General features: G+C 35.5%; 53 protein-coding genes (2 of these 53 running past the window's edge). 24 read left to right on the forward strand and 29 right to left on the reverse strand.

The features are described from left to right. Together ICG50_RS08450 and ICG50_RS08455 are read left to right on the forward strand one after the other, a co-directional pair. Positions 1-438, forward strand: partial view of a YebC/PmpR family DNA-binding transcriptional regulator gene (locus tag ICG50_RS08450; RefSeq protein WP_187660472.1) — the 3' portion only. It extends 273 nt beyond the left edge of the window; 438 of the gene's 711 nt are visible here — the last part of the coding sequence; the start codon falls outside the window, past its left edge; its stop codon occupies positions 436-438. A gap of 234 nt (positions 439-672) precedes the next feature. Next, complete coding sequence (locus tag ICG50_RS08455; protein ID WP_187660473.1) at positions 673-1,623, forward strand: hypothetical protein; 951 nt, start codon at positions 673-675, stop codon at positions 1,621-1,623. A gap of 93 nt (positions 1,624-1,716) precedes the next feature. Here the strand turns inward: ICG50_RS08455 and capA are convergent, their stop codons facing one another. From capA to ICG50_RS08470, 3 genes are all read right to left on the reverse strand, one after another. Further along, positions 1,717-2,757, reverse strand: coding sequence for a cysteate synthase (gene capA / locus ICG50_RS08460; protein WP_187660474.1), 1,041 nt, complete (start codon positions 2,755-2,757; stop codon positions 1,717-1,719). Positions 2,758-2,836: 79 nt separating this feature from the next. After that, positions 2,837-4,900: a S9 family peptidase gene (locus ICG50_RS08465; RefSeq protein ID WP_187660475.1), complete on the reverse strand. Its 2,064-nt coding sequence runs from the start codon at positions 4,898-4,900 to the stop codon at positions 2,837-2,839. A 97-nt stretch (positions 4,901-4,997) separates the two neighbouring features. Continuing rightward, the gene (locus ICG50_RS08470; RefSeq protein ID WP_187660476.1) at positions 4,998-6,023 is read right to left on the reverse strand and encodes a threonine aldolase family protein; all 1,026 of its coding nucleotides are present in this window, start codon (positions 6,021-6,023) and stop codon (positions 4,998-5,000) included. 148 nt (positions 6,024-6,171) lie between these two features. Here ICG50_RS08470 and prfB point away from each other — a divergent pair. Beyond that, a protein-coding gene (gene prfB, locus ICG50_RS08475; protein ID WP_187660477.1) for a peptide chain release factor 2 occupies positions 6,172-7,270 on the forward strand; the annotation gives its coding sequence in 2 pieces (ribosomal slippage) (positions 6,172-6,234 and positions 6,236-7,270; 1,098 coding nt in all). A 79-nt stretch (positions 7,271-7,349) separates the two neighbouring features. Then, on the forward strand, positions 7,350-8,348 hold the full coding sequence (gene lpxD, locus ICG50_RS08480) for a UDP-3-O-(3-hydroxymyristoyl)glucosamine N-acyltransferase (RefSeq protein ID WP_187660478.1): 999 nt from the start codon (positions 7,350-7,352) through the stop codon (positions 8,346-8,348). A 232-nt stretch (positions 8,349-8,580) separates the two neighbouring features. Here lpxD and ICG50_RS08485 read toward each other — a convergent pair whose 3' ends face one another. The 4 genes from ICG50_RS08485 to ICG50_RS08500 all read right to left on the reverse strand — a co-directional run bounded on the left by ICG50_RS08485 (position 8,581) and on the right by ICG50_RS08500 (position 12,802). Next, the gene (locus ICG50_RS08485) at positions 8,581-9,348 is read right to left on the reverse strand and encodes a dienelactone hydrolase family protein (protein WP_187660479.1); all 768 of its coding nucleotides are present in this window, start codon (positions 9,346-9,348) and stop codon (positions 8,581-8,583) included. A 95-nt stretch (positions 9,349-9,443) separates the two neighbouring features. Continuing rightward, positions 9,444-10,667 (reverse strand): porin, encoded by a 1,224-nt coding sequence (locus tag ICG50_RS08490; protein ID WP_187660480.1) that lies wholly within the window; start codon positions 10,665-10,667, stop codon positions 9,444-9,446. A 133-nt stretch (positions 10,668-10,800) separates the two neighbouring features. After that, positions 10,801-12,132 (reverse strand): inorganic phosphate transporter, encoded by a 1,332-nt coding sequence (locus tag ICG50_RS08495; RefSeq protein ID WP_187660481.1) that lies wholly within the window; start codon positions 12,130-12,132, stop codon positions 10,801-10,803. Positions 12,133-12,157: 25 nt separating this feature from the next. After that, positions 12,158-12,802: a DUF47 domain-containing protein gene (locus tag ICG50_RS08500; RefSeq protein ID WP_187660482.1), complete on the reverse strand. Its 645-nt coding sequence runs from the start codon at positions 12,800-12,802 to the stop codon at positions 12,158-12,160. 180 nt (positions 12,803-12,982) lie between these two features. On the opposite strand from ICG50_RS08500, the gene ICG50_RS08505 reads away from it, so the two are divergent. From ICG50_RS08505 to ICG50_RS08525, 5 genes are all read left to right on the forward strand, one after another. After that, positions 12,983-14,611, forward strand: coding sequence for an acyl-CoA carboxylase subunit beta (locus ICG50_RS08505; protein ID WP_187660483.1), 1,629 nt, complete (start codon positions 12,983-12,985; stop codon positions 14,609-14,611). A 17-nt stretch (positions 14,612-14,628) separates the two neighbouring features. Continuing rightward, positions 14,629-15,048 carry a DUF5004 domain-containing protein gene (locus tag ICG50_RS08510; RefSeq protein ID WP_187660484.1) on the forward strand — a complete coding sequence of 140 codons (420 nt, stop codon included), beginning with the start codon at positions 14,629-14,631 and terminating at the stop codon, positions 15,046-15,048. Positions 15,049-15,095: 47 nt separating this feature from the next. Continuing rightward, positions 15,096-16,742, forward strand: a complete 1,647-nt coding sequence (locus ICG50_RS08515) for an RluA family pseudouridine synthase (RefSeq protein WP_187660485.1) — start codon at positions 15,096-15,098, stop codon at positions 16,740-16,742. A 49-nt stretch (positions 16,743-16,791) separates the two neighbouring features. Then, positions 16,792-18,408 carry a M1 family metallopeptidase gene (locus ICG50_RS08520; RefSeq protein ID WP_187660486.1) on the forward strand — a complete coding sequence of 539 codons (1,617 nt, stop codon included), beginning with the start codon at positions 16,792-16,794 and terminating at the stop codon, positions 18,406-18,408. A gap of 79 nt (positions 18,409-18,487) precedes the next feature. Further along, positions 18,488-18,913 (forward strand): DoxX family protein, encoded by a 426-nt coding sequence (locus ICG50_RS08525; protein WP_187660487.1) that lies wholly within the window; start codon positions 18,488-18,490, stop codon positions 18,911-18,913. 56 nt (positions 18,914-18,969) lie between these two features. Here the strand turns inward: ICG50_RS08525 and ICG50_RS08530 are convergent, their stop codons facing one another. Continuing rightward, positions 18,970-20,010 carry an AMP-binding protein gene (locus tag ICG50_RS08530; protein WP_187660488.1) on the reverse strand — a complete coding sequence of 347 codons (1,041 nt, stop codon included), beginning with the start codon at positions 20,008-20,010 and terminating at the stop codon, positions 18,970-18,972. Further along, the gene (locus ICG50_RS08535) at positions 20,003-20,959 is read right to left on the reverse strand and encodes a CPBP family intramembrane glutamic endopeptidase (RefSeq protein ID WP_187660489.1); all 957 of its coding nucleotides are present in this window, start codon (positions 20,957-20,959) and stop codon (positions 20,003-20,005) included. Before ICG50_RS08535 ends, ICG50_RS08530 begins: the two co-directional genes overlap by 8 nt. Before the next feature lie 71 nt (positions 20,960-21,030). Between ICG50_RS08535 and ICG50_RS08540 the strand changes: the two genes are divergently transcribed. Both ICG50_RS08540 and ICG50_RS08545 read left to right on the forward strand, forming a co-directional pair. Further along, a complete protein-coding gene (locus ICG50_RS08540; protein WP_187660490.1) occupies positions 21,031-21,372 on the forward strand; it encodes an ArsC/Spx/MgsR family protein in 342 nt (113 codons plus the stop codon). A 92-nt stretch (positions 21,373-21,464) separates the two neighbouring features. After that, a complete protein-coding gene (locus ICG50_RS08545; RefSeq protein ID WP_187660491.1) occupies positions 21,465-23,924 on the forward strand; it encodes a TonB-dependent receptor in 2,460 nt (819 codons plus the stop codon). Between the two features lie 51 nt (positions 23,925-23,975). Here the strand turns inward: ICG50_RS08545 and ICG50_RS08550 are convergent, their stop codons facing one another. Continuing rightward, complete coding sequence (locus tag ICG50_RS08550; protein ID WP_187660492.1) at positions 23,976-24,149, reverse strand: hypothetical protein; 174 nt, start codon at positions 24,147-24,149, stop codon at positions 23,976-23,978. A gap of 275 nt (positions 24,150-24,424) precedes the next feature. Here ICG50_RS08550 and fumC point away from each other — a divergent pair, with 275 nt between their 5' ends. Continuing rightward, entirely contained in the window at positions 24,425-25,822 is a 1,398-nt protein-coding gene (gene fumC / locus ICG50_RS08555; protein ID WP_187660493.1) for a class II fumarate hydratase, read from the forward strand. An 87-nt stretch (positions 25,823-25,909) separates the two neighbouring features. Here fumC and ICG50_RS08560 read toward each other — a convergent pair whose 3' ends face one another. Both ICG50_RS08560 and ICG50_RS08565 read right to left on the reverse strand, forming a co-directional pair. Continuing rightward, positions 25,910-26,404 carry a CAP domain-containing protein gene (locus ICG50_RS08560; protein ID WP_187660364.1) on the reverse strand — a complete coding sequence of 165 codons (495 nt, stop codon included), beginning with the start codon at positions 26,402-26,404 and terminating at the stop codon, positions 25,910-25,912. A 317-nt stretch (positions 26,405-26,721) separates the two neighbouring features. Next, positions 26,722-27,003, reverse strand: coding sequence for a hypothetical protein (locus tag ICG50_RS08565; protein ID WP_187660494.1), 282 nt, complete (start codon positions 27,001-27,003; stop codon positions 26,722-26,724). 98 nt (positions 27,004-27,101) lie between these two features. Here ICG50_RS08565 and ICG50_RS08570 point away from each other — a divergent pair, with 98 nt between their 5' ends. Both ICG50_RS08570 and ICG50_RS08575 read left to right on the forward strand, forming a co-directional pair. Beyond that, positions 27,102-27,956 (forward strand): aldose 1-epimerase family protein, encoded by an 855-nt coding sequence (locus ICG50_RS08570; RefSeq protein ID WP_187660495.1) that lies wholly within the window; start codon positions 27,102-27,104, stop codon positions 27,954-27,956. An 18-nt stretch (positions 27,957-27,974) separates the two neighbouring features. Continuing rightward, a complete protein-coding gene (locus tag ICG50_RS08575; protein WP_187660496.1) occupies positions 27,975-28,535 on the forward strand; it encodes a GNAT family N-acetyltransferase in 561 nt (186 codons plus the stop codon). Here the strand turns inward: ICG50_RS08575 and ICG50_RS08580 are convergent, their stop codons facing one another. Together ICG50_RS08580 and ICG50_RS08585 are read right to left on the reverse strand one after the other, a co-directional pair. Next, positions 28,536-28,769: a VF530 family protein gene (locus ICG50_RS08580; RefSeq protein ID WP_187660497.1), complete on the reverse strand. Its 234-nt coding sequence runs from the start codon at positions 28,767-28,769 to the stop codon at positions 28,536-28,538. 94 nt (positions 28,770-28,863) lie between these two features. Continuing rightward, entirely contained in the window at positions 28,864-29,502 is a 639-nt protein-coding gene (locus tag ICG50_RS08585) for an outer membrane protein (RefSeq protein ID WP_187660498.1), read from the reverse strand. A gap of 152 nt (positions 29,503-29,654) precedes the next feature. Between ICG50_RS08585 and smpB the strand changes: the two genes are divergently transcribed. Continuing rightward, the gene (gene smpB, locus ICG50_RS08590) at positions 29,655-30,110 is read left to right on the forward strand and encodes an SsrA-binding protein SmpB (RefSeq protein WP_187660499.1); all 456 of its coding nucleotides are present in this window, start codon (positions 29,655-29,657) and stop codon (positions 30,108-30,110) included. Between the two features lie 28 nt (positions 30,111-30,138). Here smpB and ICG50_RS08595 read toward each other — a convergent pair whose 3' ends face one another. Together ICG50_RS08595 and ICG50_RS08600 are read right to left on the reverse strand one after the other, a co-directional pair. Continuing rightward, a complete protein-coding gene (locus ICG50_RS08595; protein ID WP_187660500.1) occupies positions 30,139-33,885 on the reverse strand; it encodes a transglutaminase domain-containing protein in 3,747 nt (1,248 codons plus the stop codon). Between the two features lie 23 nt (positions 33,886-33,908). Next, positions 33,909-34,550, reverse strand: coding sequence for a protein-L-isoaspartate(D-aspartate) O-methyltransferase (locus ICG50_RS08600; RefSeq protein WP_187660501.1), 642 nt, complete (start codon positions 34,548-34,550; stop codon positions 33,909-33,911). A gap of 98 nt (positions 34,551-34,648) precedes the next feature. Here ICG50_RS08600 and ICG50_RS08605 point away from each other — a divergent pair, with 98 nt between their 5' ends. The 8 genes from ICG50_RS08605 to ICG50_RS08640 all read left to right on the forward strand — a co-directional run bounded on the left by ICG50_RS08605 (position 34,649) and on the right by ICG50_RS08640 (position 42,204). Next, complete coding sequence (locus ICG50_RS08605) at positions 34,649-35,617, forward strand: Gfo/Idh/MocA family protein (protein WP_187660502.1); 969 nt, start codon at positions 34,649-34,651, stop codon at positions 35,615-35,617. Positions 35,618-35,718: 101 nt separating this feature from the next. Further along, a complete protein-coding gene (locus tag ICG50_RS08610) occupies positions 35,719-36,606 on the forward strand; it encodes a 3-hydroxyacyl-CoA dehydrogenase family protein (RefSeq protein WP_187660503.1) in 888 nt (295 codons plus the stop codon). Between the two features lie 72 nt (positions 36,607-36,678). Next, complete coding sequence (locus ICG50_RS08615) at positions 36,679-37,896, forward strand: DUF1015 domain-containing protein (protein ID WP_187660504.1); 1,218 nt, start codon at positions 36,679-36,681, stop codon at positions 37,894-37,896. A 69-nt stretch (positions 37,897-37,965) separates the two neighbouring features. Next, the gene (locus tag ICG50_RS08620; protein WP_187660505.1) at positions 37,966-38,388 is read left to right on the forward strand and encodes a hypothetical protein; all 423 of its coding nucleotides are present in this window, start codon (positions 37,966-37,968) and stop codon (positions 38,386-38,388) included. 2 nt (positions 38,389-38,390) lie between these two features. Further along, complete coding sequence (locus tag ICG50_RS08625; protein ID WP_187660506.1) at positions 38,391-39,050, forward strand: YggS family pyridoxal phosphate-dependent enzyme; 660 nt, start codon at positions 38,391-38,393, stop codon at positions 39,048-39,050. 36 nt (positions 39,051-39,086) lie between these two features. Continuing rightward, positions 39,087-40,448, forward strand: coding sequence for an exonuclease domain-containing protein (locus ICG50_RS08630; RefSeq protein ID WP_187660507.1), 1,362 nt, complete (start codon positions 39,087-39,089; stop codon positions 40,446-40,448). Between the two features lie 77 nt (positions 40,449-40,525). Continuing rightward, entirely contained in the window at positions 40,526-41,458 is a 933-nt protein-coding gene (gene miaA, locus ICG50_RS08635; RefSeq protein ID WP_187660508.1) for a tRNA (adenosine(37)-N6)-dimethylallyltransferase MiaA, read from the forward strand. Between the two features lie 8 nt (positions 41,459-41,466). Further along, positions 41,467-42,204 carry an acyl-[acyl-carrier-protein] thioesterase gene (locus ICG50_RS08640; RefSeq protein WP_187660509.1) on the forward strand — a complete coding sequence of 246 codons (738 nt, stop codon included), beginning with the start codon at positions 41,467-41,469 and terminating at the stop codon, positions 42,202-42,204. Positions 42,205-42,342: 138 nt separating this feature from the next. On the opposite strand, the gene ICG50_RS08645 is transcribed toward ICG50_RS08640, so the two are convergent. The 13 genes from ICG50_RS08645 to ICG50_RS08705 all read right to left on the reverse strand — a co-directional run bounded on the left by ICG50_RS08645 (position 42,343) and on the right by ICG50_RS08705 (position 57,069). Beyond that, the gene (locus tag ICG50_RS08645; protein ID WP_187660510.1) at positions 42,343-43,044 is read right to left on the reverse strand and encodes a response regulator transcription factor; all 702 of its coding nucleotides are present in this window, start codon (positions 43,042-43,044) and stop codon (positions 42,343-42,345) included. A 9-nt stretch (positions 43,045-43,053) separates the two neighbouring features. Beyond that, complete coding sequence (locus tag ICG50_RS08650; protein ID WP_187660511.1) at positions 43,054-44,637, reverse strand: sensor histidine kinase; 1,584 nt, start codon at positions 44,635-44,637, stop codon at positions 43,054-43,056. Positions 44,638-44,707: 70 nt separating this feature from the next. Next, the gene (coaE, locus tag ICG50_RS08655; protein WP_187660512.1) at positions 44,708-45,292 is read right to left on the reverse strand and encodes a dephospho-CoA kinase; all 585 of its coding nucleotides are present in this window, start codon (positions 45,290-45,292) and stop codon (positions 44,708-44,710) included. Beyond that, positions 45,289-46,293 (reverse strand): glycosyltransferase family 2 protein, encoded by a 1,005-nt coding sequence (locus ICG50_RS08660; RefSeq protein WP_187660513.1) that lies wholly within the window; start codon positions 46,291-46,293, stop codon positions 45,289-45,291. The genes coaE and ICG50_RS08660 overlap by 4 nt, the downstream gene beginning before the upstream one ends. Positions 46,294-46,422: 129 nt before the next feature. Next, entirely contained in the window at positions 46,423-49,026 is a 2,604-nt protein-coding gene (locus ICG50_RS08665) for a GEVED domain-containing protein (protein WP_187660514.1), read from the reverse strand. A gap of 271 nt (positions 49,027-49,297) precedes the next feature. Next, positions 49,298-50,491, reverse strand: coding sequence for an enoyl-ACP reductase FabV (gene fabV, locus ICG50_RS08670; protein WP_187660515.1), 1,194 nt, complete (start codon positions 50,489-50,491; stop codon positions 49,298-49,300). Between the two features lie 65 nt (positions 50,492-50,556). After that, positions 50,557-52,209 carry a DNA repair protein RecN gene (gene recN / locus ICG50_RS08675; protein ID WP_187660516.1) on the reverse strand — a complete coding sequence of 551 codons (1,653 nt, stop codon included), beginning with the start codon at positions 52,207-52,209 and terminating at the stop codon, positions 50,557-50,559. Between the two features lie 41 nt (positions 52,210-52,250). Then, positions 52,251-53,138, reverse strand: a complete 888-nt coding sequence (gene porD, locus ICG50_RS08680; protein ID WP_187660517.1) for a type IX secretion system protein PorD — start codon at positions 53,136-53,138, stop codon at positions 52,251-52,253. Positions 53,139-53,218: 80 nt separating this feature from the next. Further along, entirely contained in the window at positions 53,219-54,427 is a 1,209-nt protein-coding gene (gene coaBC, locus ICG50_RS08685; protein WP_187660518.1) for a bifunctional phosphopantothenoylcysteine decarboxylase/phosphopantothenate--cysteine ligase CoaBC, read from the reverse strand. Between the two features lie 5 nt (positions 54,428-54,432). Then, entirely contained in the window at positions 54,433-54,753 is a 321-nt protein-coding gene (locus ICG50_RS08690) for a DNA-directed RNA polymerase subunit omega (RefSeq protein ID WP_121313610.1), read from the reverse strand. A 7-nt stretch (positions 54,754-54,760) separates the two neighbouring features. After that, entirely contained in the window at positions 54,761-55,555 is a 795-nt protein-coding gene (locus ICG50_RS08695) for an outer membrane protein assembly factor BamD (protein ID WP_187660519.1), read from the reverse strand. A 109-nt stretch (positions 55,556-55,664) separates the two neighbouring features. Continuing rightward, on the reverse strand, positions 55,665-56,549 hold the full coding sequence (dapA, locus tag ICG50_RS08700; protein ID WP_187660520.1) for a 4-hydroxy-tetrahydrodipicolinate synthase: 885 nt from the start codon (positions 56,547-56,549) through the stop codon (positions 55,665-55,667). Between the two features lies 1 nt (position 56,550). Beyond that, positions 56,551-57,069 (reverse strand): DUF6913 domain-containing protein, encoded by a 519-nt coding sequence (locus tag ICG50_RS08705; RefSeq protein WP_187660521.1) that lies wholly within the window; start codon positions 57,067-57,069, stop codon positions 56,551-56,553. 48 nt (positions 57,070-57,117) lie between these two features. Between ICG50_RS08705 and ICG50_RS08710 the strand changes: the two genes are divergently transcribed. Beyond that, a protein-coding gene (locus ICG50_RS08710) for a 5'-nucleotidase C-terminal domain-containing protein (protein ID WP_187660522.1) crosses the window boundary here: on the forward strand, positions 57,118-57,671 show its 5' portion. Its footprint extends 226 nt past the window's final position; the window shows 554 of its 780 coding nt (coding positions 1-554); the start codon lies at positions 57,118-57,120; its stop codon lies off the right edge, out of view.

A 57,671-nucleotide genomic window follows, 5' to 3' on the forward strand; every position in this document is an offset into this window, starting at 1 on the left:
ATTGCCCTTTTAATTGAAACCGCTACCGACAACAACAACAGAACCGTGGCCAACATCAGAAGTTATTTCAATAAATGCAACGGAACGTTGGGCACACAAGGCTCGGTTGAATTCATGTTCGACCACACTTGCAACTTCAGAATCCCAAACAACAATATCGACATTGAGGAAATGGAGTTAGAATTCATCGATTTCGGTGCCGAAGAAATCTTTGCCGATGAAGACGGAATCTTAATCTACGCGCCTTTCGGAAGCTTTGGAGCCATTCAAAAAGAATTGGAAAGCCGTGGCATTGAAATCTTGTCTTCCGGATTCGAAAGAATTCCGCAAATCACTAAAAAACTAACCGAAGCCGAAATGGCCGACGTAGAAAAACTAATCGAAAAAATCGAAGAAGATGACGACGTGATGAACGTGTATCATACGATGGAAGAATAATATCAGATATTAAATTTTAGATATTAAATATAACGCTAGGCATTTGCTTGGCGTTTTTTTGTTTTTAGGAGCAGAACGTTTTGGGGTTCTTTCACTATTGCTCCCGCTATCCGCGCTACATGGTAGCTTGCTCCTATCGGGGCTAAAATGGCGAATCTGCGTAAAAACAATAAGTATTATTGTTATATTTGACTAAACGCTATTTAGTCATTTAAAATTTCAATCGAAATAATTATGAAAATAACAACTATACTTTTTCTTCTATTTGCCTTTAACTCTAGCTCAGCACAGAAAATTGAAACCATTACTATTCCTAAAGGAATTGTTTATAATTACTGTAGTGACAAAATAATTGACAAAACAAAAAAAATGATAACCAGTAATATTGCTGATAGTACTGACTATTCATTATTACAAAAAACACTTATTGTTGGTCCAGTATTATGGAGCCGTTTTAAAGAATATAAAAAAATACAAACGATTGAAAAAGGTAAAGTGTCTTTTCATGTTGATGATTTGATATTAGAAGGCAAAATGAGTCAAGACATTAATGATTCCAAAATAATTTGGAATGAATTCAGGAAAGAGATAACTGAAAATTACATCATCAGAAAAGCGAATGAACAAGAATTACGATACTATTGGTCAGTCATTTCATTTGATATAGACGAACCATTATTAATTGTAGAAACAAAAAATCACAATTATATTTTAAATGTTTTAAAAAAGGATTTAAAACTTATGTGGCTGGATGAAGTTCCTCCTTTAAATAAAGAGTCTGGTAATGAAAACTCAAAAGTAGTAATGTATCGAGATGGAAAAGTAATTGATTCAATCCCGAAAGGAGTTAAAGAAACAAAATTAGAGAAGGTTGTTTTTTTGAATTCAGATGCCGAACTTAAAGAAAACAGTTCTATTGAAGATATCAATGAAATTTTAACTAAAATGAAGGCTATTTTTGAGGAGCTTTTCAAAAACTCTGACAAACCGGGAAAAATAATGGTTCAGATTGAACTAGGAAAAATTGAAAACAAAATAGATTTTGCAGTAAGAGATGAATTAGATTTAGATATAATGAAAGAATTTGAAAAAAAAATAAATGCTGAGAAATATCCAAATTCAAAAAAAGACCCCATAAAAATTCAATTTATTTTTAAAGTAAACTCTTTTGATGATTCAGAATAAAAAGAAAATAAAAGACGCATTAGTTATTGAATAATAAGAAAACAAAAACGCCAAGCAATGCTCGGCGTTTTCTATATCTAAAAGTAATTCTAATTACTTAATGAATTCTATCTTCTGTACTTCTTCCGCATTAACACTGTCAAAGAAACCTTGCTCATTCATCCAGTCATCACTATATACTTTACTCATATAACGCGAACCATGGTCTGGGAAAATAGCAATTACATTACTGTTTTCGTTAAACTCACCTTCTTCAGCATATTGCTTAATAGCTTGCATTACGGCTCCTGAAGTGTAACCTACAAACAATCCTTCTTTTTTAGCAATTTCACGAGTAGTGTGCGCACTTTCCTCATCCGTAACTTTCATGAAATGATCGATAGAATCGAAATCAGTTGCGGTTGGGATTAGATTTTTTCCTAAACCTTCTATTCTGTATGGGTAAATTTCTTCAGCATCAAACTCTTTGGTTTCGTGGTATTTTTTCAATACTGAACCAAATGCATCAACGCCTAAAATTCTAATATTCGGATTTTGTTCTTTCAAAAACTTCGCTGCTCCTGAAATCGTTCCTCCGGTGCCGCTGCACGCAATCAAGTGGGTAATTTTTCCATTGGTTTGTTCCCAAATTTCCGGACCCGTTGATTTGTAATGCGCATCAATATTCAATTGGTTAAAATACTGATTGATATAAATAGAACCTTTGGTTTCTTCGTGTAAACGCTTAGCTACATTGTAATATGAACGCTCGTCATCGGCAGAAACGTGTGCCGGACAAACATATACTTTGGCACCTAAACTGCGCAACATATCTATTTTATCTTTCGAAGATTTAGAACTTACCGCCAAGATACAGCTATATCCTTTAATGATGCTCACCATAGCCAAACTAAAACCGGTATTACCCGATGTAGTTTCAATGATAGTATCACCCGGCGTTAAAATGCCTTGTCTTTCTGCTTCTTCAATAATATATAATGCAATTCTGTCTTTGGTGGAGTGACCTGGGTTGAAGGCTTCAACCTTAGCGTAAAAATTTCCCGGTAAAGATTCTGTGATTTTATTAAGTCTAATTAGTGGAGTATTCCCTATTAGACTTAACACATTATCGTGAGCTTTTATATCTTCTTTCATAAAATAAATTAGTCAAGGCGTATTAACAAGTCAATTTTACAGACTTTTTAACTTTGCAAATTTAATAAAATATTTTAAACTATCTTTTTATTCCTTCTAAATCTAACAAAAAACTGTATTCTTTGGCGATTTCCTTAATGGCTTCAAACCTTCCCGACGCTCCTCCGTGACCTGCTTCCATGTTGGTATCCAAATATAACTGATTATTATCAGTTTTCAAAACCCTTAATTTGGCGACCCATTTCGCTGGTTCCCAATATTGTACCTGTGAATCGTGTAATCCGGTCGATACATACATATTCGGATAGTCTTGCGCTACTACATTGTCATAAGGCGAATAGGAAAGCATATAATTATAATATTTCTTCACATTCGGATTGCCCCATTCATCATATTCTCCCGTAGTTAAAGGGATTGTATCGTCCAACATTGTTGTCACTACATCCACAAACGGCACTTGCGCGATGACTCCGTGGTACAAAGATGGTGCCATGTTTACTATAGTACCCATTAAAAGTCCGCCGGCAGAACCGCCTTCCGCGTACAAATGTTGTGGTGATGTATATTTATTGTCAATCAAAAACTGGGAACAATCGATGAAATCGGTAAACGTATTTTTCTTTTTCAACAACTTGCCGTCTTCATACCATTGTCGGCCTAAATCTTCACCACCGCGTATATGTGCTATCGCAAAAATAAATCCTCTGTCCAATAACGTCAATCGCACTGAAGAAAAATAACAATCCATCGTAGCACCATAAGAACCGTAAGCATACAATAGCGTTGGATTGTTTCCGTCTTTCTTGATACCTTTGCGATAGACCATTGATATTGGGACTTTAGTTCCGTCTTTGGCTGTTGCCCAAAGTCGTTCTTCGGTGTAATTGTTTTTATCGAATTGGCCACCTAAAACTTCGTGTTCTTTCAACAAGGTTTTGGTCTTCGTTTTCATATTAAAATCAAATACAGATGATGGCACTGCTAATGATTGAAAGCTATAACGAAGGATTTCGGTATCAAAATCGAGATTGGTTGTCGTATATGCCGTATAAGTTTCACTGTCAAAAGGCAAATAGTATGCTCCTACTCCATTCCAAGGCATGATTCGAATTTGGTTCAAACCATTCGCACGTTCAGCAACCACTAGGTAATCCTTGAAAATATCAATGTCTTCTAACAAAACATCTTCTCGGTGCGCAATCACATCTACCCAATTTTCCTTTGTGGTAGCGTTTTCAGGTGTTTTCATCAACTTGAAGTTGGTTGCCTTGTCTTTATTGGTTACTATATAAAAATGGTCTCCAAAATGCGACATCGAATATTCTAATCCGCGTGTTCTTTTTTGGAAAATGGTAAACTTAGCGTCAGGCGTAGCGGATAAAACCGTTCGGTATTCTGTTGTTAACGTGCTGTTAGAATTGATTATGATGTATTTCTTCGACTTCGATTTATAAACCGAAACATCAAACGTTTCATCTTTTTCAAAATAAACCAACTTGTCTTTATCAGAATTGGTTCCGATTTTATGTTTGTAAATCTTATCTGAACGCAAGGTTTGGTCGTCTTTTCGGGTATAAAATAATGTCTTATTATCACTCGCCCAAGTCGCGCCTCCGGTAGTGTTTTCAATCTTTACGGGAAGTATTTCTCCCGTTTGAAGATTCTTAATTTGAATAGTATATTGTCTTCTCGAAACAGTATCGGTCCCAAAACTCGCCCAAACATTGTCTTCGCTAATACTTAAACCGGCCAAGTTGAAATAGGTAAACCCTTTAGCCATTTCGTTGCAATCGAATAGGATTTCTTCTTGGGCTTCCAAACTGCCTTTTTTGCGCGAATGAATCGGATAATCTTTGCCTTTTTCAAAACGCGTGATATAGTAATAACCATTATAGAAATAAGGAACCGATTCGTCATCTTCCTTAATTCGGGCTTTCATTTCTTCGAATAACTCTTTTTGGAACTCTTTGGTATGCGCAGTCGATTGTTGGTAGTATTCGTTCTCTTGATTCAGATAATCAATCACTTCCGATTTCTCTCTTTGGTTTAACCAATAGTAATTATCGGTGCGAACATGACCGTGTTTTTCCAACGGGTGTGGAATAATAGTAGCTTTTGGCGGTAATAGTATAGTTTCGGGCATGGAGTTGTTTATTATCAACTACAAAAATAACCATACTATTAAAGGCGATTTTGGTTTTAACAGAAAGTTATAAACTTAACAATTAACAGTTGTCTACTTAAAATTCAATTTTTCCCAACGCTTCCAAAACATATTCATGCATCACTTGACGGTAATCTAAATGCGTAACCATTCGCAACGCACCTTTGCCAAGCAAACTAATCACTATGCCTTTTTGCTTTAGCTTGTCCATTACTGCCTTGTCATCAATTTGTGGCTGAACGGAAAATACAATAATATTGGTTTCCACCGGTTCTACTTTAGCAACCCAAGGTAATTGTTGTAAAGTTTGCCCGAGTTCTTTAGCTCTTCTGTGGTCGTCGGTTAATCGGTTGATGTTATTTTGCAAAGCATAAATGCCGGCTGCCGCCAAATAACCCGATTGGCGCATGTTGCCCCCAAATATTTTTCGAATACGCAATGCGCGATGCATCGTCTCAGCATCAGAAATCAAAACTGAACCAATCGGCGCACCCAATCCTTTAGAAAAACAAACGGAAATGGTATCAAACAATTCCCCAAATTGCTTCGGATGCTGCTTCTTCTCGACAATCGCATTCCACAAACGCGCACCGTCTAAATGGTATTTTAAATTATTATCGACACAAACTTGCTTGATTTTTTTCAATTCCTCTAAATCATAACAAGCGCCGCCGCCTTTGTTGGTTGTGTTTTCAATAGCTACCATTTTTGACAATGGTGCGTGATAAAACTCAGGATCATTAATTCCGGCTTTAACTTGTTCCGCAGTTATCATTCCTCTGTTTCCATCCAATAAATTAAAGTTGACTCCGCTGTTGAATGAAGCGCCACCGGCCTCATACAAGTGAATGTGCGACCATTTATCGCAAATGATTTGGTCTCCGGGATTGGTGTTTAATTTAATCGCCGTTTGATTCGCCATCGTTCCCGAAGGAAAAAACAACGCGGCTTCTTTCCCAAACAAATCGGCTACCATTTTTTCAAAAGCATTAACGGTTGGATCTTGCTTGAACACATCATCACCAACTTTGGCGTTGAACATGGCTTGCAACATTTCGGGAGAAGGTTTGGTTACGGTATCACTGATTAAATTAATTTCCATATTTTATGAAGATAGCTTACTTTCGCATTATATTTATTTGAAGCTAATCCCGCTATTCGCTACAATCTTTTTTAAATTGAAATTTAAAAAAGGATTTCACTACTATCGGGGCTAGGGTTCAATTGTAAACCACAAAACTACATTATTTATGACAAATACCGAACAAATAAAAGGTATTGTAGAACGCCTTGGTGCGTTGAGGAGGTATCTTTGACATTGATGCCAAGCTTATAGAAATTACCAACGAAGAGGAAAAAACCTTTGCACCCGACTTTTGGAACAACGCCAAAGAAGCCGAAATCATTGTCAGAAACTTGCGCTCTAAGAAAAAATGGGTGGAAGATTTTGAGAAAGGCAATGCCATGGCGGAAGAACTCCAAATGGTGTACGAATTTTTCAAAGACGGCGATGCCACGGAAGCGGAACTCGACGAACAATACGAACTCACCAATACCCATATCGAAAGTTTAGAATTCAAAAACATGCTTTCTGATGAAGGGGATAGTTTGAGTGCTGTGCTGCAAATTACAGCAGGTGCCGGCGGAACGGAAAGCTGTGATTGGGCGTCGATGTTGATGCGCATGTATTTAATGTGGGCGGAAAATCAAGGGTATAAAGTCAAAGAGTTGAACTTTCAAGAAGGTGAAGTTGCCGGAATCAAAACGGTGACTTTAGAAATCGAAGGCGATTATGCTTTCGGTTACCTAAAAGGAGAAAACGGCGTACATCGTTTGGTGAGAATTTCTCCTTTTGACAGTAATGCCAAACGTCATACGTCTTTTGCATCTGTTTATGTTTATCCGTTAGTGGATGATACTATTGAAATTGAAATCAATCCGGCCGATATCGAAATCATCACTTCGCGTTCGAGTGGCGCCGGTGGACAGAACGTAAATAAAGTAGAAACCAAAGTACAATTATTCCACAAACCCACGGGCATCCAAATTCAATGTTCGGAAACACGCTCGCAACAAGACAACCGACAACGGGCGATGCAAATGTTGAAATCACAATTGTATGAAATTGAGTTAAAAAAACAACAAGCCCAACGCAGCGACATCGAAGCCGGAAAAATGAAAATCGAATGGGGTTCACAAATTCGGAATTATGTGATGCATCCCTATAAATTGGTGAAAGACGTGCGATCCGGTTACGAAACCAGTGATGTTGATGGTGTAATGAACGGTAATATCGATGAGTTTTTGAAAGCCTATTTAATGATGATGGGACAAAAAGAAGAAGAATAAGTAACCTTTTGGTTTGGGATTATTAGGATTTTCAAATACAATTTCAGTAATTTGAGAACTATAACCAACCAAAACCACTATGCGTTCTTTTTCAATTCAAGAAATTAATGAGGTATTACAAGGCGAAATTGTCGGTAGTACATCCCATAAAATAACCGCTCCGGAACAATTAGAATCTGCTTCGGAGACTGAAATATCCTTTATTGGCAACAAAAAATATGAAAAGCTTTGGGCCACTTCCAAAGCTTGTGTTGCCGTGGTAAACCAAGACATCAGCATTGAACCGGGTGATAATCGTGCTTTTATTAAAGTGAAAAATGCCGATTTAGCCATGTCACAAGTATTGGAGATGTTTGCTCCTGCTCCACCAATATTTTCTGTGGATATACATCCAACAGCAATTATTGACGACTCCGTTTCCATTGGAAATGGTGTCCGAATTGGCGCCGGCTGTTATATTGGTCCGAATGTTGTCATCGGTGAAAACACAACAATTTATCCGAATGTGACTATTTTAGACGAATGTACAATTGGAAAAAACACCATCATTTGGTCGGGCACTATTATCCGTGAGCGCTGTCATGTGGGCAGTCATTGTATTTTACATCCCAATTGCACAATTGGCGCAGACGGTTTCGGATTCAGACCTTGTCCGGAAAGAGGCTTGGTTAAAATTCCGCAAATCGGCAATGTGATTTTGGGCAATGGTGTTGAAATTGGCGCTAACTCTTGTGTTGACCGAGGTAAGTTCAGTTCGACTGTCTTAGGTGATGGTTGTAAAATTGACAATTTGGTGCAAATTGGGCACAACTCTAAATTGGGCAAATTCTGTATCATGGCCGGAAATTCAGGTTTGGCCGGTTCGGTAACGTTAGGAAACGGCGTTATCATTGGCGGAAGTGCTTCCGTCAAGGACCATACGACTATTGGTGACGGTGCTATCATTGGTGCAGGTTCAGGTGTAGCCGGAGATATTGAAGCCGGTAAAACGGTATTGGGTTATCCTGCCATTGATGCTCGTGATGCTTTGAAACAATGGGCAATTTTGAAAAGATTGGTGAGAGACTCTAATAAATAATTATGAATTTTGAATTATAAATGGTAGAAGCATTAATAATAACTTTAAAACAATTTAAAATTTATAATTCAAAATTTAAAATAACAATGTATATTTGCCACGAGGATTCCGAAAGGGAGTTACACCTCGCCGCAATTGTCGATCGCTCCAGATCGACTTTTGTATTTTATAGAAATAACGAAGCCCAAAGTAGTTGACTATTTTGGGCTTCGTTTATTAAGTAAAAGAGGAATTACAATACTTCTTTGAGGAAATCTTTTAGAGCAATCCACGAACGTTTATCGGCTAATTCATTGTAAGCTGCGCCTTTACTGTTGTCGCTTCCCGCATCTTTATGGGTGAATGCGTGCACGGAATTGGCATAATAAACCATTTGCCAATCGGTACCGGAAGCTCTCATTTCTGCTTGAAAACCATCTACTTCTTCTTTGGGTACAAAAGGATCATCGGCACCGTGAAGCACTAAGACTTTTGTATTAATTTTTCCTATAGCTCTGGCGGCATCTTTGCCTAAACCACCGTGGAACGAAACTACGCCTTGTACTTTTAAATTACCTCTTGCAGCTTCAATCGCACCGGTTCCTCCGAAGCAATATCCCATAACAACAATTTTATCAGGATTGGCGCCGAGTTTTATCAATTGGTCTAAAGCCAACTGGATTCTCTTTTGGTATTCGGCATAATTCTTTTTGTAATAACCGGCATTTTTTCCGGCTTCGGCACTGTTTTTCGGACGATTGTCTTTTCCGTAAATATCAGCAACGAAGGAATAGTAACCCAGTTCAGCTAATTTACTTGCGCTTTCTTGAGAATGAGCATCAATTCCAAACCAAGCCGGTAAAACCAATACACCGGGTTTGTCTTTTAATTCACTTTTTGGCTTTATGCCAAAACCGCTTAACACTTGTTCACCGTCTTTATAATCGATAGGGTTTAGTTGTGCGAAGGTTGAAAATGATAATGGCATTACAATCGCCAACAGGATTGTTTTTAGTTTCATAGGAATTAAATTAGTTTGCTATAAAATTAACCAATAAATAATAAAACAAAAGTTAATGTACTATTAAATAAAAAAGCCTCCGAAGAGGCTTTGCATTATATTCCGATTTCAACTTGAAAACGCAAGTACCAGTTATTTTTGGTATTTCCATTAAAATATTTCAAGGTATCATAGTTGAGTTCGGCTTGTAATTTAAAGGTGTGTTCCCAAATATATTTGGTTACACCTACCGAATATTCACGGGTGTTTGGGGTTAATGCTTGAATATCTTTACCCACATTTTGAGTAGAATATCTGGCGATAAATTCGTAATTGTTTTTTGTATTGTAACTGGCTTGGTAATCAAAACCATTTCCTATAAAAACATAATTACTCTCGGTTATATCATCCGGATTAACCGTAATGGCGTTATCATTGGTGGTTCTCGACATATAACTCATCATAGCAGCCCAACCGTTATACTTAAACATAGCATCTAATAAAACTGATTTCATGGTTCTGCTTTCAAACAAATCATTACCTAATTGACCTTGAGTACGTTGGGCGTGATTATTTTGATGGAAAGCACCTGACAATAATAATTTTGGTTTTTTCTCACGCATAACATCACCTTCAAAATAAGTTCCGTCTTTGGTAAAAGCACCAAAAGGCATCAACTCTAATTTTCCGGTAACGGCAATTCCTCCATCAGCCTTGCCGGTTTGATTCCTTCCTTCACCACTTGAAATAGCAGTTTTAAAATTATAGGAGAATTTATCTTTGAATTCGTTCATATCATGAACTTGGATACCAAAATCCCTATCAATAGTAAACTTAGCATTGTTAATAGTTCTGTCTGTTAATTGCAAACCTCCTGAGGAATTAACGCGTTGGCGGTTTCCAGGTAATTTAGTTTGTCCAAAGCTAATGTTCCAATGTCTATTTGGACGGTAAAATATGACCGCGTCTCTAATGATGTTGATATTTTCACCTTCTTTAACCTCACCAACATCTCCGGGTGCAAATGACAATTGTACTGCATATAAGAATTTCGGATTTCCAACATAACCGTCAAATCGCAAACGCAAACGACGCACTTGTCCGTCATAGGCTCCGTTTTCACCATCATTTTCAATATATGAAACGCGATTTTGCATTCGGAAACGAATATTCATTTGGAACAAACTATCAGGAGAAGTTATCCCGATGCCTTTACCAAAACTGTAGTAAGGCAAAGCCGATAATTTGATATCGTTATCGTGCTTGGTTTGTTCAATAGTCACCTGAGCTGACAATGAAATTGATACCAGTAAAGTAGCAATTAGTAATAATTTTTTCATGTTTAGTTGTGTGTGTGTGTGTTGTTGTTTAGACTTAATAATTAATTAATGTTTAGTAAATGATTTGATAACAAATAAGAATTAGTTATAAAAAAAGCCAACCTTACAGTCGGCTTTTAAAAGTATAAAAAAATTAAATAAATAATTTGAGTAAATAATAAATTGATGCCGCTAAAACGGCTGAAACAGGAATGGTTAAAATCCAAGCCCACAATAATTTAACCGTTACACCCCATCGAACAGCAGAAACCCTTTTGGTAACTCCTACTCCAATAATCGAACCTGTAATAGTATGCGTAGTCGATACCGGAATTTTAAAATGTTCTGTCGAGAATAAAGTTAAAGCACCTGCCGATTCAGCTACTACGCCTTCAAAAGCAGTTACTTTGGTGATTTTGGAACCCATGGTTTTTACAATTTTCCAACCACCACTTAAAGTTCCTAAAGCAATTACAGTATAACAAGTTAACGGAATCCAACCCGGCATGACACCGTCAATTTTCACGCCGTCTTTTTCAGAAGGCAATACCACGTTTAAGTCAAGCCAACCGGAAGACATATCGATATTCGGATTTGATTTGATGTAAACAGCCACGGCTGCTGCAATAATACCCATTACTTTTTGGGAATCGTTTCCACCGTGTCCTAAACTGAAAGCGGCAGAAGACAGTAACTGCATTTTCTTTAAAACTTTTTCAGCTTTAGCGGTAGAAAAACTACTAAATAGTAAGTTGAAAATAGCCAAACTGTAAAAAATCACAGCCACTAAAAACCATTTAATATTGGCCGGCTCAGTGATAACACTCCAAAAATGGCTTTCAAATCGCGGTTTCTTGATATCATCATAAGAAACCATTACTGAGGATAAAAACCACAATACTAAAAGCATTAAAACTACAGTCAGCACTTTTGGCCAAACATTTTTCTTAGAGGAATACATTAACCAAAGTGAAATGAAATAGGAAATAATCATTCCCAATAGCGGTGCAAATACAATAAACAAGATTACTATGACAACCCCTGAAGGCAATAATTCTCCTTCTTTAGCGTCTTTTAACCAGTTTACAATTTTAAATCCGGCATGTTCCGGATCGGTTACATCTCGGAAACCGTGAGCAATAGCTGCTCCGGCGAATCCACCAATTAAAGTATGAGAAGAAGAAGATGGAATTCCTTTCCACCAAGTGATTAAGTTCCAAATAATCGCAGCAATAACTCCGGCTAAAATCACCGTCAAGTCAATACTGCTGGTATGAGCTGTTTTGGCTACCGTATCGGCTACACCGAATCCGAAAACCCAGTAAGCCAAGAAGTTAAAAAGCGCTGCCCAAAGTACGGCCTGAAAAGGTGTTAAAACCTTAGTCGCTACAATCGTTGCAATAGAGTTGGCCGCATCGTGAAAACCATTGATGTAGTCAAAAACTAAAGCAAGAAAGATGATAATTAATAATAAAGTAAAATCCATAAAAGTTGGTTTTAATTATAACTGTTTATGAATGTTTTACTGAAATTTGCTCCATTACGTTGGAAACACTTTTACATTTGTCTGAAGCTGACTCCAAAGCTGAAAGTACTTCTTTGTATTTAATGATGTTTTTAACATCGGTTTCGTTTTCGAAAATATCCGCTACTGCTTTATCAAAAACTGAATCCGCTTTGCTTTCTAATTTGTTGATTTTTTTACAAGTATCTTTAATCGCTTTGTGGTCTTTCATGTCTTTCAACTCTTTGATACCAATGTTGATCAACTGACAAGCTTCTAAATTAATTTCCGTCAATTTACGAATCGACTTAGTAATTTTTTCTACTTGGTATAAACGCATTCTACTCGCAGCACCGTGCATGTAATCGGCTACGTTGTCAATGGCTTTTATTAAAGAGTGAATATCTTCACGGTCAAACGGTGTAATAAAGTTTCTGCTTAACTCTAAGTGAGTTTTATGGGTAATCTCTTCTATAGTAGCTTCTAATTCTTCAATTTTTCTGAAGTAATCTTCACGCTCTGCTTTTGGAGCATTTACGGCTTCGTGCAAGGTTTCCGCTAATAAAACTAAATTGGAAGAGGCTTGTTCAAAAAGTGGAAAAAATTTTTTATCTTTTGGAACTAAAAACTGGAAAATACTGTTTATTGACATAGTGTTAAAATTTGATGCAAATGTATTACTCTAATGTTAAGTGAATATTAAATATACAATTACTATTTGGACTGAAATTTACAATTTGTTAACATTTAAATCGGAAGCAAATTTTACCCTTATTTCTCTTATTGAAAACGTTTTCGTAGCTTAGCCTCCGAATAAAACAAACACCATTATATGGACATCAACTTCAATAAAAACGAAGATCACAACAAACTTTTACTCACCGATTTAAAGCAACGTTTTGCCAAAGTTAGAATTGGCGGTGGTGAAAAGCGTATTGAAAAATTACATTCCGAAGGCAAAATGACTGCTCGAGAACGTATTGATTATTTATTGGATGCAAAAAAAAACAGCATAGAAATCGGCGCTTTTGTAGGTGATGGAATGTATGCGGAACATGGCGGTTGCCCTTCGGGTGGCGTTGTGGTTAAAATGGGTTACATCAAAGGCAAACAATGCATAGTCGTGGCCAATGACGCAACCGTAAAAGCCGGTGCTTGGTTTCCGATTACGGCCAAAAAGAATTTACGCGCTCAAGAAATCGCGATGGAAAATTGTTTGCCAATTATTTATTTAGTCGATTCAGCCGGAGTATATTTACCCATGCAAGACGAAATTTTCCCCGATAAAGAACATTTTGGACGCATCTTCAGAAATAATGCCATTATGAGCAGTATGGGTATTACCCAAATTGCGGCGGTAATGGGCAGTTGTGTTGCCGGCGGAGCTTATCTTCCAATTATGAGTGATGAAGCGATGATAGTGGATAAAACCGGAAGTATTTTCTTGGCCGGAAGTTATTTGGTAAAAGCCGCCATTGGTGAAAATATAGACAATGAAACACTTGGCGGAGCCACAACACACTGCGAAATCTCGGGCGTGACCGATTACAAAGCCAAAGACGATAAAGACGCTTTAGACCGAATTAAAAGTATCGTTGGGAAAATTGGTGACTATGAAAAAGCGGGATTTAATCGTGAGAAACCTTTAAAACCAGCCTTAGACGAAAAAGAAATTTACGGCATTTTACCCAAATCAAGAGCCGAACAATACGACATGATGGAAATCATCAAACGTTTGGTCGACAACTCCGAAATGGACATGTACAAACCTGATTACGGTAAATCAATCATCACTTGTTATGCCCGAATTGACGGTTGGGCTGTCGGCATTGTTGCCAATCAGAGAACAGTTTCTAAAACCAAAAAAGGCGAAATCCAGTTTGGTGGCGTGATCTATTCCGATTCGGCTGATAAAGCCACGCGTTTTATTGCCAATTGCAACCAAAAGAAAATTCCGTTAGTTTTTGTACAAGACGTCACCGGATTTATGGTCGGCTCCAAAAGTGAACACGGCGGTATTATTAAAGACGGTGCGAAAATGGTGAATGCGGTTTCCAATTCGGTTGTACCAAAATTCACTGTGATTGTTGGAAACTCTTATGGCGCCGGAAACTACGCGATGTGTGGCAAAGCCTATGATCCTAGATTAATCTTTGCTTGGCCAAGTGCGGAACTCGCCGTTATGGGTGGAACGCAAGCCGCAAAAGTATTGGCCCAAATTGAAGCTTCATCCTTAAAAGCGAAAGGCGAAACCGTTGACGAAAAAGTAGAACAAGAACTATTCGATAAAATCAAAGCGCGTTACGATGCGCAAGTTTCTCCTTATTATGCAGCGGCAAGATTATGGACTGATGCGATCATTGATCCTTTAGAAACACGAACTTGGATTTCTATGGGAATTGAAGCGGCGAATCATGCTCCGATTGAGAAAAAGTTTAATTTGGGAGTAATACAGGTTTAATTAATAAATAAATTCCAATGAAACAATTACTGCTTTTCATTTTCGCAACAATAAATTTAAGCCTTACTGTTCAAACTGAAGAGTATACGGGAACTTATGTTTTTTATGTAAAAGCCCAAAAAGGAGAAATCATTGATTACAAGCTTCACTTAAATCCCGATAAAACTTTTCTTTATACGAGTTATATCAATAATAACACAAATGAGTACCATACCAAAGGCAAAGGAACCTGGACAGTTGACAATAAAATTATAAAATTCACCACCGAACTTACCGATTTAGACAAAGACCATACTTTAAATTTCACCGGAACAACTGCCAGAGTTATTAAAAAATCGCCTCGAGACACTAGTGATAAGGTTGTGCCAACCGCACTTCAATTTTATAAATCTGAAATTCGCACAATTGAAAATTTGAAGCTTTTATTGCAGGAATAAATCAGAATTTAGCAAACATTCCCATTTCCTTTTTTAGCTTTGCAACGATGAAATCTATGACTCATTTTATCGTTTTCAAACAAAATATTTCAGGTATTGCTTTACCCGAGAAATTCACTTTTCCATTTTATTACGAGCCTCATGAATTGAGTGTGATGGCGGCGAATGAATTGCAAAACTACCTCGAAACCCAAACCGATTTTGAACACAACTTTGGTTTAGACAACGATTCTGATAGATTAGTGATTGGAAAAATGTTTGGCGTACTAGTGGTGCTAAATAACGAAGTTAAATTAGGTTATCTCTGGGCTTTTTCAGGCAAGTTGGCGGAAAGTAACCACCATCCTTTATTTGTCCCAACGGTATTTGATATGCTCGAAGAAAACAGTTTCTTTAAAAGAGAAGAAACCATTCTAAATCAGTACAACCAAAAAATTGAGAAGCTTGAAAATGATGCTGAATATTTAGCAGCCATTCAACATTTGGAACAAACCAAACAACAAGCGGAACGTGAAATCAGAGCGCAAAAAGAGACCATAAAAATTGGTAAAAAAATCCGTGCCGAAAAGCGAAAATCATTGCCGGAAGAAGCCTTGGAACTACTAAACAAAGAAAGTCAGGAAGAAGGGATTTTACTCAAGAAAATGACACAATATTGGCAACATCATCTGCAAGCTGCCATTAATTCTTTGGCTATTTATACCCATAAAATCAACCAACTGAAAGAAGAACGACGTCAAAAATCAGCTACTTTGCAACAACAATTGTTTGCCGAATATGCTTTTTTAAACCAACACCAAGAACTAAAAAGTTTAGGCGAAATCTTTAATGGCAATCCTCCTGCTGGTGCCGGAGAATGTGCAGCGCCAAAATTATTGCATTATGCTTTTCACAATAATTTAAAGCCAATTGCTATGGCGGAATTTTGGTGGGGACAATCTCCTAAATCTGAAGTCAGAAAACACAAGCAGTTTTATCCGGCATGCACCGGTAAATGCGAACCTATTTTGGCACACATGCTAAAAGACATTCCGATGGATGACAATCCATTTGCGGTAAATGCTGCTGAAGGAAAAGAACTCGAAGTGGTGTTTGAAGATGAATATTTGGCCTTGATAAACAAACCTGCTGAATTCCTGTCTGTTCCGGGAAAACAAGTTACAGATTCGGTTTTTGCCCGAGTGAAAAAGCTTTATCCTAATGCAAGCGGACCATTAGTTGTGCATCGTTTAGACATGTCGACTTCAGGTTTAATTTTGATTGCCAAATCGAGTGAAATACATAAAAATCTTCAATCACAATTCATTAAAAGAAAAGTAAAAAAACGTTATCTAGCTTTGCTTGACGGTTTGTTAAAAGAAGACAAAGGCGTAATCGATTTACCTTTGCGAGTAGATTTAGACAATCGCCCGAATCAAATTGTTTGTTACGACCATGGCAAACCGGCGCAAACCCATTGGGAAGTTATTGAAAGAAGAGCGCATCAAACCTTGGTCTACTTCTACCCGATTACCGGCAGAACGCATCAACTTCGAGTACATGCCGCGCATAATTTAGGTCTCAATACACCAATTGTTGGCGATGATTTATACGGAACCAAAGCCAATCGCTTGCATTTGCATGCAGAAAGCATTACTTTTAATCATCCCATTTCAAAAGATAGCTTGACCATTACGGTTGGAGCAAAGTTTTAGATTCGTAACAAAAATTGAGTTTTAGTACTCATTATGAAACACTTCCATTATGAAAAATTTCTTTTTTTATACATTTTTGCTGGTAAGTTATCAAACAAGCATAGCGCAAAATTTCACTCGAAAAGACTCTTTGCAAGGCGGATTACGTCCGGAACGAACCAGTTATGATGTAATGCGTTATGATTTAAATATCAAAATTGATCCGAAAGAAAAATCAATTATAGGCTATAATACGATCACTTTCAAAGTCGTTGAAAACACTTCAAAAATCCAAGTCGATTTATTTGAAAATATGCGTATTGACAGTATTGTTTATAAGCAAAACAGACTGAAATACACTCGAGATTTCAATGCCGTTTTTATCGATTTTCCTTCTGTATTGTCTACAGACCTACCGGAACAATCGATTCGATTTTATTATTCAGGTAAACCAATAATTGCCCGCAGAGCGCCTTGGGATGGTGGATTTGTTTTTTCAAAAGACAGCAACGGGAAAGACTGGATTGGTGTAGCAGTGCAAGGAACCGGCGCTAGTTTATGGTATCCGGTAAAAGATTCTCAAACCGATGAACCGGATAGAGGTGCCAGTATCAATGTAGCTGTTCCCAATGGTTTGATGAATGTTTCTAATGGCAGATTCTTAGGCTCTGAAGATTTAAAAAATGGCTACACTCGTTGGGATTGGGAAGTAAAAAGTCCGATTAACACTTATGATATTACTGTCAATATCGCGGATTATGTGCATCTGCATGACAACCATAACGGATTGGATTTAGATTATTACGTTTTGCGTGAAAACGAAGTCAAAGCCAAAAAGCATTTTGAAGAAGTGAAACCAATGATGGATTGTTTTCAAAGTAAATTCGGCGAGTATCCGTTTAAAGAAGACGGTTATAAATTAGTCGAAACTTCTTATTTAGGTATGGAACACCAAAGTGCTGTTGCTTATGGTAATAAATATCTTAAAGGTTATCTGGGAATGGATTTGTCAGGTACAGGAATTGGCTTAACTTTCGACTATATTACGATTCATGAAAGTGGTCACGAATGGTTTGGCAACAGCATCACTTCAGCTGATATTGCCGATATGTGGATTCATGAAGGTTTTACCCAATATACAGAAATAGTTTATGTCGAATGTACATTAGGCTACGAAAAAGCGATGAAATACGCCAACGGATTGCGAGCTAATGTTAACAATGACAAGCCTATCATTGGGATTTATGGAGTAAATCAAGAAGGTTCAGGCGACATGTATCCGAAAGGAGCTTTACTTTTGAATACTTTAAGACATGTCATCAATGATGATGCAAAATGGTGGAAATTGATAGTAGATTATTCCAATACTTTCAAACATAAAATTATTGATACCGAAACCGTGATTGCGTTCTTTAACAAAGAAAGCAGCCTGAATTTAACCCCAATTTTTAATCAATACTTATATAAAACCACCATTCCGAAATTGGAATTAAAGACAGTAAGAGGTAAATTACAAGCTCGTTGGGCAAATGTAAATACAGACTTTGCTATGCCGGTAGATTTGATTCATGATAATAAAACCATCAGAATTTACCCAAAAAACGATTGGACACCGACAAATTTGAAAATGAAAAAAATCGGTCAATTACAAGTATCTGACAATAAATTTTACATTATAGCACCTTAAAACATTCAAAAAAAAACCTTAAACATTCTGTATCTCATTAATATATAGTAAATTAGACTGAACTTTAAACTCATTTATTATGGATACTTCAGTAAAAGGTTTGAACAAATGGGCCAATGCTCATTCAACGATTTGGTTTGACGCCTTCAGAATACTTCTTGGTATTTTTTTAATTTACAAAGGCGCCTATTTTATCAGTAACAGTAGAGATTTTGAAGATTTGATTGCTCCGGTGAGTAATTTTCTGGGCGGAATGTTGACATTTCATTACATAGCTTCGGCTCATATCATGGGCGGAATTATGATTGTTTTCGGACTGTTGACTCGATGGGCTTTAATTGCGCAATTGCCTATTTTATTAGGCGCCGTGCTAATCAATTTTATTGGAGAAATGAACGCAGTAAACCTACTTGTTGCAACAGTTGTATTAGCCGTAAGTGTTTTTTACACCATCTATGGAAGCGGAAAACATTCGGCAGATTACTATTTCAAAATGCAAAAATGATATTGTAATTATCAAAATAAAAAACGCACTAAGGTAATTTTTAGTGCGTTTTTTATTTATTGTAAAGACTCTTTTCGCAAGACTTTTCCGTTTTCGGTTTCTTTAAACTTCGCAATAAAAATCAGTTCTTTAGGTTTTTCATATTTATCCAATTCATCGTATAAATCATCTCCTAAATCCTGTTTTTCACCTTCAACAACCAGCACAACTTTTTCACCTAATTCTGAATCCGGTTTAGCTGTAATAAAAAACCGTTGATGAATTTTGTGTGCCAATTTATCCTCAATTTGTTCCGGAATCAACTTAATGCCTCCACTGTTGATTACATTATCCATTCGGCCCAAGAAAACAAACTGGTTTTCATTAATCAATTCTACTATATCATTGGTCACAATAACATCATCGGAAATACGTGGTGCATGAATTACCAAACAATTCCTGTCGTCAAATGAAATCGTAACGCCCGGTAAGACACTAAAAGCTTTTTCACCTAATTTTCTGGCTGCAATATGAGTAATTGTCTCAGTCATACCGTACGTTTCAAATATTTGAGTCGGCAATTTCAACAATTGTTTTTCAAGTACTTTATTAAGCGCTGCACCACCTACAATCATTTTTTTTACTTTCTTTAGTTCGGGTATTGAATTTTGGGCTTGTAATGGCACCATCGCCACAAAATCATACTCAATTTCATTATTGCGCAAAGGATGTGAACTAGGTGCCACAAATTCCATATCTAAACCCAATATCATGGCGCGCACCAACATCATTTTTCCGGCTACATATTTTACAGGCAAACAATGTAGCGCTCTGTTTCCCGGTTGTAAATCAAAAAAATCCCCGGTAGCCAGCGCAGAATTAACCATAGCTTGCTTGCTGACCGAGATTGTTTTCGGAGTACCGGTTGTGCCCGACGTTTGCATCTCAATATGATCTTTACCATCAAACCAGTCTAAAAGAAAATCGCCTACAGGCTTTTCAAAATCTTCTCCTTCTTTGATAAAACTATAAGCCACACGACACAAGTCTTCTCGGTCGAGATGAAATCCATTTAGTTTAAACTGATTGTGTACATTTTCGTAGGTTGGGCTATTCATGACTTTCACTATTTTGAGTAATTTCTGGTTTATGTAATACAATTTTACCGGTTAGTTTTTCTTTCCAATTGGTCCATTTGTATTTTTTACTAAAGATAATTAATAGTATTGGAAAAATAATAATGACCGGTGCCAAAACTTCAAATCCAACCGATGGCGTTGAGATGTCTTTAAAAATAGATTCCGTTTTGAGTGCAGACCAATCCGATGAGACTAGTAAAGCAGCCGTTATATTATTGGCGGCATGAAACCCAAGGGCCAATTCCATTCCATCATCCATTAAAGTGATGATCCCCAGAAAAAAACCGGTACCTATATAATATACCATGATAATGTAACCCATTTTTTGAACTTCAGGATTCAAAATATGCATTAATCCGAACATCAAGGAAGTGGTTACTAAGGGAAACCATCTGTTTTTGGCTAACAATCCCAAGCCTTGCATTAAATAGCCTCTAAAAATATACTCTTCAGCACTGGTTTGAATGGGTAACAAAGTGAAAGAAATTAGCAAAAGAATTAGAAATGGAACCAATTTAAAGTTGAGCACAAAACTTTCCGGACTAGAAAAATAAAAAGCTAAAGTGGAAAGAACCGTAAAAGAACTCCAAATACTAAAACTAAAAAATATTCTTTGCCAATCGACTTTATCTCTTGAAGTAGTAATGTCAATCATTTTTAACTTATGAAGATATTTAACCACCAAGACAATCCCAATCATGGTAGAGACAAAAATCAATAACATCAAAAACAAAGTAGTGTTTGGACTAAAAATTTTCATTATTTCCTCTTCATTGGTTGGCATAGATTTTCCTGACGATAAGGTTTTAACCACTACCGCAATGGCCAAGGGAATTTGTCCAAGCATATAAAAAACAGCAATAATAAAAAAACCTAAAAGATAATTAAGAACCGAATTGTGTGTCTTATTTCTATTTTCCAAAAACATAGCGATTTAATTTTTTATTTCGCCTAAATTAACTTTTTTCCATTAATATCTATTACTTTGTCAAAAAAAAGATGTTACAAATACTTCACAATCCAAGATGTGGGAAGTCAAGGAACTGCCTGGCTTTTCTTGAGAATAATAAAGCAACTTTTGAAATCAGAAACTACATTCAAAATCCACTTTCTGAAGAAGAATTGAAAACTGTAATTCAAAAACTAGCTATCAAACCGATAGCCTTAGTCCGCCAAAAAGAAGCGATTTGGATTGACCAATTCAAAGACAAAACAATGTCTGATAACGAAGTCATTAGAGCATTAACCCTACATCCTATTTTGATGGAACGACCAATCGTAATTAAAGACAACAAAGCTATTATTGGAAGAGATTTAGAAAAACTGGAAAAATTCCTTTAAAATTAGGGATGCATTTTTAACAAACATTTGGGAATTGTCCCTTAAACCAAAGTGTATTTTTGCAATCCAAAGCAAGAATTAAAACATTTTAGATGAAAAAAATTAAGATTATCTCAACCCTACTTTTATTCTGTTATTCATTATTGTCATTTTCCCAACAAAGACCTGAACGTGCTAAAATAACCATTACCGGTAATGTAATAGAGAAAACAAGTAAACTACCACTGGAATACGCGACCGTTACTTTAAAAAATACTAAAAATCCAAAACAGATTTTTGGCGGAATCACCGATAATAAAGGAAACTTTACTGTTGATGGCGCCGCGGGTGAATTTGACATCATCATCGAGTTTATTTCATTCAAGCCTACAGAATTAAAGGGCAAAAAATTGACAGAAAATACTAATTTAGGAACTATTGCTTTAGAAGAAGACGCTACCCAATTAAATGAAGTGGTTGTTAGAGCCGAAAAAACGACTGTAGAAATTAAATTGGATAAAAAAGTATACAATGTTGGTAACGATTTGATGGTAAAAGGCGGAACAGTAAGCGATGTTTTAGACAATATTCCTTCTGTTTCTGTAGATGTGGAAGGAAATGTAAGTTTAAGAGGTAATGAAAATGTTAGGATTTTAATAGACGGCAGACCTTCGAATGCCATCAATATCACCGAAGCTTTGCGCTTAATTCCGGCAGATGCTATCGAAAAAGTAGAAGTAATCACTAATCCGTCAGCAAGATATGATGCGGAAGGTGGTGGAGGTTTGTTAAACATTATTTTGAAAAAAGGAAAAAATAGAGGAATTAACGGAACCTTCATCGGCGGAATCGGTGATCCGAAAAACAATAATTTAAGCGGAACATTGAATTACAAAGAAAAAGAGTTTAACTTGTTTTCTACACAAGGGTACAGTAACAGAAATAATCCCGGTAATTCTATCACCAATTCCAGGTATTTAAATGATGACAATACAACCAGAAATTACTTATTTGAAACCCGTGAAAATGATCGTTTTAATGAATCTTACAATGGAAACTTTGGATTTGATTGGTTTTTAAACGAATCTTTAACTTGGACTAACATAGTAAATTATAGAAGAAGTACCGGCGACAATATTGATAATGTATTGCAAAACTATTACGATGCCAACCGTGTTTTTGATTACACCAGAAACCGTATTAACTACGAAGACAGTAAAAGTAATAACGTAGAATTTTCGACTAATTTCACAAAAAAATTCAAAAAAGAAGGGCACAAACTAACGATTGATGGTTCGTTCTCTTCGAATTCAGACAAAAATTTGGCTTTGATTTCTGATACAGCAACCAATACTTCCATTGTTGGTTTAGATGAAACCACCAACAACCAAGAGCAAAGCAGAAATTTATTTCAATTAGATTATGTTCATCCTATTGGAAAAGGAAGCCAATTTGAATTTGGTTACAAAGGCGATTTTTCAAAAAATATTTCCGATTTCAGTGTAATTAATGACGGAATTCCGGCACCACAATTTACCAACATATTAGAATACAAAGAATATGTAAGTGCATTGTATACCAGTTATGGCTTTAAAGTCAATAAGTTTTCTTTCCTTTTTGGTGCACGTTGGGAAGACTCTAACATTCATGTTAATCAATTGGCCACAGCTGATTTCAACAATAAAAAATACGATAACTTTTTTCCTAGTGCTTTCTTAACTTACGAATTTGGAGAACAAACCAGTGCTTCAATCAGCTACAGTAGAAGAATTCAAAGACCTAGAGGAAGATTCCTTAATCCGTTTAACGGCTTGTCAAGTAACGTTAATATTTTCATAGGTAACCCCGATTTAGATCCTGCTTTCACTGATGCCATCGATTTAGGCTATATCAAACGTTGGAATAAATTAACTTTAAACACATCACTCTACGGAAACAAAACATCAGATTCATTTCAATTTGTTAGAAGACCTAACGGTGAATTGCAAAACGATATTCCGGTAATTATTACTTCACCAATCAATTTAGCAACACAATATAGAGTTGGTTTTGAGTTTACCTTAAATTATTCACCCTATAAATGGTGGAAATTAAATAGTAATTTCAACTTTTTCTATAATGAAACAGATGGTGAATTCTCGTATACCGATATAAATGATAATTTGGTGATTCAAGATTTTGACTTTAGTGCCACATCATGGTTTACCAGATTAACTTCAAAAATTACTTTGCCTTATAAAATTGATTGGCAAACAAACGCTACTTATAACGGTGCTCAAAAACAAGCCCAAGGTAAGAGTTTGGGTGTTTTTAGTATGAATCTTGGTTTTAGTAAAGACATTCTGAAAGATAAGGGAACTGTTTCCCTAAACGTAAGCGATGTTTTCAACTCCAGAAAAAGAATTTCAGAGACTTTTCTTCCCGGTGATGTAGATTCTTATAGTGAAATGCAATGGAGAGTTAGACAAATTAACTTCTCTTTTACTTACCGTTTCAATGTACAGAAAAATGAAAAAGAAAGAAAACCACGCGGTGGTCAACAAGAAGAAGGCGGAGATTTTCCTGGAACATAAATTAAAAAAGCCCCGAAATTCGGGGCTTTTTTATGAACATCTAGTTTAAAACTAGGCTGTTTGCTCGGCTTCTTTTTGCGCTTTTCTTTCCGCTAATAATTCTCTTACACCACCAAAAATCCAATACGGAACAATGAAAGTGATTAAAAATATCATCAACCAAAAACCAATCGTTAAAATGGTTAAGAAAGCTAAGAACCCTAAATACTGTTGAAATTCAAACATGTTTTCCGGAATTTTTTTGAATTATACGCAAATGTAAGTGTAATATTTATGCTAACCAAAAAACAAAATCAATTTTTATTAAATAGTTTTTATCACTAATTTTGCAATGCTTTTTTAAGGAGCTATTTCCCGCTATTCGTTACAATCTTTTTACCGCTTTGTCACCCTGAGCGCAGTCAAAGGGCTTTTCTTCAAAGCAATAAAAAGGATTTCCACTACTATCGGGGCTAAAATAATGCATAAGCGATACACATAAACAATAAACAACAAACACAATGGAATACAGAATCGAAAAAGACACGATGGGCGAAGTTAAAGTACCTGCCGATAAATATTGGGGCGCACAAACCGAACGCTCAAGAAATAACTTTAAAATTGGTCCGTCGGCTTCGATGCCCAAAGAAATTATCGAAGGATTTGCATATTTGAAAAAAGCGGCTGCTTTTGCCAATTGTGACTTGGGCGTCCTTTCAACCGAAAAACGTGATGCCATTGCAGTTGTATGTGACGAAATTTTAGCCGGAAAATTAACCGACGAATTTCCATTGGTAATTTGGCAAACCGGTTCAGGAACACAAAGCAATATGAACGTAAACGAAGTGATTGCTAATCGAGCGCAAGTCTTAGCCGGATTCAAAATCGGTGAAGGCGAGCAATTGGTAAAAGCCAATGATGATGTTAATAAATCCCAATCGTCTAACGATACATTTCCAACAGGAATGCACATTGCCTGTTACAAAGCAGCAGTTGAAGTAACCATTCCAGGAGTTGAGAAACTACGTGATACGTTAGCCGCAAAATCAAAAGAATATATGAATGTGGTTAAAATTGGAAGAACCCACTTGATGGATGCCACGCCTTTAACCTTAGGACAAGAACTTTCCGGTTATGTTGCCCAATTGAACTATGGTTTAAAAGCCTTAAAAAATACTCTATCGCATTTGTCTGAAGTAGCTTTAGGCGGAACAGCCGTAGGAACCGGTTTAAATACACCAGCCGGATATGATGTAAAAGTAGCAGAATATATTGCTCAATTCACCGGACATCCCTTTGTAACTGCTCCGAATAAATTTGAGGCTTTAGCTTCTCACGATGCTATTGTTGAAGCCCATGGTGCTTTAAAGCAGTTGGCTGTTTCTTTAAATAAAATTGCTAATGACATCCGAATGTTGGCTTCAGGTCCACGCTCCGGAATCGGTGAAATTTTAATTCCAGAAAACGAACCCGGATCATCTATCATGCCCGGAAAAGTAAATCCAACACAGTGCGAAGCGTTGACTATGGTTTGTGCTCAAGTAATGGGTAACGACGTTGCTATCTCTGTTGGAGGCATGCAAGGGCATTATGAATTGAATGTTTTCAAACCGGTAATGGCAGCCAACTTTTTACAATCGGCACGTTTGATTGGCGATGCTTGTGTTTCTTTTGATGAACATTGTGCACAAGGAATTGAACCCAACCACAAACGCATCAAAGAATTGGTAGACAATTCATTAATGTTGGTTACCGCTTTAAATACTAAAATAGGGTATTACAAAGCTGCAGAGATTGCTCAAACTGCTCATAAAAATGGTACTACTTTAAAAGAAGAAGCCGTAAGATTAGGCTATGTTTCACCGGAAGACTTTGATGCTTGGGTTAAGCCCGAAGATATGGTTGGAAGTTTAAAATAACAATTGCCATAAATCTTATTACACAAAAAAACCCGCTTTAGAGGCGGGTTTTTCGATCTGTCAAAATCAAACAAAACAATAATCAAACTATTTTTTTATTAACATATTAGTGTAATATTTTCTTCCCGTTTCCGGATTTGTTGTAACTGAAATTCCAAAGTGCGTGTAGTCACCTTCTATGTTAGCTTTGTGCGCCGGACTGTTTAACCAAGCCGCAAAGGCGCTTTCTGCAGTTTGATAATTGTAAGCGATATTCTCGCCTACCCTTTCTGCTCCTAATACTCTGATCAAATTATCAGAACGTTGTTGGAAGTAATCGTGATTAAAGACATTGTTATCAATCATATAATAATTGTGCTCTTCCGATTTGTAAGAGATGTGATTGATTACTTGTAGAGTGTTTAGTCCTTGACTTTCACGGTAGTCATTGATTAGCGTAACTAATTTTAATTCGGTTTCGTTGTAATTATAGACAGTTACAACTTGCTTATCAACTGTAGTTTCTTCAGAGTCCGAAGAACAAGATACCATAGTGAACACGATTGCTAACGGCAACAATGCTCTAAACATTTTTGCTTTCATAGTAGTAGGTTAAGTTTTTAATAAAGTAGATGTGGGGCAAACACTTTATTTCGATTAATATTGACAGTTTTTAATAAAGTAGATGTGGGGCAAACACTTTATAAATTTTAATTTTAAGAACGTATTGTTTGATTTGGTTAGACAATATTAGGGCAAACATCGATTAAAACACAAATAAAATCGATGAAATACACTTTTATTTATTTATTATAAGATATTTTCTTACTTAAATGTATTTCATCGATGTTTTTTTCGACGGATACAAAACTAAAAAACCACTCCGAAGAGTGGTTTTAATTTATGCTATAAAAAAAGGACTATGCCGATTTATAAATCCGGTTAATAGGAATAGAGTGTCCTTGTTTCAAAATAACTCTTTGGTCTGTTAAAGCCCAAACAGTAGTTTCAACAACTTTTTTTGATTGATTGTCTTCAAAATAAATTCTGATTTTAGAGTGCTCCAAATTGCCTAAAGCCAAAGCTCTGTACAAATCTGAATGTCTTTGCTGCATTTCTTCTTGCGTTTCTAATACGTCTGATTTTGGAAAAGAAAGAAGCTGTATAGTCTCCTTTTCAATTGATTCAAAGTTGGGTTTCATAATTCATAAATTAAGTTTCTAAATAGATTAATGGGCAGAATAAAATTAATAAAATATATTTGTGAACCAAACATTTACCCAAAAACAGCTAATTAATTTTGACTACAACTATCTCAAATTCAATACTATCAGCAACTATCAATCACAAAGGAGCCGAACTTATTTCATTACAAAATGTAACAACAAAAAGAGAATACATTTGGGAAGGAAACCCTGATTTTTGGGGCAAGCACTCGCCTATCTTATTTCCTATTGTCGGAACTTTAAAAAACAATTCCTATCAATATAAAGACAAAATATATTCATTACCACGTCACGGATTCGCCAGAGATTTTAATTTTAAATTACTAGCAGAAGAACCAAATAAAGTAGTTTTTTCTTTACAAGATAATGAAGCTACTCTTGCCATTTACCCATTCAAATTTGAATTGCAACTTATTTATACTTTAAAAAAATCGGAATTAATTGTGGCTTATAAAGTAATCAATAAGTCTGCCGAAACGATCCCTTTTTGCATTGGAGGACATCCGGCATTTACTTTAAAAAACAAATTTGAAAATTATAGTTTGCAGTTTGAATCAGGAGAAAAGCTAATCAGTTACCAACTTGAAAATGACTTACTTTCAGATAAAACTCAAGAAATAGGATTGAAAAAAAATGAATTACCACTAACCTATTCTTTATTTGAGCATGACGCTTTGGTGTTTAAAAACCTGAACTCAAAACAAATTAAAATCCTTGAAAACCATAAACCTATAGTTAACTTGAGGTTCAATGACTTTCCGAATTTTGGCATTTGGACAAAAACAAATGCGCCATTCATCTGTTTGGAACCTTGGCTAGGCTACGCCGATACTACAATGGCTAATGGAAATATCCAGGAAAAAGAAGGCATTCAATTGGTGAAAAGTAATTCTTATGCAAACTATAATTTTAGTATAGAAATTGTATAAATTTACCAAAACGAATTTATGCTTACCATTAATTTCCATCCCTTTCAAAACCTTGAAACCGAGCGATTGCTCTTACGCCGCATCAATGAAAACGATGTTGATGAAGTCTTAGCCCTTCGTGGCAATCCTGAAATCATGAAATACATTCCGAGACCTTTGGCCAAAACGAAAGAAGATGCTTTGGAACATATCGCCATGATTGAAGATAAAATCGTAAATAATATTGGAATCAATTGGGGAATCACCATCAAAGGAAATGATAAAATAATTGGCATTATTGGCCATTACAGAATCCAACCCGAAAATCATCGCGCTGAAATTGGTTATATGTCGTTACCCGAATACAATGGCAAAGGTTATATCACTGAAGCGATAAAAGCCGTCGTTGAATATGGTTTTGTTCAAATGCATCTGCATTCTATTGAAGCAGTAATTGATCCCGATAATACAGCATCCGAAAGGGTTTTGCAAAAAAATGGCTTTGTAAAAGAAGCCCATATTTTGGAAAATGAATTATGGGAAGGGAAATTTTGGGATACGGTTATCTATTCTTTATTAAGCAGAAATTTCAAAAAGTAATTACTTCACATCTAATTTAGGAAGTGTTTTGACATACAACTCTTCCACTTGTTTTCTGGCCCAATCGGTTTTACGCAAAAAAGTCAGACTTGATTTCACACTTGGATTACTGTTAAAGCATCTGATTTTAATCAATTCGCCTAAAGTATCAAAACCATAGTAGTCTACTAATTGCTCAACAATCTTTTGCAGTGTAACACCGTGAAGCGGATCTTTTGAGGGTTGTTTTTCCATGGGTTAAAAGTAATAAAAAAACCACCAATCTTAAATAATTGGCGGTTTTCAAACCCAACAAATTTAGGGCAAACGATATCTGTTAACTTGTAAATTAAAATACAAACTTAAATCCGAATGATAAAGGTGTAGTTAAACTTGGCAGACTGCCTCCCAAAGCACTAATATAAACCGGGTCAACGGAAGCCACATGAGCTACAGAAAAATTATTGATGGTTGTTTTGTCTCCATCATCAGGTTTGATAGTTGTTGAAGAAAAACTAGCCAAGTTATATGAAAACTCAACTGAGAAGTTTTTAGTAACAAAAAAGTCAAAACCACCCGACATCGCTACTCCATATTGAGAAATTTTAGTATCAGCCTCTTTTTCTTTTCCAGTAATAATTGGCGTTGCTAACTGACCAAAGAAGTAAAAATTACCGGCGATATTCCAATATTTTCTCACCAATGGTTCTACAACAATTAAACTAGTGTTTGCATTGGTTACTGATCCCGTTTCTGACTTGATGTTTGCCATACCAACACCCGCACCAACAGTTACTGATGGAGTAACAAAGTATCCTACCAATGGTAAAACGGTTAAATTTGTTGCTTTGGTATCCCCTTCCTTTGTTTGTTGGTAACCAAACTGTGAGGTAGCCCACCATGCGCCTTCTAATCCTTTACTTTCTTCTTGTGCTTGAGCAGTTAAACCGAAAAATGCTAATCCTGCTACTAATAATAATTTTTTCATTTTGATTGTTAGTTTAAAATTATACCCCAAAATTAGTGGGAAGATTTTGCCGAAAAACTGATATAAATCATAGTTTAAACATTTTTTTTATTGATAATTTCGTCCTAATTTCAGTTACTAATTAAGCATTAGTTTAGTACATTTGCCATCCAATGTTGAAAACGATAAACATACTTAACAAACGCGCCAGGTTCGATTATGAGATAATTGAAACTTACACGGCGGGTATTGTTTTAACCGGAACTGAAATCAAATCTATTCGGTTAGGAAAAGCCAATATTACTGAAGGATTTTGTGAGTTTCACCACCACGAATTATTTGCCATCAACACCCAAATTGACGAATACTTATACGGCAATCAGTTCAACCACAAAGCCAAAAGCGAGCGTAAATTGTTGTTAAATAAAAGAGAACTAAAAAAGCTCGAAAGAGCCTTAGATACCAAAGGGTTGACCATCATTCCTCTGAAGTTGTTTACCAATGAAAAAGGGATGGCCAAACTAGATATTGGGCTTTGCAGAGGAAAGAAAACTTATGACAAACGCGAAAGTCTAAAAGAGCAAGACACCAAACGTGATATTGACCGTATTAAAAAAGAGTACAAATAAAAAATCCACCATAAAGGTGGATTTTTTATTATTTGAAACCTACAACTTGCTCTTCTGTGGCTAGTACTTCTTCAAGGTATGCTTTGTATTGAGGATAATCGGCTACTTTGATGTTATCCCAAGGCGTTTTAACGGTTCGGACGATTTTCAACGAATTCGGTTTAACCAATTCAAAAGTGATGGAATAATTGTGATTTTTATAAGTAAAAACCTTGCTCTCAGGAATTTCTGTGAACTTTTTACCTTCAGGAACATTCAGATAAATGGTCGAACTGTAATCAATATTATTCTCATAAGAAATATAATTGATATCATAATTTCTGGTTTCCTGAGCAATAATATCGCGAGTATAAACCCTTTCTACGAAAGGAATATCTGTTATTTTTAAGTTCCCGACACTTTTAATTTTATCGGTAAGTTTTAATTGGGTTTCAAATTCAATGCCCTCTTCAAAAGTGTCATTTTTAATTACTTTGACGGATTGTAATTTTATACCCTTTTTAATTTTAGAACTAAATTGTTCTTCCAAATCTTTTTTGCGGACATCTTCGGTAGTTGAATTAGAAAATAATTCATTGTAATAAGATTTATTAGCACCTTTTACTACATGAGTATTTACAAAATTTACTTCACTATCGGTTACAGTAACAATACTGGTCGTACTCAATGCGTTTACAATAGCATTGTCAAACGGAATTTCAATAATTTCTGCCTTTTCATTTTCAATTTTATCAAATGAGATGATTAAGGCATTAGCCTTGTACAATGACATTGGTAAAGCTTTAAATGGCAGAAATTTATCTGTCAGTTCTAAATAGGTTTCTTTGCCATCTATGGTAGTTTTTACAATACAATGATTGAAATCTTTAGAAGGCAATGACATCATGTGTGCACTGTTTTCATTAGTGGAAACCAAAACTAAATTCGATTTTAAACCGGCCAATTGTGACAAGGCTACAAAAAGAGTGGAAACATCTTTACAATCGCCTAGTTTAGTCGTAATGGTTTTGGAGGGTTTTTGAGGAACATAACCACTTTGTCTGAAATCTTGTGAACTGTATTTAATGTTTTCTTCGATGTAAGTATAAATCTTTTTAGCAATATCCTCTTGGGACATACCTACTACACCTTTAGGAAAAATGCCGTCAAATGTTGTTTTAGTGATTTTATCTAAAACCAAAGTTTTCTTTACCAAATCTGCATACCAGTTTGAAATTTCTTTCCACGACTTAATAGAACTCACATTAATAGTGTTGGTCAAATCTGTGAAATTATTGGAAAATGGCTCCAATAAAGGCATCGCAGGTATATTGTTTCTTTTCCAAATGGTACAAACCTTATTGTTGATTTTTTTAACAACCGGTGTAATATCTCCGTTATTTAATTTGGTAACATACTTGATGCTTTCCGGATTGATAATGGCAAAAACTGATTCAACCGAAGGATAAGTATTGTTGAAATAGCAATCCAAATTAAAGTCTTTATAAAATCTTCCGGTAGAAGTGCTATACGATTCATACTCTATGTAAACAACATCGCCAACTTTCAAATTGGGAAAAACCAAAGTCGAACCACCTTCTTCAGCTGGAACAACGGAACCGTCCGTATTAACAATTTCAGATTTTTGAAGGGTAATACCATAGGTGTTTATGTTGTATTCTTTCAGTTCCTCAATTCCGTTTTCAGCGGTGATTTCATAAATGAGTACTACTTTCGATTTTCTTCCGCCTTCCGGCAAAATGTTGACTATGTATTCATCCATTAAAGTAACCACACCATAATCACTTTTCAATTTAGAATTTCTTCTTTCTTTGATGAGTTTATATTTGTCTTTTACAACGATCTCTTCAATTTCGTCAGGTGTTTTGGTAATGTCATACAATTGTTTTCTCAAACTGCTGTTCTCTGAATTGTGTTCCAATGATTGTCTCATGTACTTTTCAGCTTCTTTCAAATTGGACATGTAATTGTAAACCATTCCCTTGCGTTCCATTAAATAAAAAGAGTAAGGATATAGTGCCAATGAATTGTCAATTTCTACCAAGGCTTCTGCATACTTTTTTTCTTCGATTAGCATGTTGATATAATCGGAAGCAACGCCTGTAAAATAGGGGTAATAATTTTTTCGGTTTATGAATAAACGCTTGATATCCTCTTTTCTGTCGGCATCTCTATAATACCTAACCAAGGCTGCCATGGCAGTAAAGTTGTCCTTTTTATCAACCAAATCCTCAAGCATCTTTATAGCTTTCTCTTTGTTTTTTTCTAAAGAATCATACAAGGGTGCAAATGTGGTTACATAAAACTCACTGTTGTGCGATAAACCCATTATTTCTTCAGCATTCTTCATCATGGCCTGAACATTCGAATTTCTGGCATTAATCAAAAAATCGAACAAGTATCCAAAAGTTGGTGAGGTCAATTTTTTGGCATTGTCTCTCATCTTTTCTAATTCTGCAATGCTGGAAGATCGCAACCATTCACTGTCTTGCGCCTTAGTAGCGATGGTATAATAATACTCAGGATCTTGCAACTCAAGATTTTTCACAATCTCGTTTACTTTAGCCGTGTCATCTTTGTAGGCATAGTACTGACTGATTCTGTTTTTTACAATCGAACTGTTTGGATACATCGCATCTAACTCCTCAATAACATCATGGGCTAACTCTAACTTTTTGTTGTGAATATAGGCATCATACAACATGAATTTGTAGAAAACATTGGTTGGATTTTCTTTTACTTTTTGGGCTAAAAAAATCTCATAATCCGGAGTTAATTCTTCCACTTGTAAGGATTGAAGTGTGGATTTTGTATACTCTTTATAGGTGCTATGGTAAACCAAATCATCTATTTTTTTGCCTTTGGCATCCGTTAACGAAAGTATAAAGTAATTATTTCCACTCGAAATAGATGACTTAACTAAAACCCTATTCATTCCTTTTGGTAATCTTACTTTGAGTTTAAACGCATTTAAATCAGACAGTTTGTTCAAAGTATTTACATAAACTTCTGTGTCATTCACAAATATTTTAAACGATGAACTCATTCCAAAATTGAATACCACTTCCTGTTCTGTTGGATTTTCAACAAAAATTTGTGAGTACATGATGCCATTGCCATATTCATCCTCATTGGAGAAAGTATGATACCCTTCGTTTTGTAGTATTCTCGGATTGTACCATCCCATTTTACCATTGCTATTGGCATCAAATAATTTGTCGTTTTTCGGATAAATTTCCGGTTCGTACTCAATGTCAATACCACTATCGTTTAAGTTTTCAAAAGCACCACACAATTGCCAGTTCATAATCGAATTCAATTGTTTGATGTATTTGTTATACCCTTCCAAATTTTTGCGATTTCTGTCGGCGGTAGCTTTATAATAAATCACAACCGGATCATCTTTGAAAATCTCTGAGGCAATCATCTCATCAATCTTTTTGTAGGTATAATCATTAAAACCGACGGTTTGTATATCATCTAAAATAAATTGCTGTTTAAGCAGTGAAGTCAAATAGTATTTACTTTCCGGAAATTTTACTAAAGTAGTTATGAAGGTTTCATCAAAATCTAATTTACCGTTCTCAAGTTCTATTATTTTCCCGAGCAAAAAATACTCCAATTTGGTTTCAGCGGTTGCCTTAAATTCTTTGTCAAAAAGTTTTTTGGCCTCTGTTCTTTTATTGGCTAGTAATAAATCCCAAACTTTCTTTTCTGCGGTTTGAGCAAAAACAAGAGTTGAGAATAACAAAAAGAAAATCTGGATTTTTTTCATTATATTGATTTAAGTGGATTGGTTTAATTTTTATCTTCCAATAAAGGCACAAATCGGAATTCACCATACTCATGCTTCTCGAATTGGGTTTCGTTTTTACGTATAAGCATAGTCATTACTTGTTCACCTTCACCTAACGGAATTACTAATCTTCCGCCTATTTTAAGCTGTGCCATCAAAGGTTTTGGAATTATGGGTGCGCCGGCCGTTACAATAATACTGTCAAACGGAGCATGATTAGGCAAGCCTTTATAACCGTCTCCAAAAGATAAATGTTTCGGACGAATGCCTAATTTTGGTAACAATGCTGAAGTGATTTTAAACAACTCATTCTGTCGTTCCACCGAATAGACTTTGGCACCCAAAGCCACTAAAACCGCCGTTTGATAACCCGAACCGGTTCCGATTTCGAGCACCTTGTCATCTTTTTTAACCTTTAACAATTCGGTTTGAAATGCTACTGTATAGGGTTGGGAAATAGTTTGTCCGGCCGCAATCGGAAACGCTTTATCCTGATACGCAAAGTCTTCAAAACTCGAGTTCAAAAACAAGTGTCTGGGAATTTTACGGATGGCGTCTAAAACATTTTTATCAGTGATTCCTTTTTCTTCCAACACTTTGGCTAGTTGATTTCGAAGTCCTTGATGCTTGCTGGTATCTTTCAATGTAGGTTTAGATTTATTTTGGTAAAAATAGAAAACAAATTATCAATTATCAATTACCAATTATTAATTAATTTCTATTTTTGGTAAAATTTATCTTTATGCTCAAAGTTGGCGTTTTAGGTGCCGGTCACCTCGGAAAAATACACTTGCGATTACTACAGCAATCTGAAAAATACGAACTCGTTGGCTTTTACGATGAAAATCACGAAAACGGAGCCAAAATTGAGGCCGAATTTGGATACAAACAATTCGATACCATAGCAAAATTAATACACGCGGTAGATGTCATTGACATTGTCACACCAACACTTTCGCATTATAAATGTGCTAAAGTTTCTATTAAATCCGGCAAACATGTTTTTATAGAAAAACCAATTGCTACAACAGTTGCAGAAGCTGAGGAAATTATTGCTTTGGCCAAAGAATACAATGTCAAAGGACAAGTGGGGCACGTTGAAAGATTCAATCCGGCATTTATCGCAGTAAAAGACCAAATCGAAAACCCAATGTTTATTGAAACCCATCGTTTGGCCGAATTCAATCCGCGCGGGACTGATGTTCCGGTGGTTTTAGACTTAATGATACACGATATCGATGCCATTTTGAGTGTGGTCAAATCAAAAGTAAAAGCGGTTCATGCCAGTGGCGTTTCGGTGTTGAGTCAGTCACCGGATATTGCCAATGCTCGTATCGAATTTGAAAATGGTTGTGTGGCCAATATTACTTCGAGCCGCATTTCGATGAAAAATATGCGCAAGTCGCGTTTCTTCCAAAAAGATGCTTATATCTCTGTCGATTATTTAGACAAGGTTTGTGAAGTCGTAAAAATGAAAGAAGCACCGGAAGTTCCCGGAGATTTCGACATGATTTTGCAAAATGCAGAAGGCCAAAAGAAACAAATCTATTTTAACAATCCGGAAGTAGCGCCTAACAATGCCATTTTAGACGAATTGGAGACTTTTGCCGAGGCTATCAATACCAATGGAAAACCTGTAGTCACTTTAGAAGACGGAACAGAAGCCTTACGCGTGGCGTATATGATTATTGATTCGATGAACGAAAAATAACATTCAAAATACAAATTGAACCATTCAGAAATTAAGAAACATTTAGACTTAATGAAACTTAATTTCTTAATGGTAAAAAACAAACAAACTTAACTTTTAATATGAATACAATTGCTGTAATAGGCGCAGGAACGATGGGCAACGGAATTGCTCACACTTTTGCACAAAGCGGTTTTACCGTAAAACTAATTGATGTTTCAGAGAAATCTTTGGAAAAAGGAATGGCAACGATTGCTGCTAACCTTGACCGAATGGTTACTAAAGGAACCATTTCTGAAGAAGACAAACACAAAACCATTGGCAACATCATCACTTACACCGATATTAAAGATGGCGTGGTTGGTTGTGATTTAGTTGTGGAAGCTGCCACAGAAAACGTAGGCTTAAAACTCAATATCTTCAAACAACTAAGTGACATTTGTGACCATAATGTAATTTTAGCCACCAATACTTCTTCGATTTCTATTACACAAATCGCTGCACAAGTCGTTCATCCGGAAAGAGTCATCGGAATGCATTTTATGAATCCGGTGCCGATTATGAAATTAGTAGAAATCATTCGCGGTTACAATACGTCTGATGAAGTTACTAAAATTATCATGGATCTATCGGTGAAATTAGGCAAAACACCAACCGAAGTCAACGATTATCCGGGCTTTGTAGCCAACAGAATTTTAATGCCTATGATTAACGAAAGCATAGAAACTTTATACAATGGCGTGGCCGGCGTAAGCGAAATTGATACCGTGATGAAACTCGGAATGGCACATCCCATGGGACCATTACAACTAGCCGACTTTATCGGATTGGACGTTTGTCTTTCGATTCTAAACGTAATGTACGACGGTTTCAAAAATCCAAAATATGCTCCTTGCCCATTATTAGTCAATATGGTTATGGCCGGAAAACTAGGCGTAAAATCAGGCGAAGGTTTCTATGATTATGCTGAAAGTAAAAAAGCTGAAAAAGTTTCGAAGCAGTTTCATTAATAGTTGTCTGTTCTCAGTTGTCAATTAAAATAGTTTCTGACAACCAACAACCGACAACCGACAACAAAATAAATGAGCAAAATAATCCCTTTCAAAGCGGTTCGCCCAACACCCGATAAAGTGGCGTTGGTGACTTGCCGAAACTACGATGATTACAGTTCGGCCGAGCTCGCTGCTTGGTTGAGTTTTAATCCGTATTCATTTTTGCATGTGATTCATCCTGCTTATATGTATTCGCAGAAAATTACTTTGGACAAACGCTTTAAAGGTGTGGCTCACAAATACCAAGATTTCAAAGATGACGGTATTTTTATGGAAGAAGATAAACCTGCTTTTTTTCTCTATGAAATCAAAACCAAATCACAGTCGTTCACCGGAATAGTAGCCGGAACTTCAATCGAAGATTACAAAAATAATGTCATCAAAAAACACGAAGACACTTTACAATACCGCGTGGAATATTTTAAAGATTATTTGCACCAAACGGGTTTCAACACAGAACCGGTTTTGATTACTTATCCCGATAATGAAACGCTAAATACTTGGATAGCCGAGAAGAAAAAAAGCTCACCAATTTACAACTATTCCACCACCAATAAAGAGCAACACCAACTCTGGAAAATTGAAACCAAAGCAGAAACTGATTGGTTGACAAAACAGTTTGAAAATATTCCTGAGTTATACATAGCCGATGGACATCACCGCTCAGCTTCAGCAGAGTTATTGTATGATGAAGACAAACATTTAGGCAACGAGAACCTAAACTATTTCATGAGTTTCCTAATTGCCGAAAGCAATGTCAAAATCTATGAATACAACCGAATCATTCGTGATTTGAATGGTTTCTCCAAAGAAGATTTTCTCGAAAAACTCGCTGAAAACTTCATCATCAAAGACAAAGAACAGGAATTGTGGAAACCGCAAAGCAAGTTCGAATTTGGAATGTATCTTGATGGAAATTTCTATGCCTTATTTTACAAGCAAGAAAACAATCAACCTTCGATTTTAGAAAATTTAGACGCTCAAATTTTATATGACAAAGTCTTGCAACCGTTATTAGGCATAGAAGATTTGCGAAACGACGAACGCATCGAATACATTCCCGGAAAGCAATCCATCTCTACCATAAAAGAATTGGTAGACGAAGGCGAGTTTGAAGTGGGCTTTATGCTCTACCCTTCCGACATCTCTGAAATCAAAGCTTTGGCTGATAACAATTTGATTATGCCTCCAAAAAGTACGTATATCGAACCAAAATTCAGAAGCGGATTGATGGTATATGAGTTGTAAAAAGTTGGGAGATGGGAGTTGGAAGTTGGGAGTTTAAAATAGTTGTCATTTAGAGAAAGGAGAAATTCCATGAAGCAAGTATTGTTTTTTTTATTAGTATTTTATTCGACGGCAACTTTTGCAAAAGTTGAAACTGACACCATAAATAATTGGCAACTTTATAAAGATAATAAGCTTATTTTCAAGAGTAATGAGGTTGAAAAATCTTTTAAGACAATTGAAATAAAATCGAACGACAATTTTAAAGTATTAAAATTTAATATTTTTTATGATTTTTTTGGTGACAAAACCTCAAAAAAGATTGAATTTATCGTTGACAATAAAGTAGTAAGTGTTTTGACTAAAGAAAATGAAGCTGTAGAATCATTTGTTATTGAAAGACCAAAAATTAAAGATTTGATAAGTAATTTTAAAAACAAAACAGTCAAATTAAAATACTATGACAAAATTTATCCTAAAGGAATTATAGTTTGTCAATTAAAATTCATTTAACAATGTCAATAGCACAAAACCTTCTCGATATAAAAGCTTCTCTCCCATCACACGTGACTTTGGTAGCGGTTTCTAAAACCAAACCGGTTGCCGATTTGATGGAAGCTTACAATGCGGGCCAACGTATTTTCGGCGAAAATAAAATCCAGGAAATGACCGAAAAATGGCAGCAAATGCCAAAGGATATCGAATGGCACATGATTGGTCACGTACAATCCAACAAAGTGAAATATATGGTGCCTTATGTGAAACTAATTCACGGTGTTGATAGTTTGAAACTGCTAAAAGAAATCAACCGTCACGCCGTTCGTTGGAGAAAAAACATTAATTGTCTGTTGCAAATTCACATCGCTGAAGAAGAAACCAAATTCGGTTTAGATGAAACAGAATTAGAAGAATTACTAAATTCCGAAGAATTCAAAAGCTTCACCAATATTAAAGTCGTTGGTTTAATGGGAATGGCAACCTTCACCGAAAACCAAACCCAAATCAAACGAGAATTCGACCATTTAAAATCGATTTTCGATAAATACAATCAACTTGAAACTTCAAACTTGAAACTTGAAACCCTTTCCATGGGTATGTCCGGCGACTACCAACTAGCCATCGACTGCGGAAGCAACATAGTTCGCATTGGAAGTAGTATATTTGGAAGCCGATAAAAGCTAATCACTATTCACTAATTACTATTCAATTATTTGTACGCAATACTCGACATAGAAACTACCGGAGGTCAATTTAATGAAGAAGGCATTACGGAAATCGCCATCTACAAATTTGACGGACACGAAATCGTAGATCAGTTCATCAGCTTGGTCAATCCCGAAAAACCAATTCAGCCATTCGTGGTGAAATTAACCGGGATTAATAACGCCATGTTGCGTTCGGCACCAAAGTTTTATGAGGTTGCCAAACGTATTATTGAGATCACAGAAAATTGTATTGTTGTAGCGCACAACGCTTCTTTTGATTATAGAATTTTGCGCACAGAATTCGGTCGTTTGGGCTATGATTTTATCAAACCAACGCTTTGTACGGTTGAATTGTCCCAAAAATTGATTCCCGGACAAGCTTCTTATAGTTTGGGAAAATTGGTTCGCTCTTTGGGAATTCCGGTTACCGACAGACATCGCGCCAGCGGAGATGCATTGGCCACCGTGAAATTGTTCAAAATGATTTTGGACAAAGATGTCGAAAAAGAAATCCTAATCAGCCTAATCAAAGCCGAAATCAAAAAAGGATTATCACCAAAATTGTTGGATATCGTGGAAAGTATGCCAACAAGAACCGGTATTTACTACATTCACAATGAGAAAGGGAATCTGATTTACATTGGCAAAAGCAAAAACATTAAAAAAAGAATTAACCAACATTTCACCGGAACAACCGGCAAATGCAAAAAAATACAGCGCGAAGTTTTTGCCGTGACTTACGAAGAAACCGGCAGCGAATTAATTGCACTACTCAAGGAAAGCGAAGAAATTAAAATCAACAAACCTATTTACAATCGGGCACAACGCAAAAGCATTTTTCAATATGCCTTGTATGCGGAAAAAGATGAAAATGGGTATTTGGCCTTGAAAATCCAAAAAGCCGATGGTCGGAAAAAGGAAATTACCTCCTTTACCTCAGTACAAGAAGGAAAAAATCTTTTGCATAAAATCACGGCTGAGTATCAGTTGTGCCAAAAAATCAATGGTCTTTATGATACCAAAAATGGTTGTTTTCAATTGAAAATCAAAGAATGTAAAGGCGCTTGTTTGAACCAAGAACCAACCGAAGAATACAACGAACGCGTAGAAGAATTCATTCGCGAAATGAAGTTTGACAATAACAATATGGTCATTATCGATCGTGGCAGAAACACTAACGAACGTAGCGCAGTACTCATTGAAGGCGGCATTTACAAAGGCTATTGTTTTTTCGATTTAAACTACCAAGTCAACAACATCGAAATCCTTAAAAACCTAATCATTCCGATGCAAAACAACCGAGATACCCGAACCATTATTCAAGGTTATTTGCGAAGACATAAAGTGATTCGAATTGTAAAATTTTAATTAGGAGCTATTTCCCGCTATACGTTCCAATCTCTTCGAGGATTTCCACTGCTATCGGGGCTAAAAACATAAGTGCATTGAACTACTTAATCACAATCATAGGACCAACAGCCATCGGAAAAACTTCCCTGAGCATTGCTTTGGCCCAACATTTTATTTGTGATATTATTTCGTGCGACAGCCGACAATTTTTTAAAGAAATGCGAATTGGTACAGCGGTTCCAAACAAAGATGAACTCAATTCAGCACCACATCATTTTATTCAAAACAAATCGATTCACGAGTCCTATTCCGTAGGTGATTTTGAACAAGAAGCCATTGCCAAATTGGACGAATTATTTACTAAAAACAAGGTCCAAATCATGGTTGGCGGTTCAGGTTTGTATGTCGATGCCGTATTAAAAGGTTTTGATGATTTTCCGGATATTGATGAATCTATTCGAATTCAAATTAATACTGATTTTGAGAGATTTGGAATTGATTATCTCCAACAAAAGTTAAAAGAATTAGACCTTATTTATTTCCAAAAACTAACTACTGAAAATCCGCAAACACTTCAAAATCCGCAACGAATGAAACGCTTTGTGGAAGTTTGTTTAGGCACCGGAAAACCTTATTCAAGTTTTATTGGACAAAAGAAAAACAGTCGCCACTTCACTCCTATTGTCATCGGTTTAGAAGCCCAACGCGATATTATGTACGACCGCATTAACCAACGCGTTGACATCATGATAAATGAAGGTCTTTTAGCGGAAGCCGAACAATTATATCCAAACAAACAGTTGAATGCATTACAAACTGTTGGTTACCGAGAACTCTTCGATTACTTTGACGGAAAAACTACGTTGGAATTTGCCATAGAAGAAATCAAGAAAAACACGCGCCGATTTGCCAAACGCCAAATCACTTGGTTCAAGCGAACCGAAAACACGATGTGGTTTGATTACAAAACAGATATAGCAAACATTATTGAGTGTATTGAAAACCAATTCACAAGTAATAATTCATAATTTTTTATATGCCAATTGCGCCAAACTTTACCTCAAAACTGCAACAAGATTGGGAAATCACTTTCTTACAATGCTATCCGAACGGCTATTTGAAATATACTGAATTGTGCAATATTTTGCAATTGACCGCTGCTTTGCATGCAGAATTAGGCGGAATCAGTTTTAGTGATATGCAAGTACATCATCAGGCTTGGGTTTTGAGTCGGATGCGTGTTGAAATCAAACGTTTGCCTAAATGGAAAGAAACAATAACCGTAAAAACTTGGATTAATTCGTTGGAGAATTCGCGCTCTATTCGTTGTTTGGAACTGTATATCGGTGACGAGAAGATTATAGGTTGTGAAACTTTTTGGGCGGTATTCAACACCCAAACGCGTCGTCCTGAGAATTTAGCTTTGCCACACGAACATTTTGAAAAGTTTCCTGAGAGAGCGACTTTACATCCTTTTAGCAAAATAGATATTCAACACGAAATGCAAAACGTTGGAACGCACATAGTAAAACTTTCTGATTTGGACATTGTCAACCATGCCAACAGTGTGAAATATTTAGAATGGTGTTTGGATTGCGTTGATATAGCGGTGATTCAAAATCAGAAGATTGACAGTTTTGAAATGAATTATCTCAAAGAAGTCTCGCTCAACGATACGGTTGAAATCAAACAGAAAGCCTTGGATAAGGATATTGTTTTTGCCATTGAGCGTGAGGAAAAGACTTGTTTTGCTTTGCAATTAAGTTTAAAATAGCAATTGGCTCTAGCCCGGATTGAAGCGGCATCCTTTTGTATTTGTTAGGTTTATAAAACCTGACAAATACAAAAGATATAGTGGAAAGCCGGAAACAGCTCCTAAAAAAAATCCCCGCCAAATTGACGAGGATTAGTATTATTTCTTAATGACCAATCGGAAACCTTCACCGTGGATGTTTAGAATTTCTACGTTTGGATCTTCTTTTAAGTACTTACGCAATTTGGCGATGTAAACGTCCATACTTCTTGAGGTGAAGTAGTTGTCTTCTCTCCATATTTTGGTTAGCGCCAACTCTCTTGGCATCAAATCGTTTTCATAAATCGCCATCATTTTCAACAAATCAGACTCTTTTGGTGACAATTTGATTGGTTCGTCATTACCAAATTTTAAATAACGTAGCTTAGAGTTTAAAAGAAACTTCCCGATTTGGAATTCAAATTTGGCCGGTTCATTCTTAGTTTCAGCCGATTTTCTTTGGATAATGGCTTTTATTTTCATCAATAAAACATCCGAATCGAAAGGTTTGTTTAGATAATCATCTGCCCCAACTTTGTATCCTTTCATCACGTCTTCTTTCATTGATTTTGCCGTTAAGAAAATTAATGGCACGTCTTTGTTCTTTTCTCTGATTTCTTTGGCTAAGGTGTAACCGTCTTTATAGGGCATCATGACATCCAAAATACACAAATCGTAATTGTCTTTTTTGAATTTTTCAAAACCCTCCATACCGTTTTTGGCTAAAGTAACATCGAAATCGTTTAGTGTGAGATATTCTCTCAATACGATTCCGAAGTTTTGATCATCCTCAACTAAAAGTATTTTTTTATTTGCTTCCATAGTATTTTTTTAATTTATGAGTGGGACTTTAATTATAAATGTGCTTCCTTTTCCTTTTTCACTTTCTACAAAAATTTGACAATTGTGATCGTCTAAAATTCGTTTAACATAGGCCAACCCTAATCCGTGGCCTTTAACGTTGTGCAAATCACCGGTATGTTCGCGGTAAAACTTTTCAAATATTCTTTTTTGAGCTACTTTGCTCATTCCGGCACCTTGGTCTTTTATTTTTACAATTACGAACTCCTTAACATTCTCGGTATATATATCTATAACGGGATTTTCAGGAGAATATTTTATAGCATTGTCTAAAATGTTTACAAAAACGTTTGTAAAATGAACATCGTTTAATAAAACAGATGTTCTAGTGGCATCAAAGTGTGTTGTTATTGATCCGTCACGGTCATCAATGATTAAATTCACATGGTCAATAGCATCTTCTAAAATGCTGTGGATATCATTTGATTCTTTATTGATTTCCAGTTCTCTTTTCTCCAATTTTGAAATGCGCAACACATTCTCTACTTGAGCATGCATTCTTTTATTTTCATCTCTTATCATTTGAAGATAGCGGTAAATCTTTTCTTTATCATCAATCACTTTTGGATTTTTAATGGCATCCAGGGCCAAATTAATAGTGGCGATTGGCGTTTTAAATTCGTGAGTCATGTTGTTAATGAAATCGGTTTTAATTTCAGAAATCTGACGTTGCTTGATTAATTGGTTTAGAGCACTTGAATAGGCAACAATAATAATCAAGGTAAAAATTATCGACAGTATAGAAATCCCTATTAATTCAGAAAATAAGAATTTCTTTTTCTGAGGAAATGTGATTAACAATTGGTATTTATTATTCCCGTCATTATCAATAAAAATCGGAATCGAATAAGTAGATGTTTTCTCGTATTTGAAGCGTTCTGATTTTATTTTTGTGGCCAAACCATTGCTGTAAATATTGTATTCAAAAGGCGTTTTTACACCATATTGATTTAACTCATCAGCCAATAATTTTTGCATCATTTCATTTGAAACTCTTTCTTGTATTGGTTTTAATGCTGCAATATCTTTGTAAAACATTTCAAACTGAGCATTATCTAACGACTCTGTTCTACCTTCTTTTTGGATTTTTATATCGGGTGTTGGCGATTGCTTGATGGATGATTTATCGATATCATCGCTATAAATCTCTGTTGTTCTTTTAGAGGTAAAACTTTTAATTTCTCTAATGCTATCCATTTTTTTATCAAAGAACGAGGATGGAATGCCGTAATCTTCAGAAATAATACTGTTTGAATAGACAATAGTTTGGTTGGTTCTTGAATCTCTTTGATAGTAACCAAACTCTAAAAAATCACTTTTATCCGGAACTTTTCCGGTACTGTCAATTACATTATTGTATTTTTCAAAATAGGTGTATTTCTCTTTCTTTTGCAATTTGTCGGCAACATTTCCGAGAACTTGCTTTACATGAAACTTAAACTGCTCTTCATTGTTTTCGAATGATTTGTTAAACCAGTACACTTGAACAAGTATTATACCAATAAGGGATAAACTCATTAAGATAACCAGTAAGCGAAAAAACAATTTATTCATTGAACAAATTTAACATTTTAACATTTATACAATAAATACATTAACCAAACATTAACATCTAAAAGTAATTTTATTGATTTTTTAATATTTTAAGAATATTATCCACTTGATTTTTAGTGTCATCCATGGTAATATTATGAATTACATAATCACTATTCTCTATTTTTTTTTCATCCGGCCATTGATTTTTCATTCGGTCTAAAACACTTTTTTGATTGGTTTTATCTCTTTGAATAACACGCTCTAAGCGAATCTCTAAAGGGGCTGTAACCGTAATAATACTATCACAATATTTATCACCGCCACTTTCGAATAAAATAGCGGCTTCTTTGACAACAAATGGAACATTAACCTGATTTTTAACCCAATTATCGAAGTTTTGTTTAACGATTGGATGAATAATTGCATTGAGTTTTTGCAGTTGTTTAGGATTGTTAAAAACCAATTTAGCCAGTTGTTCTCTGTTGATTTTATTATTATTTATCACAGTGTTACCAAAAGCATTTTGAACTAATTTAACAACCTCATGCGTGTCCATAATTTTTTTGGCCTCTTCATCAGCTATATATACCGGAATGCCGAGGGACTTCATATAATTGGCCACCATGGTTTTTCCGCTACCTATTCCGCCTGTTAATCCGATAATCTTTGTCATGATTTTATTTTAAAAAACAATTCTGGAAACGCTTCTTCCGGCTTTTGTTTTTGGATTTTAATTTTGATAAAAGAGTCCAGAAAACCTTTTCCATAGCCAAAAAATTGTTTTGAAACAGCTATGACAGAAAGGAAGCCAATTTTTAAACTTTTGCTTTGAACTGCAGCAACAATAAATACCAATAAATAATAAAGTGCATAACAGAGAATTGGGAATAAAATTCCGAAAAACAGAAGTAAAACCGATAATACGAACCCTAAAATAAATAGAGTTGGAAAGAAAAAGGTCAGTTTACTGTATTCAGGATACCAACTGTCTAAAATGGGTCTGGCTTTACCGAATTTATTGACTTGGACGGAAAACTTATCCCAATCAATTCTTCGTTTGTGATAAACAAATGCTTTAGAAAACAATCTTGTATTATATCCTAGTTTCCATAATCTGATGGATAAATCAGGATCTTCACCGGGATGGATATTTCCAAAACCTTTAGAAGTTTCAAAGGCTTTTTTAGAGATACCCATATTGAAACTTCTGGGTTGAAACTTACTAATTTTTTCTGAGCCACCTCGAATACCTCCGGTAGTTAAAAAGGATGTCATAGCAAAATTAATGGCTTTTTGGATAGAGGAAAAAGAATCTAATGCAGCATCAGAACCACCGAAACAATCCACATAATTATTGGTTAGCTCTTTTTCTACTGTTGATAAATAATGGCTTGGAATTATACAATCTGAGTCAAAGATGATAAAGTAATCGCCTTTGGCCATTTTCATTCCAAAGTTTCTAGAATCACCAGGACCGCTATTTTCTTTGAAATAATAGGAAATATTTAACTTGTTTTCAAAATCTACAATCTCGTTTTTACAGGGAATTGACGATCCATCTTCAACAATTACAATCTCATAAGGTTTACTAAAATCTGAAATCAATAAACTGTCTAAAAGTTCTTTAATTTCATCTGGTCTGTTATAAACTGGAATTATAATTGAAAAATACATGGCCTAAATTTTTACTTTGTACAATTCGTTTCGTCTTAAGGACGAGACTCGGGTAACAAAGATAAGTTTTATACAAAAGAAAAACCACCTAAAAATAGGTGGTTTTAATTATAATCTAAAATGCGAAAACTATTCTTTAATTACTCGGATAGTTTTTGATTGATTTTCGGCAGTAACAACTTTAACTAAGTAAGCACCACTTGGTAAACCTGTCATATCAACTTGTCCTAAATTAGCACCAATTGTATTTGTGCTCATTTTTTGACCCAACAAATTGTATACTTCTACACTAGAAATTTCTTGGCTGTAAGATAAGTTCAAAATGTTTTTAACCGGGTTTGGATAGTAAGTAAAGCTACTTGAATCAAAATCTTCATTTGACAACAATTGATTTCTTGAAACTCTTAAACAGAAAGAACCAACTTCATCTTCACTATAACCTGATACTCTAACGTAATAAGTTTGACCTGCAACAACAGTAGCATCTGTGATTAATGAATTCCAAGAGAATCCGTTTGGTTGAACAACTATTCCACCGTCATTGTCACAAGCAACTTCAGTTAAAGCACCACAAGTACCTGAATATAGGGCTATTTCTGTATCTTGTAAAGTTCCACCTAAGAAGTCAGTAGAAACATCCACAGTAGCAGCATCTGCAGGAGCTACAAAGGAATACCATACATCATTTTCACCATAAGCAAAACAAAAAGGAACTTCAACTCCTGAATTTGTTGCCCCTAAATTTGTTCCGTTAGTGTTTGTACCATTACAGAAAGTATCATCTACCACTAATGCAATCGCAGCAGCACACTCATCATTGGCAGGAGCCGGAGGAGGAGTTACTGTCAATACACCACTTCCGAATGTTGCGCCATCCCAGAAGTTACCATTATTTGGTGAATTGGCATTAATTCCACCATATACATAAGCACCATTATCTAAATTAAATCTTGTGGCATAATAATAGGTTCCAGGTGCTAAAGCAGCACCGATAGTAGCTTGGTATTCGTCATTATTTCCAATGCTACCAGCATTATGAGTTGCAACAACCCAATCAGTCCAAGTATTAGGGTTTGTATTTGTAGTACTGTATCCAACCCACGCATTGATTCCCGGAGCTTGTCCATCAATATTTGGAGCTACATCGGTTAATCCGCCTTCATAAACTTGTCCGTAAACAATAACCGTACCACCTTGTGGGATTGTTGCCGTTGGAGGCCATTGTAGGCTTACATAGTCAGGCAAAGCAGGTGAAGGAATGCCACAAATTATAGAACGCGTTCTGTTATTAGTACTAGTTCCACAATTATTATCAACGTGGGAATAAAATCTAATTTGACCAGTAACAGTTGATACCCAAGTTAAAGGCGATGTACCAAAAGCTGCTGCTGTTGTACCACCATCTGTACTGATAGTAACTAAATCATTTACACCTTCAATTACACTTTTAAATATGTAAGTTTGACCTAAAGTTACATTAACCAAAGAATATTCTCCTGCGTAACCATTTACTGTAATAATATTTTCGATGATTCCATTACAAGTTTCTGGAGTGTAACCGTCTGTACCACCAGGCCACTGACCTGAAGGTGAATTTAGACAATATCCTGGAGGAGAAATCGTAGTAAAACTCCACTCAGCACATCCAATTGCTGAACCTCCAGCATTTTTAGGAACAATTTTCCAGTAAAATGTTGCATTAAATCCAGTAATGTTGATTGGAGTTGTAAGGGTTAGGTAATTACCAACAAATATAGTTGCATTTCCGGCTGTTAAACCATAAAACAAATCATATGATGCCGGAGCATCTCCCGTAGTTGGAGCGGTCCATGTAAAGGTAACTGTTCCGGGAACAACATCAGTAGCACCATTGATTGGGGCAACATTTCCGGCACAACTTGGAGCTTGCGTAGTATTAAAAGTAAATGGTCCAGCCCAAGTACTGAAACTTGTACCAAGAACGCATTCATCTCTAACATAAAATTCATAGGCTGTTTGAGGGTTCAATAGAGTAGCTGAATAAGTATTTCCAGTTACATTAATTCCTGTATTATCTGCTGATCCAGGAACTCCTGTGCCCGGAGCTTGAATAACCACTTCAGCATTAGCCGCACCACCTGATGTCCAAGTTAAATCTGCTGTAGTAGCAGAAGTAACGGTGGAAAGACCAGCAGTCGGGCTTAAACAAGCCGGAAGTGCTACAGCTAAAGTATAATCTTCAGCTTGACCAAAACCAGTGTTTACAGTATTACAAGAATCAGAATAAGCATTCCATTTTTTAACCACTCTCATTCTGGTATTTCCAGCCAAAGCATTACCAGGTACGCTTATGCTTCCCACTAATTGTATTGCATCAGTACCGTTTGAATTGGCAATAGTTCCAATATCATAAGACTCACCAGCATCTGTGAAATCATTATTTTGATTCCAATCAATATAAACTCGTAGATATGTTATAAAATTACCATCCGTATTACCTTTCAAAGTAATTGGATAAGTACTTCCAGAGAACACATTTCCAGTTATGGCAGTGTAATCTTCATGTGCAATAATGGTTGTTCCATTGTTTGGACCCACTTGAGCAGAACTTGCATTATTAATTCCGGCAAAATTCACTAATGTGATTGGCTCAACATTGTTTGTAAAAGTTATTGGTCCACAATAAGGTGCCGGAAACTGGGCAAATCCGGAAAAGCTGACCAATAACAGTAAGAGAAAGGTAATTTTCTTCATAGTTATTAAAGATTAAAAGTTTATGCCATAAAAATAGACAAAAAAAGAAAACCACCTAGAAGATAGGTGGTTTAAATTATAAACAATTTATAAATACTATTCATTAATAACTGTCGCTACTTTAACTTGCTCATTTGGAGTTATTATAACTAAAAAACATTACTTCTAAAATTAGACATATCAACTTGTTTTTGAGTAGCTTATTGTTCACATAAAAATAAGACAACTAAATATGTATTTTTATTATAAAAACAGGGTTAAAAGTTTGAGTTTAATTTTGTATACTAGGAATGAGTGTCATTTCATTAGCTTCTGCCATGTAATCAACTCCTTGAAAACCAAATCCAAATAAGTTTAAAAAATCTTGTTTGTATCCTGCTAAATCTCCTATTTCTGTTAGGTTTTCCGTAGTGGCTATCTCCCATAAAGTTTTAATTTGGGCCTGAATATCTTCTCTCATTTCCCAATCGTCAATCCTGATTCTGCCTTTATCATCGGTTGGCACTGTTGAACCGGTGTAAAGTCTTTCTGAAAACAATCGTTGAATCTGTTCTATACAGCCTTCATGCACCCCTTCAGCTTTCATAATTTTATACAACAAAGAAATGTATAATGGAATTACAGGGATGGCCGAACTTGCTTGGGTAACTAATGCTTTATTAACAGAAACGTAAGCTTTACCATCTAATGATTTTAAACTATCTGTAATTTCAAAAGCAGTGGCTTCTAAATGATCTTTAGCTCTTCCGATAGTTCCTTTTCTGTAAACCGCTTCGGTTACTTCAGGACCTATGTAGGAGTATGCAATTGTGGTAACGCCTTTTGCCAAAACACCTGCATTTGAAAGAGCTTCCATCCACATTGACCAATCTTCACCACCCATAACCACCACAGTATTGTCAATATCCTCTTGATTGGCAGGTTCAATAGAAACTTGCGTTACATTACCGGTATGAAAATCTACTGTTTTATTGGTAAAGGTACTTCCAATCGGTTTTAAAGTCGAACGGTGTAAAATGCCTGTCAGTGGATGCATGCGAACCGGTGAAGCCAAACTGTAAATTATCATATCAACCTGACCTAAATCAGCTTTGATTAAGTCAATTGTTTGTTGCTTAATTTCGTTTGAGAATGCATCTCCATTAATACTTTTAGCATACAAACCCGCCTTTTGAGCTTCTTGTTCAAATGCAGCCGTATTGTACCAACCCGGGGTTGCAGTCTTGCCTTCTGAAGGTTCTTTTTCAAAGAAAACGCCAATCGTAGCAGCATTGGAACCAAAAGCACTGGTAATTCTCGAAGCCAAACCGAAACCGGTGGAAGCACCAATCACTAAAACTTTTTTAGGACCATCAATGTCACCTTTAGATTTTACATAATTGATTTGGTTTTTAACACTTTGTGCACATCCGTCAGGGTGAGCTGTTAAACAAATAAACCCGCGCATTCTTGGTTCTATAATCATATTCTTTGAAATTAAGTTGTCTGTGTTTTTAATTATTGTGATGCAAAAATAATAAATTAAAACGGTTAGTTCAGTAATGCTTTGGCATGATTAAGTGCCGAATCAGAAATATCTTTACCTGAAAGCATTTCAGCAATTTCATTAATTCGTTCCTCACTGGTTAACAATTTCAACTCAGAAACTGTATTCTCACCCAAAACTGTTTTGAAAACTTTATAATGTGTAATGCCTTTAGCGGCAATTTGCGGCAAATGGGTTATCGCAAAAACTTGCATCGCTTGACTCATTTCTCTCATGATTTCACCCATTTTATTAGCAATTTCACCTGAAACACCTGTATCTATTTCGTCAAAAATAATGGTTGGCAATTTGGAATATTGGGATAAAATAGATTTTACCGCTAACATAATTCGAGACATTTCTCCACCGGAAGCAACTTTTTTTAATAAGCCGAAATCGGTTCCTTTATTAGCGGAAAATAAAAATTGCAAACTGTCTTTTCCGTTAATATAATATGTATCAGAAGCAATGACTTCAATTTTAAATCTAACATTGGGCATGCCTAACAGATTCAAAATTTCAATTAATTTGTTGCTGAGATTTGGAATGGCTTCACTCCTACTATTACTTATTTTAGCCGCAATACTATCTAATTGAACTTCAAATTCTTTAATGCCATTTTCAAGCTTACTGATATCTTCTTCTAAAGTCACCACGGAAACCACTTTGCTTTCTAATTCGTTTTGAATATCAATCAATTCCTCTACCGTTAAAACTTGGTGCTTCTTTTGCAAACTGTAAATCAGTTGCAGTTTTTGATTGATTAATTCTAATTTTTCAGGATCATTAAAAACCAGTTCCGATTCGCGATTTAACTCTTTGACAATGTCATCAAATTCTATTAAAACCGAATTGGCACGTTCAAAAAGCGATTCGTATTCTGAGGAAAAGCTAGAGTTTTTTTGAAGAGTAGTCTTGAACTCCTTTAAATTTTTCAACAAACCAAATTGGTCTTCATTGGCCAAAGTCAAAAGCGTTGAAAGATTTTCTTTGATGAATTCAACATTATTTAATGCTTCATAAGTTTTTTCTAATTCTTCCAATTCTCCAACTTTTAAGTTAGCGGAATGCAATTCGTTGAAAAGAAATTCGTTATAATCTTTCTCTTTTAAAATGGCTGACAAACTTGTTTTTTTGGTTTCCAAAGCGGATTTAGCCGAACGATATTGTTTTAAAATAGATGAATATTCCGTTTGCAGCTCTTGGTTACCGGCAATGGCATCAATGATTTTAAATTGGTATTCTTCTTCGGATAATTCTAGGGTTTGGTGTTGCGAATGCACATCGATTAAGTAAAAACTTAAGTCCTGTAATTGCTGTAAATTCACCGGACTGTCATTGACAAAAGCACGTGATTTACCGGAAGGCAGAATTTCTCTTCGGATAATCGTTTCTTCCTCATACTCTAAATCATTGGCTTCGAAGAAAGATTGCAAATCATATTTTCCAATGGCAAAATTAGCCTCAACGATACATTTTTCCTCTTTGTTTTTAAGCGAAGTTAAATCAGCTCTTTTTCCAAGTACTAATCCTAAAGCACCGAGAAGTATCGATTTTCCTGCTCCGGTTTCTCCGGTAATAATTGAAAAACCATTAGAAAAATCAATATTTAATTTTTCAATTAAGGCAAAATTTTCAATCGAAAGTGAAGTAATCATTTGCAGAAAATGTGGTAAAGTTTAAGTAGTAAAGATACTAATTATAACTTGATGGTTGCCCATTTACTCGAATTGAGTGGCGAAATTCTGTTCAACGTTTCTATAGTTTCTGAAATTGGAACTTTGGGCCCACCGGAAAGAATAGAGACAATTTCATCTACTTTAGCATCAAAGAATACTCTGGTCAAAAAGGCATTGGAACGCACTTTATAAATACCACTCATTATTGTAATAGACTCTAAAATTTTCTCCTTTGAAGTTTTTAAATCTTTGGTCATATTGTCTAAACCTTCTCTGTGATACAGGTACATGGTTTCTCTAAAAGCATCGAAAGTTCCCGAAAGCATGTCGTTGACTAAAAAAAATCTATTTTGATTCCCATCGGATTGACTCCAGCCTTTGTATCCGCTTTGCTGGGCAACGGTTACAATTTCTTGAGCAACATCAAACCATTGTTTTCCACCATATAATGTGTAAGTATCTGCATCAAATCCAAGGATCATATAACTGTAAAAGGCCAAAACAGAAATCAAATTAGAATCAAAAGTAGCCGGATTAAAAAGTAAATTTTCAAATTCTATGTAGCGAAATCCAAAATCTTTGTCATTATAATTAAATACGGGTGAAGCATAAGAAGAATTAAAAATTGGTCTGGAAGATTCCACTTGAATAGTGGCCGTAAAAGCATTTGAATCGTAAGTATTCAAAGTGATAACCATTGAACAATTGATTTTTTCATTTTGTTTATAACTTTCTCCTGTCCAATCCGTTTTGTTGACAAACTCACTAATCGATTTCTCTAAGTTTTTAAAAATCTGATTATTCGTACTGGCAATTTTATCTGAGTTGACTTGAACCGAACAATTCAATTGTTGCGCATTGGTCATTCCAATCCAAAACAAAAAAAGAATACTGACAATTTTTTTCATGTGTAAATGTATATTATTTTTCTCTGTCACTTCAATCATGACAAGTCAAAATCATTTAAAGCGATTTTATTTCTCTGACCTTATTGATAACGAGAAATTACTTTGTTTATTATATCTTCCGCTACAGCTTCTTTGGATTTTAGAGGCATCGGTTCAATTACAAAATCTTTATCTATAAAAGTGACTTTGTTAGTGGCCGAACCAAAACCGGCACCTTTATCTTGCAGCGAATTTAAAACAATCAAATCTAAGTTTTTTTTCTGAATTTTCAACTTCGCATTGTCAATTTCATTCTCGGTTTCCAAAGCAAAGCCGATTAAGTATTGATTTTGTTTGATTTGTCCCAATGAAGCTAAAATATCTTTTGTCTTTTCCAATTCGATGCTAAAAGCGGCATCCGATTTCTTAATCTTTTGGTCGGCTACCACTTTAGGTTTATAATCGGCAACGGCTGCAGCGCAAATAGCAACATCAATATCATTGAAATATTGGTGACAGGCTTCGTACATTTCTTGAGCCGAAGTCACTCGGATTAAATTGATAGTCGTATTTTGTACATCAAAATTTGTTGGTCCGGAGATTAAAATCACTTTTGCACCAAGTTTGGCCGCACTTTTAGCAATATCAAATCCCATTTTACCCGAAGAATGATTCCCTATAAATCGAACCGGATCAATCGCTTCGTAGGTTGGACCGGCCGTAATCATGATTTTTATACCTCGCAAAGGCAATTTACTTTCTAAATCATTTTCTAAAAAAGCAACAATATTTTCGGGTTCTGCCATTCGGCCTTCGCCGGATAAACCACTGGCCAATTCACCACTTTCAGCCGGAATCATGATGTTCCCAAATTGCTTCAATAAAGTAAAACTTGAAACCGTAGATGGATGTTTATACATATCCAAATCCATTGCCGGAGCAAAGTAAACCGGACATTTAGCCGATAAATAAGTAGCAATTAAAAGATTATCGCAATTGCCATTCGCCATTTTAGAAAGCGTATTGGCTGTTGCCGGAGCAATAAGCATCAAATCGGCCCAAAGCCCTAATTCAACGTGGTTGTTCCATTGGGCATTCTCATCTTCTTCGTTGTAAAAAGTGGAATGTACCGGATTTTTGGAAAGTGTGGATAAAGTTAACGGTGTTACAAAATCCTTAGAAGCCGGTGTCATGACCACTTGGACATCAGCACCGGCTTTTATAAATAATCTAACTAATGAGGCTGTCTTATAGGCTGCGATTCCACCGGAAACGCCGAGTAAAATCTTTTTACCGCTTAAAACAGACATCTGAATTAGTCTTTTGTAGTATCTCTGTAGTAAATTTTGTCATCAAGCCATTCTTGAACAGCCAATGCGTGTGGTTTTGGTAATTTTTCGTAGTATTTTGAAACTTCGATTTGTTCTTTGTTTTCAAAGATTTCTTCAAGACTATCGTTATAGGTAGCAAACTCTTCTAATTTTTCAGTCAATTCTTTTTTGATTTCTGAATTGATTTGGTTTGCTCTTTTAGCCATTATCGTTATTGCCTCGTAAACATTGCCGGTGCGCTCTTCAATTACAGTTTTGTTGTAAGTGATTGTGTTTACCGGTGCATTCGTCTTTTTTAAATCCATGACTTTTTTATTTAGAAAATTGTTTTAAATCGGTTTCAATTCGAGCCAACATTTCGTCAGCTTCTGATTTGTATTTAGTATCTGCTTTGTGCTTTATTAAACTGCTGTAAGCCGCTTTGGCATTATTCAATCGCTCTTCCATTTTTGAAGGAACGCTATTAATGGCTAACTTGTATGCCGAATCTAATTTGTAAAATAAAGCAGCCTCTTTATATGGTGTACCAGGAAACTCAATGATAAAGTTATCAAATGCGACCATTGAAGCTTTATAATCTGAAACTGTATTGTAGATTTTAGCGTTTTCATAAGCTTTCATCTCCAACTTTTCTCTTAAAGCTTTGGCAATAGTATTGGCTTCTGTCAAATATTGAGATTCAGGATAAACATCGATAAAATTTTGCAATTTTTCTACCGCTTTATAGGTATCTATTTGATCTAAACTATAAACCGGAGATAACTTTGAAAAACATTTTGCTCCAAGAAATGAAGCTTCTTCCATCTTTTCACTTCTCGGATAACTCGAAGCAAAATTCTCAAATTGATACCCTGCTAAATAAAACTGGTTGGTTTTGTAAAGCGATTGAGAATACATGTAAAACATTTTTTCAGCAGATGGTTTTCCCTTGTATGCCGGAGCAATTTGCTCAAAAAGGCGAATGGCTTTACCATATTTATTGGCCTCATACATTTTTGTTGCCATATCAAACTTAACGGCTACATCTTCTGATTTTAGTGCATTTTGGTATTCGCTACAAGACGAAAACAATACTACAAAGGCAAATAAGGTTAAAAGTTTCTTCATTATGATGTTAAATGCTGCTGATTTTAAACACATTTTGTGACCTAAAAAGCAACTGCAAATTTAGTTATTAATTGTTTACTACAAAATATTTTTTTCCTTTTGAAAAAAATTACATTTTCGAAATTTTATTAGTGAATTCATGAAGGCGTTTAGCCAAATTTTCGTCTGTATTTACTAAAGGTAAACGAACTGTATTCTCTGATAAACCTAATGATTTAAATACTTCTTTAATTCCAGCCGGATTGCCTTGCTCAAAAATCATATCAATTGCCTCCGCTAAAAGATAGTGCAATTGGTAAGCCTCTTCCACTCTTTTATTCAATCCTAAATGCACCATTTCTGAAAATTGTTTAGGAAAACCTTCTGCAATCACAGAAATAACGCCTGATCCTCCGGCCAAAACCATTGGTAAAGTAATCATGTCATCCCCGGAAATAACCAGAAAATCTTTTGGTTTGCCTTGAATCAATTTCATGGCTTGAACAATGTCCCCTGCGGCTTCTTTAACGGCAACGATATTTTTAAAATCATTCGCCAAACGAATAATCGTTGATGGCAACATATTACTGGCTGTTCTTCCTGGTACATTATACAAAATAATTGGAAGTGGTGATGCTTCAGCAATGGCTTTAAAATGTTGGAAAATCCCTTCTTGTGTTGGTTTATTGTAATAAGGTGAGACAGAAAGTATCGCTACAAAATCTGAGAAATCTCTTGATTTTAATTCGGCCACAACTTCACTGGTGTTGTTACTTCCAACCCCTAAAACCAGAGGCAATCTTCCTTTATTGGCATCCACAATTGTCTTTATTACCAATTCCTTTTCATCCTTTGTTAAAGTAGCGGTTTCTGCGGTTGTACCTAGAACAACTAAATAATCGATTCCATTGTCTACTTGAAAGTTAACAATGGCTTTTAAAGCTTCAACATCTACTGAAAAATCTTTTTTGAAAGGGGTAACAAGGGCAACTCCGGTGCCGATTAGTGATTGCATTTTAAATTTTGTTTAGAATTTTTAAATATTTGAATAATTCGTCCATAAAGACTTTGTAATTTTCAGCATTGGTTTCTATCATAAAATGATTAAGCCTTTTGTCAATTGAGGCAAAACCTACTTTAAAATTAGCTTTAGATTGGTGAGAAACCAACAACAAAGCAACTTTCTCTGTATCATAATAATTGATCAACAAATCAAAAGGTTCGGCAATAAAATATTTCACTTCTTTTTTATCCACTGTTCCGTGCCAACTCAAATCTTTATGGCTGAATGTTGGATAATCAAAAACTTCATTCTTTTTAATTTTATTCTTAAATACCAAAACTTGAATATCACTTTCTGCAATTCCATTCTGAATTAACTCCTGAACCATTGCTTCTCTTTCGTAAAAGTAAGTTTCATCAAAAATAATCCCTACAGTTTTGATCGCATTATCCGAAGCCAAATGCTTAACATTTGATAAGCTTTTCTTAACTATTTTTTTTGTTGAAAAATCCTTTAAGTAATTTAAAAACATACTACTTTTACTTGAATTACAAAATTACTAAAATTAGCGCCAAAAGCGATGGTAAAACTAAAAAACTATAACGTTGTATTGAAACATTTTGTTTTATTATTAACATTTACAAGCCTAATTTCCTGTGCGGAAAAAAAATATACGGTTACACGTATTGAAGGCAAACAAATTGCAATCACTGCCCAAAATTCAGAACAGACTCAAATTGAAAACTTTATCAAACCTTATCGCGATAGAATTGATAAAGATTTGAGTTTGGTTTTATCCAATGCTCCGGAAACTTTGGATAAATCAGGCGAATGGCAAACTCCTATGGGAAATTTTTTGTCGGATATAACTTTTGAAAAATCAAATGTCATTTTCCAACTTAGAGAAAAGAAATCCATTGACATTTGTTTGCTGAACCATGGTGGTATCAGAACAATTATTTCAAAAGGCGATGTTACTGCGCGAAATGCCTACGAAATAATGCCTTTCGAAAACAGTGCTTTTGTAATAGGTTTAAAAGAAGAACAAATTATGGAAATGGTCAATTATATCATTACTGAGAAAAAACCGCATCCGCTCAAAGGCTTAACTTTTACCATAGACAAAGACAATCA

The organism is Flavobacterium buctense (assembly GCF_014486695.1).
In the GTDB taxonomy this organism is placed as follows: domain Bacteria; phylum Bacteroidota; class Bacteroidia; order Flavobacteriales; family Flavobacteriaceae; genus Flavobacterium; species Flavobacterium buctense.

Bases quoted from the DNA above. Each gene is read 5' to 3' on its own strand.
- ICG50_RS08455 (WP_187660473.1), top strand. From the start codon at position 673: ATGAAAATAACAACTATACTTTTTCTTCTATTTGCCTTTAACTCTAGC.
- capA (WP_187660474.1), bottom strand. From the start codon at position 2,757: ATGAAAGAAGATATAAAAGCTCACGATAATGTGTTAAGTCTAATAGGG.
- ICG50_RS08465 (WP_187660475.1), bottom strand. From the start codon at position 4,900: ATGCCCGAAACTATACTATTACCGCCAAAAGCTACTATTATTCCACAC.
- ICG50_RS08470 (WP_187660476.1), bottom strand. From the start codon at position 6,023: ATGGAAATTAATTTAATCAGTGATACCGTAACCAAACCTTCTCCCGAA.
- lpxD (WP_187660478.1), top strand. From the start codon at position 7,350: ATGCGTTCTTTTTCAATTCAAGAAATTAATGAGGTATTACAAGGCGAA.
- ICG50_RS08485 (WP_187660479.1), bottom strand. From the start codon at position 9,348: ATGAAACTAAAAACAATCCTGTTGGCGATTGTAATGCCATTATCATTT.
- ICG50_RS08490 (WP_187660480.1), bottom strand. From the start codon at position 10,667: ATGAAAAAATTATTACTAATTGCTACTTTACTGGTATCAATTTCATTG.
- ICG50_RS08495 (WP_187660481.1), bottom strand. From the start codon at position 12,132: ATGGATTTTACTTTATTATTAATTATCATCTTTCTTGCTTTAGTTTTT.
- ICG50_RS08500 (WP_187660482.1), bottom strand. From the start codon at position 12,802: ATGTCAATAAACAGTATTTTCCAGTTTTTAGTTCCAAAAGATAAAAAA.
- ICG50_RS08505 (WP_187660483.1), top strand. From the start codon at position 12,983: ATGGACATCAACTTCAATAAAAACGAAGATCACAACAAACTTTTACTC.
- ICG50_RS08510 (WP_187660484.1), top strand. From the start codon at position 14,629: ATGAAACAATTACTGCTTTTCATTTTCGCAACAATAAATTTAAGCCTT.
- ICG50_RS08515 (WP_187660485.1), top strand. From the start codon at position 15,096: ATGAAATCTATGACTCATTTTATCGTTTTCAAACAAAATATTTCAGGT.
- ICG50_RS08520 (WP_187660486.1), top strand. From the start codon at position 16,792: ATGAAAAATTTCTTTTTTTATACATTTTTGCTGGTAAGTTATCAAACA.
- ICG50_RS08525 (WP_187660487.1), top strand. From the start codon at position 18,488: ATGGATACTTCAGTAAAAGGTTTGAACAAATGGGCCAATGCTCATTCA.
- ICG50_RS08530 (WP_187660488.1), bottom strand. From the start codon at position 20,010: ATGAATAGCCCAACCTACGAAAATGTACACAATCAGTTTAAACTAAAT.
- ICG50_RS08535 (WP_187660489.1), bottom strand. From the start codon at position 20,959: ATGTTTTTGGAAAATAGAAATAAGACACACAATTCGGTTCTTAATTAT.
- ICG50_RS08540 (WP_187660490.1), top strand. From the start codon at position 21,031: ATGTTACAAATACTTCACAATCCAAGATGTGGGAAGTCAAGGAACTGC.
- ICG50_RS08545 (WP_187660491.1), top strand. From the start codon at position 21,465: ATGAAAAAAATTAAGATTATCTCAACCCTACTTTTATTCTGTTATTCA.
- ICG50_RS08550 (WP_187660492.1), bottom strand. From the start codon at position 24,149: ATGTTTGAATTTCAACAGTATTTAGGGTTCTTAGCTTTCTTAACCATT.
- fumC (WP_187660493.1), top strand. From the start codon at position 24,425: ATGGAATACAGAATCGAAAAAGACACGATGGGCGAAGTTAAAGTACCT.
- ICG50_RS08560 (WP_187660364.1), bottom strand. From the start codon at position 26,404: ATGAAAGCAAAAATGTTTAGAGCATTGTTGCCGTTAGCAATCGTGTTC.
- ICG50_RS08565 (WP_187660494.1), bottom strand. From the start codon at position 27,003: ATGAAACCCAACTTTGAATCAATTGAAAAGGAGACTATACAGCTTCTT.
- ICG50_RS08575 (WP_187660496.1), top strand. From the start codon at position 27,975: ATGCTTACCATTAATTTCCATCCCTTTCAAAACCTTGAAACCGAGCGA.
- ICG50_RS08580 (WP_187660497.1), bottom strand. From the start codon at position 28,769: ATGGAAAAACAACCCTCAAAAGATCCGCTTCACGGTGTTACACTGCAA.
- ICG50_RS08585 (WP_187660498.1), bottom strand. From the start codon at position 29,502: ATGAAAAAATTATTATTAGTAGCAGGATTAGCATTTTTCGGTTTAACT.
- smpB (WP_187660499.1), top strand. From the start codon at position 29,655: ATGTTGAAAACGATAAACATACTTAACAAACGCGCCAGGTTCGATTAT.
- ICG50_RS08595 (WP_187660500.1), bottom strand. From the start codon at position 33,885: ATGAAAAAAATCCAGATTTTCTTTTTGTTATTCTCAACTCTTGTTTTT.
- ICG50_RS08605 (WP_187660502.1), top strand. From the start codon at position 34,649: ATGCTCAAAGTTGGCGTTTTAGGTGCCGGTCACCTCGGAAAAATACAC.
- ICG50_RS08610 (WP_187660503.1), top strand. From the start codon at position 35,719: ATGAATACAATTGCTGTAATAGGCGCAGGAACGATGGGCAACGGAATT.
- ICG50_RS08615 (WP_187660504.1), top strand. From the start codon at position 36,679: ATGAGCAAAATAATCCCTTTCAAAGCGGTTCGCCCAACACCCGATAAA.
- ICG50_RS08620 (WP_187660505.1), top strand. From the start codon at position 37,966: ATGAAGCAAGTATTGTTTTTTTTATTAGTATTTTATTCGACGGCAACT.
- ICG50_RS08625 (WP_187660506.1), top strand. From the start codon at position 38,391: ATGTCAATAGCACAAAACCTTCTCGATATAAAAGCTTCTCTCCCATCA.
- ICG50_RS08640 (WP_187660509.1), top strand. From the start codon at position 41,467: ATGCCAATTGCGCCAAACTTTACCTCAAAACTGCAACAAGATTGGGAA.
- ICG50_RS08645 (WP_187660510.1), bottom strand. From the start codon at position 43,044: ATGGAAGCAAATAAAAAAATACTTTTAGTTGAGGATGATCAAAACTTC.
- ICG50_RS08650 (WP_187660511.1), bottom strand. From the start codon at position 44,637: ATGAATAAATTGTTTTTTCGCTTACTGGTTATCTTAATGAGTTTATCC.
- coaE (WP_187660512.1), bottom strand. From the start codon at position 45,292: ATGACAAAGATTATCGGATTAACAGGCGGAATAGGTAGCGGAAAAACC.
- ICG50_RS08660 (WP_187660513.1), bottom strand. From the start codon at position 46,293: ATGTATTTTTCAATTATAATTCCAGTTTATAACAGACCAGATGAAATT.
- ICG50_RS08665 (WP_187660514.1), bottom strand. From the start codon at position 49,026: ATGAAGAAAATTACCTTTCTCTTACTGTTATTGGTCAGCTTTTCCGGA.
- fabV (WP_187660515.1), bottom strand. From the start codon at position 50,491: ATGATTATAGAACCAAGAATGCGCGGGTTTATTTGTTTAACAGCTCAC.
- recN (WP_187660516.1), bottom strand. From the start codon at position 52,209: ATGATTACTTCACTTTCGATTGAAAATTTTGCCTTAATTGAAAAATTA.
- porD (WP_187660517.1), bottom strand. From the start codon at position 53,138: ATGAAAAAAATTGTCAGTATTCTTTTTTTGTTTTGGATTGGAATGACC.
- coaBC (WP_187660518.1), bottom strand. From the start codon at position 54,427: ATGTCTGTTTTAAGCGGTAAAAAGATTTTACTCGGCGTTTCCGGTGGA.
- ICG50_RS08690 (WP_121313610.1), bottom strand. From the start codon at position 54,753: ATGGATTTAAAAAAGACGAATGCACCGGTAAACACAATCACTTACAAC.
- ICG50_RS08695 (WP_187660519.1), bottom strand. From the start codon at position 55,555: ATGAAGAAACTTTTAACCTTATTTGCCTTTGTAGTATTGTTTTCGTCT.
- dapA (WP_187660520.1), bottom strand. From the start codon at position 56,549: ATGCAATCACTAATCGGCACCGGAGTTGCCCTTGTTACCCCTTTCAAA.
- ICG50_RS08705 (WP_187660521.1), bottom strand. From the start codon at position 57,069: ATGTTTTTAAATTACTTAAAGGATTTTTCAACAAAAAAAATAGTTAAG.